Genomic DNA, 54,933 nt, shown 5'->3' with positions numbered 1-54,933 from the left:
CGTACGGGCGGCGGGGTTCACCATCGGCAACGTCGCCGTGCAGGTGGTGGGGCCCCGGCCGAAGATCGGCAAGCGGCGCGAGGAAGCGCAGAAGGTGCTGTCGGAAGCGGTGGGTGCGCCGGTGTCGGTCTCCGGCGCGACGACGGACGGGCTCGGTTTTCCGGGACGCGGGGAAGGGCTCATGGCGGTGGCCACGGCACTGGTCGCCCGTACGGGCTGACATGACTCAGGGTGCGGGGGATCCGGGGGCGCGGCCCCGGTGGCGTCAGCGCAATGTCACGAATATGTGGCCCTTGTGCACAAGGGTCGCAAGGCACCGGGTGCAGGCCACTACCCTGGTCCCGTGACCATTCGCCTGTACGACACCAGCGCCCGGCAGATTCGTGACTTCGCCCCGCTCACGCCGGGTTGTGTCTCGATCTACCTCTGTGGCGCCACCGTGCAGGCCGCCCCGCACATCGGGCATATCCGGTCCGGCCTCAACTTCGACATCCTGCGCCGCTGGTTCACCTACCGCGGGTACGACGTCACGTTCATCCGCAACGTCACCGACATCGACGACAAGATCATCAGGAAGGCCGCCGAGCAGGAGCGCCCCTGGTGGTCCATCGGTTTCGAGAACGAGCGCGCCTTCAACGACGGTTACGCCGCCCTCGGCTGCCTGCCCCCGACCTACGAGCCGCGTGCCACCGGGCACGTGACCGAGATGGTCGAGATGATGCGCGGGCTCATCGAGCGCGGACACGCGTACGAGGCCGACGGGAACGTCTACTTCGACGTGCGCTCCTTCCCCGGCTATCTGCAGCTGTCCAACCAGGAACTCGACAACCTGCTCCAGCCCTCCAGCGACGGCGAGACCGGCAAACGCGACTCCCGTGACTTCGCCATGTGGAAGACCGCCAAGCCCGGCGAGCCGACGTGGGAGACGCCCTGGGGGCGGGGACGGCCCGGCTGGCACCTCGAGTGCTCCGCCATGGCCCACAAGTACCTGGGCACCGCCTTCGACATCCACGGCGGCGGCCTCGACCTGATCTTCCCCCACCACGAGAACGAGATCGCCCAGGCCAAGGCCTTCGGCGACGACTTCGCGTCGTACTGGCTGCACAACGCGTGGGTCACCATGAGCGGCGAGAAGATGTCGAAGTCCCTCGGCAACTCCGTCCTGGTCAGCGAGATGGTCAAGGCCTGGCGGCCCATCGTCCTGCGCTACTACCTCGGCACCCCGCACTACCGCTCGATGATCGAGTACAGCGACGACGCCCTGCGCGAGGCCGAGTCGGCGTTCGCCCGGATCGAGGGGTTCGTGCAGCGCGTCGTCGAGAAGGCCGGGGGCGTCGTCGAGCCCGCCGCCGAGGTGCCGCCCGCCTTCGCCGAGGCCATGGACGACGACCTGGGCGTGCCGCAGGCCCTCGCCGTCGTCCACACCACCGTCCGGCAGGGCAACTCCGCCCTCGCCGCCGACGACAAGGAAGCCGCCGTCGCCCGGCTCGCCGAGGTGCGCGCCATGCTCGGCGTCCTCGGCCTCGACCCCCTCGACCCGCACTGGGTCGGGGAGGCCGGTGACCGGGGCGAGGACCTGCACGGCGTCGTCGACAGCCTCGTACGACTCGTCCTCGACCAGCGTGAGGCCGCCCGCGGGCGTAAGGACTGGGGGACCGCGGACGCCATCCGCGATCAGCTCAACCAGTCCGGCCTCGTCATCGAGGACGGCCCGCAGGGGCCGCGCTGGACCCTCGGACCGCGCTGAGTATTTCCTCTTATATGCGTGCATTTCCTTGATCGATTGTGCCGCTCGGGTTTCCGGGCGGCACACTCATAGACGTACACACGCACGTCCACACACAGACAGGTAGGTCATGGCCGCTAACAACCGCCGCATGTCCGGCAAGAAGGGCGCGCAGGTCGGCAGTGGCGGCCAGCGGCGCCGGGGCCTTGAGGGCAAGGGCCCGACGCCGCCCGCCGAGGCGCGCAAAAAACACAAGAAGAACCGTATTGCCAATGCCAAGGCCAAGCAGATCCAGCGGCGGCCCGCATCCAAGGGGCGCGGCGGGAAGGCCACCTCCGAACTCGTCGTCGGGCGCAACCCGGTCGTCGAGGCGCTGCGCGAGGGCGTCCCCGCCACCACGCTCTACGTCCAGCAGTTCATCGACAACGACGAGCGCGTGCGCGAAGCGCTCCAGCTCGTCGCCGAGCGCGGCGGCATCCACCTGATGGAAGCCCCCCGGCCCGAGCTCGACCGGATGACCAACGGCCTCAACCACCAGGGGCTCGTGCTCCAGGTCCCGCCGTACGTGTACGCCCACCCCGAGGACCTCGCCAACGCCGCCTACGACAACGGCGTGGACCCCCTCATCGTCGTCCTCGACGGTGTCACCGACCCGCGCAACCTCGGCGCCGTCGTCCGCTCCGTCTCCGCCTTCGGCGGCCACGGCGTCGTCGTGCCCGAGCGGCGCGCGGCCGGTATGACCGCCGGCGCCTGGAAGACCTCCGCAGGGGCCGCCGCCCGTACGCCCGTCGCCCGCGCCACCAATCTGACGCGCACCCTGGAGGCGTACCAGAAGGCCGGGATCGTCGTCGTCGGGCTCGCCGCCGACGGCAACGCCGAACTCGGCGACCTGCCCGCCCTCGGCGGACCCGTCGTCATCGTCGTCGGCAGCGAGGGCAAGGGCCTGTCCCGGCTGGTCGGGGAGACCTGCGACCACCTCGTACGGATCCCGATGCCCGGTGGCACCGAGTCCCTCAACGCCGGTGTCGCCGCCGGGATCGTGCTGTACGAAGCGGCCCGCCGACGCGCCTGAACACGCGTGCGCGACGTCACCCGTGCGGGGGAATCCGGGCGGGTGACGTGACCTTGACGCGGTCCGGACACATCCGCCAAGTCAAAGCAGTGTCCTAACCTCACGTCACTCGGTTAGATGAGTGTGGACACCAGAACACCCCTCACACCCACGGGGGACCGCTCGTCGGGATACGACGACGCTCCCGCGCTGAGCATGGTGAAGGTGCCGAGCGATCCGGCGCAGGTCATCGTCAACCATGCGAGTTTCCGCGTGCAGTTGGGGGCCTCGACGCGGCGGGCGGCACCGTCCGCCCGCGTCGCCCGGCACCTCGGCGCCTCCGAGGAAACGGCGCGCATCCCCGTCGCAGGCGCCGGCGGCGCCACGGCCGTCCGACGCCGGGCACCCGTCGTCTGGAGCGGCAAGTCGGCGCCCGACGACACCGGCGCCCACCGGCTGCTCCAGGCCGTACGGGGCTCCAGCGTGCGCCACGGCGAACAGCCGCCGGCCACCGACGCCGGAGCGACGCAGGTCATCCCCCGTATCGACGACGAACTCGACTACGCCGGCAGCACCCTCGACCAGACCGTCGAGACACCCATCGTCGGCAGCCAGCGCACCCACGGCTCCGACCGCCTGCTCCCCAACATGCGCACCACCGGCAGCGCGTACGAGGAGGCCGGGTACGGCCAATCCGGCTACGACGACGGCGAGTTCGGCTACGACGGCGACGACGCCTACGAGCGGGACGCCGACGGACGACGCACCGGCGCCAGACGCCACCCCAACGACCCCGTACGGCACGCCTATTACCCCGGCCGCCGGATGAACCTCGGCGTCGTCCTGCTCCCGCTCCGCATCTTCCTCGGCTTCATCTCCATCTACGCCGGCATGGGCAAGCTCTGCGACCCCGTCTACTTCGACGGCGGCAAACGCGGCTCCATGATGAAGTGGCTCAACACCCTTCACCCCTGGGAAGTCGCCGAGCCACTGAGGCAGTTCGCCCTCCAGCACCCTGTCGGCTCCGGACTCGTCATCGCCTTCCTCCAGGTCATCGTCGGGGTCCTCACGGTCCTCGGCCTGTGGCAGCGGGTCGCCGCAGTCGGCGGCGCGCTGCTCTCCGCCGCGCTGCTCGTCACCGTCAGCTGGAAGAGCGTCCCCGTCTACGACGCCCCCGACATCATCTACCTGGCCGCCTGGTCGCCGCTGATCATCGCCGGCGCCCCCGTCTACTCCATCGACGGCCGCCTCGCCGGCAGCGCCTGGCGCCGACTCGGCCCCCGTACGGACATCTGGGAGCTGCGGAGTTACGTCCTGCGCCGCGGCGCCCTCGTCACGGCCGTCGTCATCGGGCTCACGCTCCTCATCGGCTCGCTCCTCGGCGGCGCCGTCCGAGACGCCGACCGCGTGGTCGTCCCCGGCCCCGGCGAGGCCCCGCGCAACGAACTCCCCGGCTCCCCGCTCCCGGAGCAGTCCGGCGAGCGCCGTGCCTCGAAGAGCCCCTCGGCGGCCACCAAGTCCCCGACCCAGAAGGCCACTTCGGCCAGCCCCACCACCGGCGACGCCGCGACCACCCCTCAGGAGGCCCGCGAGAGCGGCAGCGTCACCGGAAGCCGGCCCAGCCAGACCCAGGGCAGTGCCGGCCAGGCCCCGCCGCAGCAGACCACCCCGACCCAGCAGGCGCCCAGCACCACCGCCGGACCGTCCTCGTCGGGTGGCACGGGCACCCCGGGCGGCACCAACGGCGGCTCCACGGGCGGCAGCACAGGCGGCAGCGACGGCAGCACCGGCGGCTCCTCCACGGGCCAGCCAGGGCTGGTGGGCGGCCTCCTCGGCTAGCAACAACCCGCCTGCGTAGGGCGGTTACGTCGGTGGGGTCCCGCACTTTCCCAGTGCGGGACCCCACCGACGTAACCGCCCTACGCACAAAGCCCTTTGGCGACCCGCCGACTCAACGGCTCAACGGCCCAGCGCCGCCAGCTCCTTCGCGGCCTCCGTGAGGTCCTTCGCCGTGTCGATCGCGCGCCAGTAGGCGCCGTGCGGGATCGTGAAGCCGGCCAGGCGGAGTTCGCGGGCCAGGTGGGGGAACGTGGTGCGCTCGTGGTCTCCGCGCTCAGGGAGCAGGGCGGCGAACTCGGCGGAGAAGACGTACACGCCCGCGTTGATCTCGAAGGTCGACGGAGGGGACTCGATGAAGTCCGTGATGCGGCCGAAGCCGTCCGTCTGCACGGCACCCCACGGCAGACGGGGGCGGGCCAGCGCGAGGGTCGCGACGGCGTCCCGCTCGGCATGGAAGTCGGCCATGTCGCGCAGCGAGAAACGCGTCCAGATGTCGCCGTTGGTGGCGTACCAGGGCTTTTCCGGGGCGGGGAGGTGCGCGGCGGCGTACTTGAGGCCGCCGCCACGGCCGAGAGGCTCGGTCTCGACGACCGTCGTGACGTTCAGCGGCAGATCGGCGCTCTCCAGCCACTTCTGGAGGACCTCGGCGAGATGGCCACAGCTGACCACGACGTCCGTCACGCCCTCCTCGGCGAGCCAGACGAGCTGATGGCCGATGATCGGCGTCCCCGTGCCGGGGATCTCGACCATCGGCTTGGGCCGGTCGTCGGTGTAGGGGCGGAGCCGGGAGCCCTGGCCGCCGGCGAGGACCACGGCCTGGGTGGGGCGCGACGTGGCGTTCGGATCGGTCATGTCCGAACTGTACGGGGCGCTCCGCGGGTTTCGCGGGGCAGGTGGGGCGGGACTGTGGGCGAGGCTGTGGTGGGGATTCTGCGGGTCGGTGGGGGCTGGTCGCGCCCACGCGGCGGAGCCGCATATTGGACAGAGCCCCGCGCCCCTGTCAGGCGTGCCCCTACGGGGCGCCTGACAGGGGCGCCTGACGGTTTAGCTGTGGGCTGCCGCCACTCCCGTGGCGAAGGACGTGTCGCAGACCGGGCGGGCGTACGACTGGGCGCGTGACGGGCCGTACATGCGGACCGCTGCACGGCCCAGAGAACGGGCGATCGAGGTGCAGTGCCTCGCCAGCGACGGGCGGCCGTTCACCGCCTGCTGCAGGTGGGTGAGGGCGGTGCCGGGATCCTTCTCCTGGAGCTCCAGGAGAAGCTGGTCGCGCAGGACGTCCTGCGGTGCGGGGGCGGCGGCGGCCCGGGCGGCCAGGTCCTCGGAGGAGGCGGTGAGCACCGAGTCCGAGGGATTCCCCGACCAGTTGACTCGGGTGACCGCGAGGGTCCCGGACAGCACCAGGACGACGGGCAGGACAAGGGCGAGGCTACGGCCGATCCGGCGGGCGGGGCCACGGCCACTTCGCGTCAGTTGGTTAGTGGAGTGCTTCACGCGAGTGAGGGTAGCGCTCAGTGCTGATTTGGCGACATTCAGTCACCCAATCGGGGGATGGATTGGCGCCAATTTGTGGGTAGGGCGTTGACGTACGCGATTCGAAACGACCGGTCTGCCGGGATATCGGGCTTCCGGCCGGCGGGCGCGCGAAGGGCCCCGCGGCAAGCCGCGGGGCCCTTCGGTGTTCAGATCGCGTCTCAGTCGGTGAGGCGCTCGCCCGTGGAGGTCGAGAACACGTGGATCTCGCCCGGCTGCGGCACGACGTGGAGCGTGGCGCCCTTGTCCGGGACGGCACGGCCGCTGACGCGGACGACCAGGTCACGGAGCTCGCCGTCGACCTTGGCGCTGCCGTAGACATAACCGTCGGCGCCCAGCTCCTCGACGACGTTCACTGTGACGGCGAGACCGGCCGGAGCGTCCGCCGTGTCCTTGGTCAGGGCGTCGGCGGCGGCACTGTTGTGCTCGACGATGTCGAAGTGCTCCGGACGGACGCCGACCGTGACGGTGGTGTCACCCTTGTCGGAGGCGGCCTTGAGAGCCTCGCGGTTGACCGGGACGACCGAGTTGCCGAACTTCACGCCACCGTCGGCGATCGGGACCTCGATCAGGTTCATCGCCGGCGAGCCGATGAAGCCGGCCACGAAGAGGTTCTTGGGGCGGTCGTACATGTTGCGCGGCGAGTCGACCTGCTGGAGCAGACCGTCCTTCAGCACGGCCACCCGGTCGCCCATGGTCATGGCCTCGACCTGGTCGTGGGTGACGTACACGGTGGTGATGCCGAGGCGGCGCTGCAGCGACGCGATCTGCGTACGCGTCGACACACGGAGCTTGGCGTCGAGGTTCGACAGCGGCTCGTCCATGAGGAACACCTGGGGCTCACGCACGATGGCACGACCCATGGCGACACGCTGACGCTGACCACCGGAGAGCGCCTTCGGCTTACGGGCCAGGTAGTCCGTGAGGTCGAGGATCTTCGCCGCGTCCTCGACCTTCTGACGGATCTCGGCCTTGTTGACACCGGCGATCTTGAGCGCGAAGCCCATGTTGTCGGCGACCGTCATGTGCGGGTACAGCGCGTAGTTCTGGAACACCATCGCGATGTCCCGGTCCTTCGGCGGCAGGTGCGTGACGTCGCGGTCACCGATGTGGATCGAGCCGGCGTTGACGTCCTCAAGACCCGCGAGCATGCGCAGGGAGGTGGACTTTCCGCAGCCGGAGGGACCGACGAGGACGAGGAACTCGCCATCCGCGACATCGAGCTCGAGCTGGTCGACGGCGGGCTTGTCGCCACCCGGGTAGATGCGGGTCGCCTTGTTGAACGAAACAGTGGCCATGGGTACTAGGCCCCCTTCACCGGCAGGAACGTGCCGGACGATCCGTAGTGGAAGGTGGTGTAGTCCACGTACGCGGACTGAATCTGGACGGTACCCGGGGTTTCGACGTCTGTCAGTAGCTGGGGGAGTGTGAACTTCGCGGAAATTTTCGAGACGGAAACCTATGAGATGACCGAGCAATCGCCTTTTGACCTGGCCTCGCGGCTTCCTGCTTCATCACGCACCGCCGACGCACACAGCCCTCAAGAACTGCGCCCGAACGGTCTTACACGCGCTCCACAGGCATTCCGGCCGACGGCCCGTCGGTCCGTACCACCCAGCCGCCCCTAAGCGGCCAGCAGGCAGTCCTCCAGCTCCGACGCCCTGATCAGCGCCGGTACTCCCTTCGAGGGCGGCAGCCCGGCCGCCACCAGCCAATACAGCCGCAGCCCCTCGTCCCGAAGGTTCACAGCCGCATTCACATCCCGGTCATGGACGACCCCACACTCGGCACACGTCCACTCCCGCACCGAGACATCCAGCTTCGGACCCTTGGTATGACAGCCGGAGCAACGCCGTGTGGAGGGGAAGAACCGGTCGACGATCACCAGCGTCCGCCCGTACCACTCGCACTTGTACCGCAGCTGCCGCAACAACTCACCCCACCCGGCATCGAGGATCGCCTCGTTCAGCTTCGCCTTACGCCGCCGACCCTTGCCACGCGCCCGACGCATCAGGTTCTCAATGGCCAGATCCTCCACCACGAGCACTTGGTTCTCGCGCACCAGGCGGGTCGTGAACTGGTCCAACATGTCCTTGCGTACGTCACTGATGAGCGCGTAGAGACGCGCGATCTTCTGCCTCACCTTGTCCCGGTTGGCCGAACCCCTCACCTTCTTGTGCAACTCCCGCTGCAACCGAACCAACTTCTCCGCGTACCGCCTCAACAGACGCGGATGATCGACCTTCGTCCCGTCATCCAGAGTGACGAGCGACGCCAACCCCAGATCCAGCCCCACCGCCCTCGGCGCCCGCGAACCCGGCACAAACGCAGCGGGGAGAGGCGCAATCCGCTCCTCCACGAGCGTCGACACGAAGTAACGCCCCGCCCGGTCCCGCGTCACCGACAGACGCACCGGCACGACCCCCGCAGGCAGCGCCCGCGACCAACGAACATCCAGCGGCCCCGACTGCTTCGCCAGCGTGATCAACCCCGTACCCGGCCGCTCCGGATCCTCGGCCCACCTGAACCCCGTCCGCACATACGTCGCCGAATCCCGCGACCGCCCCTTCCTCTTCCGCTGCGGATGCTTCCCCGACCCCTTTAAGAACCGCCCGAACGCCTGATCAAGATGCCGCAACGACTGCTGAAGCACCGTCGAAGACACCTCCCCGAGCCACCCCGTCCCCTCCACCCGCTTCCAGCCCGTCAACGCCCGGCACGACTCCGCGAACCCCACATTCACCCGGTGCCGCTCCCACGCCCCGGACCGCAGCGCCAGCCCCTCGTTGTAGACCCACCGACAGGCACCGAACGTCTTCCCCAACTGCTCCGCCTGCTCGGCGGTCGGATAGAAGCGGAAGCGGTACAGACGGTGCCGCGTCTCCGGCTCCTTGACGTGCCCCTTCAGCGGAGTCGCCGCGCGCTGGTGGTGCTTGCGACGGTCGCCGATACCGAGGGCCTCACGCTTGATCCGCTCGGCCTCCTCGCCCGTCACCGCTTCCAGCCCCGGCTTCTCCACCGACTTCCCCGGCTCCCCCATGAATCCCTCCCCGACGATCCGATCTTCGGAACAGCACGTCAGGGCGATCAACGAACGGGTGCGCGGATGGTTACGTTTGGTTTTCGAGACCGAGGTCAGCCGCGAACTCCGTGGCTCGGGGCATCGCGCTCTGTGTACAGTGGAGCCGCCTCCGCGTACGGCGTTGTGGTGCGCGGTGCCTCCTTAGCTCAGCTGGAACGAGCAGCTCACTTGTAATGAGCAGGTCATCGGTTCGAATCCGATAGGGGGCTCAACAGCCCAGGTCAGCCCCAAGCTGGCCTGGGCTTCTTCGTGTTCGCGCCCGTGTGATGCCGGGGCTATGACTGGTCAGACGCGCAGCCGTCGCACGATTTCCAGGTCCGTCTCCTCCAGCGGATCCCCGTCCTCGATGTTCCACAGGGCGTTCTGCAGCACCCTGGCGAGGGTCCACGCGCGTGCCCGTTCCCGGTCCAGGGTCAGGGCCTCCGTCAGGGCGTCGAAGCGCCAGAGGATGTCGGCGGGGTCGAAGCGGTTGTTGAGGGCCGGCCAGAGGTCGAAGGCCGGGTCTCCCGCCAGGGGTTTCGGGTCGATCGCCAGCCAGGGGGCGCGGGTGGCGGCGAGGACGTTCTCGTCGTGGAGGTCCCAGTGGAGGAGGCGGTCGCCGGGGTCGGGGGCGACTTCGCGCAGGGCCGCCGCGCAGTCCTGGAGGAGGGTGCGGGCCTCGGGGTCCGGGATCCGGGGGAGTGTTTGTGGTGCTCGGTCCAGCATTCGTGCCGCGATGTCGCCGAGGCGGCGGATGCCCGGTGGGGCCGGTATTGCCGTGAGGTGGGTCAGTAGGTCGGCGATGATCAGGGTGGCTTCGTGGGCGTCGGGGTGGTGGGAGAGCATTCGGGTGTGGTCGAGGCGTTCCAGGAGCATCGTTCCGGTGGTGGGGTCGTGGTCCAGGAGGTGTACCGCGTGGTCGCCGTTCCAGAGGCGCAGGGCGGTCGGTTCGCCCTCGCTCTCGTCGTCCAGGAGCTGGAGTTTCAGGACGGCCGGGGTGTCGTCGGGGCGGAGTACCGGGAGGACCAGGGCCGTTACGCCGTGCATGGTCCGGCCGTCGACGCGTAGGTTCCAGCGGTCGAGGAAGTCGTTGGCGCGGGCCGGGAGCGCGGTGATGAAGGCGCGGCCCGCCTCGCCGTTGTACTTGAGCTGGGTGGCGGCCAGTTCGTCAGGGACGTGGATGTGGATGGGGACGGGGATCACTGGCCGACTTTATGTGCGTGAGTAAATTGAGGCATGCGAATTCCGGTGGGTCCGCGTGGGGTGTGGGCGTACGTCCGTAGTGCTCCGGGCACCTACGTGTGGCTGCTCGTCCTGTTCCTCACGACTGTGGCGGTGCATCACATGTCGGCGGAGTTCCAGGAGGAGTTCCTGCGGCAGCGGTCGACGAACATCAATGAGCTGTCGGACCATCCGGTGCGTGTGCTGATCTCCAGTGCGATGTGGATCGACGGGTGGTGGACCCCGTATCTGGTGCTGTATTCGGTGTTTCACGCGTCGGTCGAGCGGTGGTTGGGGACCGTGCGGTGGCTGGTCGTGTGGGTGAGTGCTCATGTGCTGGCGACGTTGGTCAGTCAGGGTGCGGTGTGGCGGGCGATCCGGGACGGTTCGGCGCCTGCGTCGGCGGCGGACACGATGGATTTCGGGGTGAGTTACGGGCTGGCGGGGGTCGTGGCCGTGTTCGCGTATCGGATCGCGCGGCCGTGGCGGTACGTGTATGTGGTGGGCGTTGTCGGTGTGTACGGGGTGCCGCTTCTCGGCTCGCCGACGTTCACCGATCTGGGGCACTTCACTGCGGCGCTGATCGGGTTCGCCTGCTGGCCGTTGACGCGTGGGCGGGGTGTGGAGGTGCGGAATCCGAAGGAGACATCGGGGGCGGTGAGGCGTTAACGTCCGGCGCTATGAGCAGCGCGGATGGCGGTTCGGGTGCGGTCGGTGGGCACGTCGACGGGCGGGTTTCGTTCTGGTACGCGCAGGACGGTCTGCCCGCCCCGCGTGCGCCTCTCGACGGGGACGCGACGGCGGATGTCGTGATCGTCGGGGGTGGGTACACGGGGTTGTGGACGGCGTACTACCTGAAGAAGGCGGCGCCGTTTCTCCGGATCGTCGTACTGGAGAAGGAGTTCTGCGGGTACGGGGCTTCGGGGCGCAACGGGGGCTGGCTGTACAACGGGATCGCGGGGCGGGACCGGTACGCGCGCGTGCACGGTCAGGAGGCGGCCGTACGGCTTCAGCGGGCCATGAACGACACCGTCGGTGAAGTGGTGCGGGTGGCGGGGGCGGAGGGCATCGATGCCGACATCCGTCGCGGGGGTGTGCTGGAAGTCGCTTGTACGCCTGCCCAGTTGGCGCGGCTGAGGGACTTCCACGAGGTGGAAGTGTCGTACGGGGAGGACAACCGTGAGTTGTACGGCGCCGACGCGACCGCCGAGCGGGTGCGGGTGGCGGGTGCTCTGGGGTCGTCGTGGACGCCGCACGGGGCGCGGTTGCATCCGGTGAAGCTGGTCAGGGGGCTTGCGGCGGCGGTCGAGGCGCTGGGCGTTGTGGTTCGTGAACAGACGCCGGTGACGGAGATCCGGGCGCGGCACGCGGTGACGCCGTACGGGACGGTTCGCGCGCCCTATGTGCTGCGCTGTACGGAGGGCTTCACGGCGTCGTTGAAGGGCCAGCGGCGGACCTGGCTACCGATGAACTCGTCGATGATCGCGACGGAGCCGTTGACGGACGCGCAGTGGGAGTCGGTCGGTTGGGAGGGGCGGGAGGCGCTGGGGGACATGGCGCACGCGTACATGTATGCGCAGCGGACGGAGGACGGGCGGATCGCGTTGGGTGGGCGTGGGGTGCCGTACCGGTTCGGGTCGCGGACGGACAACGACGGGCGTACGCGGGCGGCGACGGTGGAGGCGTTGCGGGAGATTCTCGTGCGGTTCTTTCCTTCGCTGGGTGGTGTGCGGGTGGCGCACGCGTGGTCGGGGGTGTTGGGCGTGCCGCGGGACTGGTGTGCCACGGTGACGCTGGACCGGTCGACGGGGTTGGGGTGGGCGGGCGGTTACGTCGGTTCCGGGGTCGCTACCGCCAATCTCGCGGCGCGGACGTTGCGGGATCTGGTGCAGTTGGACTCGGGGCAGGCGGGGCGTACCGAGCTGACCGATCTGCCGTGGGTGGGGCATCGGGTGCGGAAGTGGGAGCCGGAGCCGTTGCGGTGGCTGGGGGTGCGGGGGATGTACGTCACGTACCGGGCGGCGGATCGGCGGGAGTCGGCCGGGGGTGGTGAGCGGTCGTCGCGGCTGGCTCGGGTGGCGGACCGGGTGGCTGGGCGGTAGGTGGGGCGTGGCGGTGGTGCAGGGGCAGGGGCAGCTGGTTACGGCTCCAGCGCCCTCTGCCGGTCGTGGCGCGGTTTCGGAGGACGCGGTGGGTGGGGGGCGAGGAGAGCCGCTGGTCATGGTTCCAGCACGACCTTGCCGGTTGTGGCGCGGTTTTCGAGGGCTCGGTGGGCGGCGGCTGCCTCGGTGAGGGGGAAGCGGTGGATGGCCGGGGTCAGGCGGCCGGTGGCGGCTTCGGTGAGGGCGCGGAGTTCCAGGGTGCGGAGGGGGTTGGGGCCGCCTGTCTTGGCCAGCATGGCCGGGCCGAGGACCTGTTGGGAGACGCCCTCGATCAGGTAGGGGCCGCCGCCGGTGTGGATGCCTTCGCCGGACCGGCCGAAGACGAGGTGTTGTCCGGTGGGGGAGAGGAGGGCTGTGGCTTCGCGGGCGATGTCGCCGCCCACGCCGTCGAAGACGACGGTGGCGGACCGGCCGCCGAGGTAGGCGCGGAGCTTCTCCGGCCATGCGGGGTCCGTGTAGTCGACGGCGAGATCGGCGCCGTTCGCCGCGACCTGGGCCGTCTTCGCCGGGCCTCCGGCCAGGCCGATCACGGTGGCGCCGGCGTGCCGGGCGTACTGCACGAGAAGGGTGCCGATGCCGCCCGCGGCGGCCGGGACGACGGCCACGGAGTCGGGGCCGAGGTCGGTGAACTGCAGGATTCCCATCGCCGTACGCCCTGTGCCGATCATCGCGACGGCCTGGGCGAAGTCGAGGTCTGCCGGGATCTCGTGCAGGCGTTCCATGTCGGTGACGGCGAGTTCGGCGTATCCGCCGGGCTGGAAGCCGAGGTGGGCGGTGACCCGCTTGCCGAGCCACAGGTGCGGGGTGCCCTCGCCGAGGGCGTCGACGGTGCCGGCGACCTCGCGGCCGGGGACGGTCGGCAGCGGGGTGGGCGCGGGTGCCGGGCCCTGGATGCCCTCGCGGAGGGCTGTGTCCAGGAGGTGTACGCCGGCTGCGGCGACGGCGATACGGACCTGGCCCGGACCGGGTGCCGGGTCCTCGACCTGTTCGTGGGTGAGGTTCTCGGCGGGGCCGAAGGTGTGCAGGCGGATGGCGTGCATGAGGGGTCCCCCAGGTGTGTGGCCAGGTGTGTGGCCTTGTGTTCGGGCTGCTGCCACTCTTCAACCTCATGCTTGCTTGAGGTCAAGAGGGTTGAGAGGGCCGAGGGGGTCGAGGTGGTCGTGGCGGCCACGGTTTCGTCGGGTGCCCAGTACCAGTGATACGGCGGTCAGCGCGCTGTTGAACGAGACCTCCGCGAGGACGCCGGGGGCGGCCACCTGGTCGCCCGCGAGATAGACACCGTCGCCGCGTTCGATCGCGGGCCGGTCGCGCCAGCTCGTACCCGGGAGGTCGACCGCGCCGGTGCGGCCGTTCGCGGTGGCCTCGCGGCGCCAGGTGACGCGGTCGCGCCAGCCGTCGAAGGCCAGGTCGAGTACTTGTTCGGCGCGGGCGATGCCTTCGGCGCGGGAGGCGTGCGGTGCGATCGGGAACTGGCCCTGGAGGAGCTGCTCGCCGGCCGGGGCGAGGGTGCGGTCCTGCGCGGTGAAGCGTTCCAGCCAGCCGGGTGCGTCCAGGTCGGAGACGACGAAGGGGTCGCCGCGCCGGGTCCGTACGGCGAGGTCGAGGAGGACCGTACGGGCGCCGGGCCAGGTGAGGGTGTCGTCGCGCAGGAGGTGCCGGGCGGCGTCGAGGGAGGTGGCGACGATGACGGGTGTGTCCTTGGGGAGCGTGTCGACGCGGGACAGGGTCTCCACCCGTACGCCCATGTTCCAGGCGCGGGCGGCCATCCGGTCGATGACGCTGCCCCAGCCGCCGCGCGGGTGGTGGGCCTCGGGCGGGAGGGTGGCGACGCGGCGCAGGCGTTCCTGTACGAAGGCGGCGGACAGGGTGCCGGGGTCGTGGTGGAAGAGGGCGACGGCGGAGTAGTGCGCGGCGGCCCGGGCGCCCTTCTCGCCCGCCTGCTCGGTGGCCCAGGTCATGAAGTCGACGTCCGTGGGCGCCTGTCGGGCGCTGTGGCGGAGGAGCTTGAGCATCGCGAGGGGTGGGGTGCGGCGCAGGGCGCCCTGGTGGCGGAAGTGGAAGCGGGCGGCTTCGAGGGGCGGGAGCGGGGCGAGTGGGCCGATGAGGTCGCGCCGGGTGAGCCAGGTCCAGTGCGGGCCGCCGCTGTAGAGGGCGTGCGGGCCCTCGTTCGTACGGTACGGCTCCTCGGCGGTGCGGCCACGGCCGCCGAGGGTGTGATGGGCCTCGTGCACGGTGACCTTGGCGCCCGCCTCGGCGGCCGCGATGGCGGCGGTGAGACCGGTGAAGCCGCCGCCGATGACGGTGAGGGGGGTGCGGGTGCGGGCGTGAGTACGGACCGGGTGCATGTCTGGGGTCTCCCTGCGGTGGGCGCCTTTCTGCTTTCTGCCGGCGCTTGTTGCCGGTACGACCGATCGAGGGCGTCGGAATGTGACATGGGGGCGGGGGAGACAGATTTGTGCAGGTCAGGGGGATTGTCAGTGGTGGGGTGCAGGATGGGGGCATGGCGAGGCGAGTGATGGATGGCGTGGGCGGAGCGGGTGGCGTGGGTGGTACGAAGGGTTCCGGGGCCGGGGTGAAGGGGGCTCGGCGGCCCGAGCTGCGGTTGCCGGTGCTGGAGCCGTTCGGGGGCGGGCAGCTGGAGGCGGACGGGGACTACGACGGGCTGGAGTTCCGGGAGGCCGACTTCGCCGGGCAGGACGGCGGGGGTGCCCGTTTCATGGACTGCGCGCTGACGGGGTGCGCGCTGGACGAGACACGGCTGCACCACGCCCGGCTGCTCGACTCGGTCCTCACCGGGATACGGGGGGTCGGCACGAACCTCGCCGAGTCGACGCTGCGTGATGTGGAGCTGGTTGACGCCAGGCTGGGCGGGGTGCAGTTGCACGGGGCCGTGCTGGAGCGGGTGGTGGTGCGGGGCGGGAAGATCGACTATCTGAACCTGCGCAAGGCGAAGCTGAAGGATGTCGTCTTCGAGGGATGCGTGCTGGTGGAGCCGGACTTCGGGGGTGCGGTGCTGGAGCGCGTGGAGTTCGTGGACTGTGTGCTGAAGGGGGCGGACTTCACTGCGGCGCGGCTGAGCGATGTGGATTTCCGGCGGGCCGCGGAGCTGGGGTTCGCGCGGGGGGTGGATCGGCTGGCGGGGGCGGTGATCAGCCCGGTGCAGTTGCTTGATCTGGCGGAGGTGTTCGCGGCGGAGTTGGGGGTGCGGGTGGAGGGGGCCGGGTAGCTTCCCTGTCTACTACTTGACCCTCGGGAAGCGGGCCTGGAGCGTCCAGATGGCCGGGTTCTCGTCGAGCGCGTCGTGCAGGTCGATCAGGTCGGCCAGTACGTCGTGCAGGAAGTCCCGTGCCTCCTTGCGGAGTTCAGCGTGGGAGAAGTTGAGCGGGGGCTCCTCCGCCGGCATCCAGTCGGACTCGATGTCCACCCACCCGAAGCGGCGCTTGAACAGCATGCGGTCGGTGGACTCGGTGAAGTCCAGTTCCGCGTACTGGGGGCGGGAGGCGCGGGAGCCCGCGGGATCCTGGTCCAGCTGCTCCACGATGTCGCACAGCGCCCACGCGAAGTCGAGCACCGGCACCCATCCCCAGGCTGTGGACAGTTCCCGGTCCGCCTTGGTGTCGGCGAGGTAGACGTCCCCGCAGAACAGGTCGTGGCGGAGTGAGTGGACGTCCGCGCGACGGTAGTCGGTCTGCGGGGGATCCGGGAAGCGGTTGGAGAGGGCGTAACCGATATCGAGCACGGTGGTGATGGTGTCACGGCGGGATTGACGCCCGTGAACCCGTCTCCGCACGGATGCGAACCGCGTGTATGAGCCCGCGTGTACGAAACCGCGTGTACGTATACGAACGGGCTCACGGGCTCACGGGCTCACGGGCTCACGGGCGGACCTCAGGACTCCGTAGTCGGCTGCGGCCCGCCGAACCCGTGTTCCGAGAGGTCGAACCGGTTGCCCTCCGGGTCCATCGCGCGGTACTCGGCGAAGGGGCGGTCGGTGAAGCGCTCCGCCGGCTTGTCCGCGCCCTTCTCGATCAGCGCCGCCGAGGTGGCCGCCGTGTCGGCGATGTGGAAGCCGAAGTGGTTCATGCCGACCGGGGTGTCGCCGTCGAGCCGGTGCTTGATGAGGGCGAGGGAGAGATGGCCGTCGGAGAGGAAGCAACTGCCGTCGGGGTCGCGGTGGAACAGCTCCATCGAGAAGACGGAGCTGTAGAACCCGGCCAGCCCTTCCGGGTCCCGGGCCACGATGGCGAGGTGCCGCAGCTTCGGGCGGCCCGTCTCCGGGTGGACCTTCTCGGGTTCGGGCTCGGACACGGGCTCGGAAACGGCTGACACGGCGGGCGCGGCGGCCGGGACCATGTTGTGGAAGGCGACGATCTGCCAGAGGTCCGGGCCGTCGTGCGTGCCCGTCCGTTCGACGACGGCCAGGGCGTGGGTCGAGGCCAGGGCCGTGCCGTCGGCGGCGCGGACCGTGGACTCGGCCTCGGCCGTGGCGAGGCCCGGGCGCAGGTGTCGTACGGCCGTCACGCGGGCGTCGAGCCGGGTGCCGGCGTACTGGGTGCGGAAGAGGCGGTCGTGGCCGGCCTCGATGCCCGCGCGGCCCGGCGGCTTGTCGCCGCGTACGGTCGTGAAGTCGCAGTCCGTCGCGAAGCTCGCGGCGAACAGTGTGGCGTCGCCCGCCGCCCAGCCGCGGGCCATGGTCTCCCACAGGGCGCGGATCGCGTCCTCGGCGGGGTCGTTGCCGCCGTTGGAGCTGCCGTTGTGACTGCTGCCGCGCCTGCCGTCGTGGCTGCCGTCGTGACTGCCGTTGGGTGTCGTCATCGTGGTTGTACCCCGACCTTGGTTCGTGTGCGGATACGCGTGGGGAGTCCGGTGCCGGTCGGGGTGCGTGTGTGTGGAGCCGGGCAGCTCCAGGCCGAGCGTCTCGGCCTCGTAGGAGGCCGCGTCGGCGGCGAGGAACTCGTCGAGGGCCTGGTTGTCCATCAGGACGGTGGGGGAAGCACTGCCGGGGCTGGTTCCGGGCGGACAGTGCTCGTCCGACAAGGACGGCATGGGTGACGTGTCTCCGTCTCTCGTAAGCGCCGCTCGTGGACGTTTGTCGTTCGGGGGCTTACGGGTTCGGAGCGTAGGGGGGTCGTTCTTGAAGTCTCCAGCAGTCTTTCGGAAGCCTGGGGATATCCCTATGTAGTGCGGGCGATGCCCGGGCCGTGTGCCGACGCCGGGCGGGCGATGTGCGGGCACGCGAAAGCCCCCGGTCCAAGCGCCAACTCGCGCTCGGCCGGGGGCTTTTCAGCCGCCTTGTGCGGCTCGTTCGTCGACTCAGACGTTGACGCCGAAGTCCTTGGCGATGCCCGTGAGGCCGGAGGCGTAGCCCTGGCCGACGGCGCGGAACTTCCACTCGGCGCCGTTGCGGTACAGCTCGCCGAAGACCATGGCCGTCTCCGTCGCCGCGTCCTCGGAGAGGTCGTAGCGGGCGATCTCGGCGCCGCCGCTCTCGTTCAGGATGCGGATGTACGCGTTGCGGACCTGGCCGAAGTTCTGCGAGCGGGTCTCCGCGTCGTAGATCGAGACCGGGAAGACGATCTTGTCGATGTCGGCCGGGAGGCCGGCGAGGTTGACCTTGATCGCCTCGTCGTCGCCCGCGCCCTCACCCGTGCGGTTGTCGCCGGTGTGGACGATCGTGCTGTCCGGGGTCTGCTTGTTGTTGAAGAAGATGAAGTGGGCCTCCGAGTAGACCTTGCCCGCTCCGTTGACCGCGATCGCCGAGGCGTCGAGGTCGAATTCCGTGCCGGTCGTGCTGCGGACGTCCCAGCCGAGGCCCACGGTGACGGCGGTCAGGCCCGGAGCCTCCTTGGTGAGCGAGACGTTGCCACCCTTGGACAGGCTTACAGCCATTGTTGGGAGTCCTTCCCTCGTTGACATACGTACGTACGTGCGGTGCGGTGCGGTGTCCTGTACGGGACGAAGCTACCGTCATCCCCATGAACGCCGACGGGGGTCCCGAAGGTTCCACGTCTTTACTTTCTTTACCTTCCAGGACGGCTGTCGTGGCGAAAACGGGGTGACGCGGACCGGACAGCCGCGCGACCATGGTGGGCATGTCCGGTCCCTACCTCATCCGCGGCTCCGTCTCGCTCCCCGAGGCCGAGCTCATGTGGCGTTTCTCGCGGTCCGGCGGGCCGGGCGGGCAGCACGTCAACACCAGTGACTCGAAGGTGGAGCTGAGCCTCGACCTCGCGAACACCGAGGTGCTGCCCGACGTCTGGAAGCAGCGCGCGCTGGAGCGCCTCTCCGGCCGGCTCGTCGACGGAGTCGTCACCGTCCGCTCCTCCGAGCACCGCTCGCAGTGGCGCAACCGCGAGACGGCGGCCGTACGCCTGGCCGCCCTCCTCGCCGAGGCCACCGCTCCTCCGCCCAAGCCCCGCACCCCCACCCGTATCCCGCGCGGAATCAACGAACGCCGGTTGCGGCAGAAGAAGGCACGCGCGGATGTGAAGCGGGGCCGTACGGGACGGGACTGGGGTTAGTGCCGGGTCGGGGCCTGATCGGTGATCGGTGACCGGTCATCGGACAGACGTCAGATCATTGACCGGGCGGCGGATGAACGATCGTGAATTTCCGGACGGGCGGGAAAAAGATCCGTGGAACGACTCCGGGAATGAATTTCTCGTCGAGCGATTCGAATCACACCGAAGTCATCTCCGTGCCGTCACCTACCGAATGCTCGGTTCGGTCCGGCGCCCGGTGCCTGGAGCGGGTCCTGGCATTTACGTTCGTACACGAAAAGGTCGTAGTGATCGGCTAGGTGGGTCTCAGCACCCCGACCGTCTGGCCGCCGCTGGTCTCCCCGGTGGGGCTGAAGCCGAGGCCCAGGTAGAAGGGCTCGGGGCCGGTCGGACCGGGGTGCCAGGTGACGTAGAGGTCGGTGCCCCCGCGGTGGCGGATCTCGGCGGCGACGGACTCGACGGCGAAGCGGCCGTAGCCCCTGCCCTGTTCGTCGGCCGCGATGTTCAGGCGCCACAGGCCCGAGCGCAGGTCGGTGCCCGTGCCGCCCCAGGCGATGTCGAAGAAGGCCATGAGGAAGCCGACGGGTCGCTCGCCGTCGAGGATCAGCCGGGGCCAGGCGGTGCGCGGATGGATGTACGCCTCGGCCAGGGACTTCAGGACCGGGGCGACCGCGTGTTCCTGGTCCGGGCGGACGCGGACGGCGACGGCCGCGTCGAAGTTGTCGGGGCTGATCCGCTCCAGCCGGAGCGTGTCGTTCGTCATACGGGCCAAGTTAGGCCGACCGGAACCGGTGTGACCAGGGATTTTACCGTCAGCCCGGCTTCGGCCCGGCTTCAGCCCAGCTGCCGGTAGCGGCCCCGGAAGTACGCCAGCGGGCCGCCGTCCGCGCTCGGTGCCGTCGCCGTCAGGACGCGGCCGATCACCAGGGTGTGGTCGCCGGCCGTCACCAGTTGCTCCGTACGGCACTCCAGGGTCGCCAGGGCGCCGCCCACCAGGGGGGCGCCGGACACCTCGCCCCGGACCACGGGGAGGTCCGCGAAGAGGAGGCGGTCGCTGATGCGGTTCTTCATCGCGAACCTGCCCGCGACGTGCCGCTGGTTCTCGGAGAGGACGGAGACGGCCCACAGGGGCTGTTCGGCGAGCAGGTCGTCCATCCGGGAGCCCTCGCGCACGCTGACCATGACCAGGGGCGGGTCCAGGGAGACCGACAGGAAGGCGGTCGCGGTCATGCCGACGTCCTCACCGCCGGGCGCGTGCGGGTCGTCCGGGTCGAGCGGCGGTTCCTGTGCGGTCACCAGGACCACGCCCGAGGCCAGCCGGGACATCGCGGCGCGGAAGTCGTCGTTGCTCACCCCACCAGGATGCCCGGCGGGAGTGGCGGGTGTGGTGGGCGCGGTGGGTACTGCGGGGGGAGTGGTCGGCACATGGAAAAGCTATTCGCCACCCGCGTGCCGCACATCGGACCTGCGCCCGAACCCGGACCTAGGACTCCCGACCGACGCCCAATGATCGGGAACGGCCACGCCGACTTCGCCTCGCCCGTATCCTCGCTCGTAGTATCCGCACAGATACAAAGTTTGCGTTCAGTAAACGCACAGGAAGAACTCAGAAACTCCACTCAATTGCTCATCTTTCGTTGTGACTTGAGTCACAGGTGACCTTTTTTGTTGACCCTGTGTACCGAGTGGGCAGCGCGCTGTGATTCAGTGACGGGGAAGGTGAGATAGGCGGAAGGAGGGCGAATGGAGACCGACCAGGAGCCGTACGTCCGTCTCGCGACCTTGCGGCAACTGCACCAGGTCATGGCGGACATGAACACCGCGCGCAGTCTGCCGGACACTCTCCAGACCGTCGCCGACGGCGTCGTCAACGGACTTGGATACGAGTTGGCGTGCGTCAACCTCGTCCGGGCCGACGGCGATCTCGTCGTCGCCGCCTTCGCCGGGAACTCCGCCGCCGAGGCCCTCATCACCGGCCGGGTCGGCTCGCGCGACTCGTGGGAACGCCGCCTCGCCATGGGTGAGACCTGGGGCGAACTGGTCTTCATTCCGCACACCGAGGGCTGGGTCCTCGACGACGACGACGTCCCGCAGTGGTACACCGACGGCCCCGCCCCGCGCTTCGAGGACGAGTGGCATCCCTCGGACCGGCTCTTCGCGCCGATGTTCACCCCGAGCGTGCCCGGCGGCACCTGCGGCGAACTGATCGGCGTGCTGTCCGTGGACCGGCCGCGCAACGGCCGCCGCCCGGGCGCATGGGGTAAAGAAGCGCTCCAGATGTACGCGTTCCAGGCCGCGATCGCGATCAGCAACTCACGTCTACGCGCGAATATGCAGCGGGCACTGGTCAGACTCGAACGCGAGCAGCAGGCGCTGCGGGCCAGCGAGGAAAGCTTCCGGCAGGCCTTCGAGTACGCCCCCTCCGGCATGGCCATCGCCGAGATGGGCGGTGACCAGCACGGGCGAATACTCCGCACCAACGACGCCCTGTGCCGTCTGCTGGGCCGCCCAGCCTCCGCGATGCGCCGCTACTCCTTCTCCGACCTCGTGCACCCCGAGGACATAGGCACCCTGCTCCGCACCTCCGCCGAGGGCGGGCGCACCGAGCTCCGGCTCGCCCGCCGGGACGGCTCGTACCTGTGGGTGTCGCTGCGCAACTCCGTCGTCGCGGACACCACCGACGGCCCCCGCTTCCTGCTCACCCACGTCGAGGACATAGAGGAGCGCAAGCGCCGCGAGCTCCAGCTCGCCCACCGCGCCTCCCACGACTCCCTCACCGGCCTGCCCAACTCCGCCGAACTGCGCGCCCGGCTCAGCTCCCGCCTCTGCCAGCGCTCGCAGACAGCGGCGCCGGGCCTGGTCGAGTCGGTCGACGCGGCCTACGAACACGGCCAGGTGGACCCCTACGGGACCCATGACCAGTACACGACCGCGCCGGTGCCCGTGACGGACGGCGGACTCCAGCCGTACGACGTGAGCGGCCACCAGTTCGACTTCAGCGCCACTCCAGAGGCGTACGGCGCGTACGACCACCACGTCCACACCGTCGCCCCCGAGGGTGAGCAGGACGACGGGACGAAGGGGCTCGCGGTGCTCTTCTGCGACCTCGACGGCTTCAAGTCGATCAACGACCGCTTCGGGCACAACGCCGGCGACGCGGTGCTGATCGAGGTGGCCCGGCGGCTCGGCGGGGCCGTGCGCGACGGTGACACGGTGGCCCGGCTCGGCGGCGACGAGTTCGTGGTCCTCGCCGACGGTCTCGGCCGGGCCGACGCCCAGGACCTCGCCGTACGCCTGCGCAACGAGATCATCCAGCCGATCCGGGTCGACGGCCGCGCGATGCGGGTCGGCGCGAGCTTCGGCATCGGGTGGGCACACTGCGGGATGACGGCGGACGAAGTCCTGAAGTCGGCCGACGAGCGGATGTACATCGAGAAACGATCTCGTCCCAAACAGCACCGGCGCGCGGGATGATCACCAGATCAGTGGCCCTGTAGCGATCTTGTAGCGACCCGTTGCCTCCGGACTCACCCGTTTGGGTCAGCGAGAGCGGGTAGGCTCGTTATTCGCATTGCATCTTTCGCATTGCATGCTTCCCAGGACCTCGCAACACCTCGTGGTCCCACCCCGCAGTAGTCCCACCCCGCACCTGTTGAGGAGACCTAGGGATGACGCCCGGCAACAACGGCGCGAGCACGCCCGAGGACGACGATCCGTTCGGCTACCTGTACGAAGACGGGCGGGCCAACGGAGCTCAGCCGCCGAGCAGCGGCTACGGCTACCCGAACTCGGTCGGCCGGGTGCGGCCGGTCGGCGAGCGTCAGTACAGCGCGCCGGCGGCCCCGGGGCAGGCCCCCGTCCAGGGCCAGCAGCCCGCGTACGGCCAGACCGCCCCGACCGCGCAGTACGGCCAGGCGATCCCGCAGCAGCAGGGCGCGTACGGCAGTAGCCCGAACACCCACTACCAGGCGCCCGAGGCCTTCGGCGGCGGCCCCACGGCCCCGCAGCAGCCCGCGTACAGCGGGGGTGGCGGCAGCAGAGGCGGGCGGGGCTCCGGCCCCAACACCAAGGGGCTGCTGATCGGTGCCATCGCGGTGGTCGCCGCGGTCGTCATCGGTATCGGCGTGGCCATGATGGGCGGCGACGACGACAAGGACAAGGGCAGCGACGCCGGCGCGTCCCCGACGACCGGGCAGAGCGCGTCGCCGTCCGCGTCGGCCAGCGCCTCCGAGGCCGCCGAGGGAGAGCTCCCGACCATCGACGCGAAGGCCCTGCTGCTGGGCGGCGGCGCCGCCACCACATCGGACGTCGAGGGCGCGAAGGCGGCCGGCGGTGTCTACGTGGGCAACTTCAACAACGTGGGCGCGTCGGTCACCTGGAATGTGAGCGGCATCTCCAAGTCCGGCAAGTACACGCTATACACGGGCTACAGCGTCCCCGGCAAGGATGCCACCGCCACCCTCACGATCAACGGCGCGGCCTCCGACTCGCCGGTCGGCATGGACAACTACGCGAAGGCCGCCGAGGGCGACTACGAGAAGGGCTGGACGCAGACCTACAACTACGTCCAGCTCAACAAGGGCACCAACACCATCAAGATCTCGTGCGAGCAGGGCAATCAGTGTGACGCCCTGCTCGACCAGCTATGGCTGGTAAACGGATGGGTGGACAGCTGACCCCGGCCGACCTGACGGGGGCGGGCGTTCGCTGATCCGGGGCCGGCAGGCACTAGGCAGCCGTCGCCTCACTCGTCACCGTCACCCGTCCCACCAGTTGCTCGTACACCGCCCGGTCGAACTCGCCCGCCACCGGCGCCAGTACGGTCGCCGTCGACAGGGCCACCGCGCGGATCAGGCGTTCGGGCCAGGGGAGTTGCTCGACCAGGCCCGACAGCAGGCCCGCGACCGCCGAGTCGCCTGCGCCCGTCGGGTTGCCCCGGACGCGGGCCGGTGGGGTCGCCCGCCAGCGGCCCTCCGGGGTCACCGCGAGCAGGCCGTCCGGGCCCAGTGAGGCCACCACGGCCCGTGCACCGCGCCTGCGGGCGTTCCGGGTGGCCTGCAACGGCTCGTGGGAGCCGGTGAGTTCGGCGAGTTCACCGGCGTTCGGCTTGACCACGTCGGGGCGGGCCGCGACCCCTCGCCGCAGCGGCTCCCCACTGGCATCGAGCAGCACGGGCACGCCCGCTGCCCGCGCCGAGCGGACAAGGTCGGCGTACGCCCCCACCGGCACCCCCGGCGGCAGGCTGCCGCAGAGGGCCACCACGGAGACGGACGTCAGCAGTCCCTCGTACACGTCCTGGAAGGCGGACCACTCGGCCGGGCTGATCTGCGGGCCGGGCTCGTTGAGCTGCGTCGTGTCCGGTGTCATGCTCGCGGGCGTGTCCTCGACCAGCGCTATCGTGCGGCGGGTCGAGCCCGACACCGGGACCAGGGCGTCCAACACGCCTGGTGTGGAGGTGAGTTGGTCCTGTACAGCCTGTCCGGTCGGGCCGCCCGTGAAGCCGGTGACCGTCACCTCGTGGCCGAGGGCGGCCAGGACACGGGCCACGTTCAGGCCCTTGCCGCCGGGGCGTTCGGTCACCGAGGTGACCCGGTGGGAGGCGTGCGGGCGTAACTCCCTTACGCGGTACGTGATGTCGAGCGCGGTGTTCAGTGTGACCGTGAGGATCATCCCGTCGACCTCCCCCTCTCGATCAGGTCAAGGTAGTTGGGGCTTGACTACCCAACTCCCCCTGCGCATCACTCCCTTGACCGCGAAGTCCGCGTCCAGCAGGACCAGGTCCGCGTCCTTGCCCGGTTCCAGGGAGCCCACCCGGTCGTAGATGCCCAGCAGCCGGGCCGGGTTGGCGGACAACGCGGCGACCGCGTCCGTGACCGGGAGCCGGTCGACGGTGACCGCCCGCCGGAAGGCGCGGTCCAGGGTGAGGGTCGAGCCCGCGATCGAACCCCCCTCGACCAGCCGTGCCACGCCCTCGCTGACCTCGACCTCCAGCGGGCCGAGCAGATAGCGGCCGTCGCCGAAGCCGGCCGCGTCCATCGCGTCGGTGATGAACGCCACGCGGTCCGCGCCCGCGTGATGGAACGCGAGCTGGAGGGCCGCCGGGTGCAAGTGCGTGCCGTCGTTGATGAGTTCGACGGTGACGCGTTCGTCCTCCAGGAGGGCGGTGATCGGGCCGGGGGCGCGGTGGCCGAGGGCGGGCATCGCGTTGAAGAGGTGCGTGGCGACGGTGGCGCCCGCGTCGATGGCCTCCACCGTCTGCTCGTACGTCGCGTCCGTGTGCCCGATCGCCGCGAGGACGCCGTGCTCGACGAGCAGCCGTACGGAGTCGAGGCCGCCGGGGAGTTCGGTGGCGAGGGTGACCATTTTGGCCCGGCCGCGTGCCGCGTCGATCAGTTTGCGGACCTCCGCCGGGTCCGGGTCGCGCAGCAGCGCCTCGGAGTGGGCGCCCTTGCGGCACGGCGAGATGAAGGGGCCCTCGAAGTGGACGCCGGCGATGTCGCCCTGCTCGGCGAGCTCGGAGAGGAGGCCGGCCTGGGCGGTGAGGGTGTCCATGTCGCCGGTGACGGTGCTCGCGACGAGGGTGGTGGTGCCGTGGGTGCGGTGGGTGTGGATGCCCTTGAGGATGTCTTCGGCGGAGCCCGAGGTGAAGGAGGCTCCGCCTCCGCCGTGGTTGTGGAGGTCGACGAACCCTGGGATCAGCCAGTGGTTGCTTACGTCGATCTCGTGGGCGTCGCTGTGGGGGTGCTCGGTGAACTTGGTGCCCTCGACGGTGAGTTGGGCGCTGTTGGTGATTCCTGTGGGGAGTACTACTTGGGCGCCTCTGAACACCAGGTTGTGTGTCCGCTGCGGGCCGGTGGGGGCTTGTCGCGCAGTTCCCCGCGCCCCTAGGTCGGGTGCCATCAGGGCGTTACCTCCGTGAGGTCGGGGTCGGTAATGGTGAGGAGATCCCAGGCGAGGAGGCCCGCGCCCAGGCAGCCTGCCGTGTCTCCGAGGGCTGCGGGGGCGATGGTCGGGAGCTTCTGGAAGGTGATCCGTTGTTGTACCGCGGTGCGCAGCGGTGTGAACAACGTGTCGCCCGCCTCAGCCAGGCCGCCGCCGATGATCAGGGTGCGGGGGTCGAGGAGGGTGAGGGCGGTGACCAGGCCGTCGGCGAGGGCGTCGATGGCGTCCTGCCAGACCTGGTGGGCCCGCGGGTCGCCGGAGTCGACGGCCTTGGCGCAGTCCGCGGCGTCCGCGCCGGGGACGCCGGAGGCCTCGGCCCATGCCTCGCTCACCGCCGACGCCGACGCGTACCGTTCCAGACAGCCGCGCTGGCCGCACGGGCACGGGGTCCCGCCGGGCCGTACGACGATGTGGCCGACCTCGCCCGCGAAGCCGTGCGCGCCCGCCTCCACCCGGCCGTCGACGCCGATCGCGCCCGCGATCCCGGTGCCGAGGGCGACGAAGAAGAAACGGTCGGCTCCCTGGCCGGCCCCGATCCGCCCCTCCGCGAGCCCGCCCGTACGGACGTCGTGGCCGAGGGCGACCGGCAGGCCGAGCCGTTCGGCGAGCAGCTCACGCAGGGGTACGTCACGCCAGCCGAGGTTCGCCGCGTAGACGGCGAGGCCGCGTTCGGCGTCGACGATGCCGGGGACGGAGACTCCGGCGGCGGCGGCGCTCTCGCCGAGGTGGGCGATGCCGTGGGCGCGCAGGTCGGCGGCGAAGCCGAGGATCTCCTCGACCACGGCGTCGGGGCCGCGCTCGCGTCCGGTCGCCCGGCGCGCCTGGTGGAGCAGAGCGCCGTCCGGCCCGATGAGGGCGGCTTTCATCGCGGTGCCGCCCACGTCGAGGGCGATGACATGTCTCACGGGGACAGTGTGGCCCGTCGACCCGGAAGAGGTCTAGTCCACTCACGTGGTGTAGACCTGTAGACCTTATAGGGCTAAGAAGTTGAACGTACCAATGAACATGTATGTGAACGCGAACGACCAGTTGGGATTCTGTTGTGCAGCGGCGTAGGACAGGCATGATCGCGGCGGTGTCCGCCCTCGGGATGACGGCGGTACTCGGTGGCTGCGGAGGAGTCGGCTCGGGTGAGGTCACCCTGAAGCTGGTCGCCGCCGACTACGGCGACTCCGGCGCCAACAGCTCCCAGAAGTACTGGGACGACCTGGTCGAGGAGTACGAGGAAGCCCACCCGGATGTGAAGGTCGACGTCAGCGTCCGCTCCTGGACCGACGTCGACCGCGAGGTCAGGGAGATGGTCGCCGCCGGTGACGCGCCCGACCTGGCGCAGATCGGCGCGTACGCCGACTACGCGGCCAAGGGCGAGCTGTACCAGGCCGACGAACTCCTCTCCATCCCGACGCAGGCCGACTTCGTCGCCCAGCTGGCCGATGCCGGAAAGGTCAGCCGGACCCAGTACGGCATGCCCTTCGCCGCCTCCACCCGGCTCCTCTTCTACAACAAGAAGCTCTTCACCGAGGCCGGCCTCACCCCGCCCACCACCTGGAGCGAGTTGGCCGCCGACGCCGCCGCGCTGAAGGAGGAGGACGTGAAGTACCCGTACGCCCTCCCGCTCGGGCCCGAGGAGGCGCAGGCCGAGGCCATGCAGTGGCTGCTCAGCGGCGGCGACAGCTACACCAGCGAGGTCGGCACCTACGGCATCGACTCCCCGCAGAACATCAAGACGTTCACCTGGCTCAAGGACGAACTCGTCGACAAGGGGCTCACCGGCCCCGTCGCCCCCGGCAAGCTCAACCGGGCAGCCGCCTTCGCCGCCTTCGCTCGCGGAGAGGTCGGCATGCTCAACGGCCATCCCTCGCTGATGAAGATCGCGGCGGCCAGGGGCGTGGACGTCGGGATGGTGCCGATGCCGGGCGAGGAGAGCTCGACGCGGTCCGCGATGGGTGTCGCCGACTGGATGATGGCCTTCAAGAAGAACGGTCACCGGAGCGAGGTCGGCGACTTCCTCGACTTCGTCTACGACGAGAAGAACGTGCTCGCCTTCTCCCGCGAGTACGACCTTCTGCCGGTCACCTCCTCCGCCTCCAGGACGATGTCCACCGCCGCCCGGGACAAGGACCTCGTCCCCTTCCTGGAGGAACTCCCGACCGCCCAGCTCTACCCGGTCGGCAAGACGTCCTGGGCGCAGGTCAGCGCGCACATCAAGCAGCGGATCGGTACGGCGCTCGCCACGAACGGCGACCCTGCGACGGTCCTCACCGGGCTGCAGAAGCAGGCCAACTCGGAGGAGAACGCCGAGTAGGCCGTCAGGGCACGGCCATCTGTGTGGGCGTGGGGCGGGCCCGGAAATGTTGCACGGCCGAAACGCCCGGGGCATTGGACCGGGCCCCCTCATGCGGGAGGCTCTACGCGCGTGCACAGAGCGTGGCGCGCATGCCTCCCAGGGGAGCGGTCTGCCGTGCGAGAAGTGTGGGGCGGTTATCGGGGGCTGGTCTTCGCCACCGTGACGATGCTGAGCCTGGGCTCCGTCCTGGTGCTGGGCGGCTGCGGCGCGGGCGGTGACGGCGCGGGGTCCGACGGTGTCACCCTCACCGTGGTCGCCACGAACTACGGCGACGGCGTCGTCAAGAACTCCGAGTCGTACTGGAACAGGGTCGACACCGCCTTCGAGGCCACCCACCCCGGCATCCGGATCGACGTCAGCGTGTACGAACCCGGCGAGGCCGAGGCGCAGGTCGCCAAGATGGTCGCCGCCGGCAACCCGCCCGACATCGCCCAGATCAGCGGTTACGCCGACTACGCGGCCAAGGGCGAGCTGTACGCGGCCGACGACCTGCTCTCCATCCGCGTCCAGGGCAACTTCCTGCCCAACCTCGTCGACGCGGGCACCACGGACCGCACCCAGTACGGCCTGCCGTTCCTCGCCTCGACCCGCCTCCTCTACGTCAACAAGACCCTCTTCGCCGAGGCCGGCCTCCAAGCCCCCACCACCTGGGCCGAGTTGAGGAACGCGGCGAAGGCCCTCGACGAGCGGGGCGTGAAGTACCCGTACGCGCTTCCGCTCGGCCCCGAGGAGGCTCAGGCCGAGACCCTCCAGTGGCTGCTCGGCGGAGGCGGCGGCTACACCGGGGACACCGGCGAGTACGACATCGCCTCCGCCGACAACGTCTCCACCCTCACCTGGCTGCGCGACCGTCTGGTCGGCGAGGGTCTGACCGGGCCGGTGTCCCCGGACCGGCTGGGCCGCAAGGCCGCGCTCAAGGCCTTCGTGGACGGCGAGGCGGGCATGGTCAGCGCGCCGGGCGCGCTCGTGCGGGAGATCGAGCGGTCGGTCGAGCCGGTGGTGTACGAGGCCGTCCCGATGCCGGGCCGCACGGCGGGCGTGACGACGGCGACGGTCGGCACGTCGGACTGGATCGCCGCGTTCAGGCACGGTGGGCATGCCGCGGAGATCGGTACGTATCTCAACTTCCTGTACGAGGACAAGAACACGGTGGATCTGGCGGGCACCTACCAGCTGCTGCCGGTGACGTCGTCGGCGGCCACGTCGATGCGCGCGAACAAGAGGTACGAGGCCCTGTGGGACGGCCTGGACGCGCTCGGCACCGCCCAGCTGTTCCCGGTCGGCAAGCCGACGTGGACGGCCGTCAGCCGGAACATCCAGCAGACGGTCGGCGGGGCGGTGCTGAAGCGGGGGAGTCCGGGGGAGGTGCTGGGGGCGATACAGGAGAAGGCCGCGGCGGCGGAGAAAGCCTCGGACTGACTCCCTGACTCCCTGACTCCCTGGCTCCCTGACGTCGGATGTCAGTGGCGCGGGCTACGGTTTCTTCCATGGACGGGAAGCAGCTGGGGCGACGGGAACAGGACATTCTCGCGCTGGAGCGGCGGGGGTTCGAGGCGCCGGGGGTGAAGGAGCGCGCGATCCGGGAGGAGCTGGGGTTGGCGCCGGTGCGGTACTACCAGCTGCTCAACGCGCTGCTGGACGATGAGCGGGCGCTGGCGTGCGATCCGGTGACGGTGAACAGGTTGCGGAGGGTGCGGGAGGCCCGGCGGGGGGAGCGGTAGGCGACGCCACCTGGGGGCTGCGCCCCCAGACCCCCAACGGCCCTGAACGGGCCTTGTCCTCAATCGCCGGACGGGCTGGAGGTGCCGGTCGGAGCTGAAGAGGTGCCGGATCGCCCGATAGGGTCGAACCCATGGACTCCCTGCCTACGCCCGTGACACAGGCCGGCCGTGACGGGCTGGGTGCCGTGCTCGCTGATCCCGCGGGTGCCGTCGTCGTTCTCGACTTCGACGGGACCCTCGCTCCGATCGTGGCCGACCCCGAGCAGGCCCGCGCCCACCCCGACACGCTGTCCGCCCTGTCCGCCCTCGCCCCCCACGTCGCCTCCGTCGCCGTCCTCACCGGACGCCCCGCCGGTGTCGCGGTCAGGTACGGCGGTTTCGCGGGCGTGCCCGGCCTGGAGCACCTCGTCGTCCTGGGCCACTACGGCACCGAACGCTGGGACGCGGTGACCGGTACGGTCAGCGCCCCCGCCCCGCACCCCGGTGTCGCCGCCGTCCGTGCCGAACTGCCCGGGTTCCTCGAACGGTTCGGTGCCTGGCAGGGCACGTGGATCGAGGAGAAGGGCCGGGCCCTCGCCGTGCACACCCGGCGGGCGGCGGACCCGCAGGCCGCGTTCGAGGCCCTGCGCGAGCCCCTCGCCGACCTGGCGACCAGACACGGTCTGATCGTCGAACCCGGGCGCCTCGTGCTGGAGCTGCGCCCACCCGGCATGGACAAGGGCGTCGCCCTGGAGGAGTACGTCCGCGAGACCGGCGCCACCTCGGTCCTCTACGCCGGCGACGACCTCGGCGACCTCCCGGCGTTCGCGGCGGTGGAGAAGCTCCGCCAGAACGGCGTCCCGGGTCTCCTGGTCTGCAGCGGCAACAGCACCGAGGCGGTGACGGAACTGGCGGAACGCGCCGACCTGGTAGTCGACGGCCCCGCAGGCGTCGTGCACCTGCTCCACACCCTCGGGCAGGCCGTCGTCGGTCGTTAGTCGTCAGTCGGCGAGCGCGTTCAACTGGTCCAGGAACCACTGGGCCGGCGGGAGCGCGGTCGCCGCCGCGGCCAGCCGCTTCGTGCGCTCCGCCCGTTCGCCTGCCCCCATGTTCAGCGCCTCCTCCAGCGCCCGCGCGGTCTGCGTCACGTCGTACGGGTTCACCACGATCGCGTCCTCGCCCAGCTCCTCGTACGCCCCCGCCTCCCGGGACAGCACCAGCGCGCACCCCTCGTCGGAGACCACCGGGATCTCCTTGGCGACGAGGTTCATGCCGTCGCGGATGGGGTTGACGAGGGCCACGTCGGCGAGGCGGTAGGCGGCCAGGGAGCGGGCGAAGTCGTCCTTGACGTGGAGGACGACCGGGGTCCAAGTCGCTGTTCCGTACTCCTTGTTGATGGCGTCCGCCACCCGCTGCACCTCGGCCGTGTAGTCGCGGTAGACGGCGAGATCCTGCCGGGAGGGGTACGCGAACGCCACGTGCACGACCCGCTCCCGCCACTCCGGGCGGTCCTCCAGCAGCTGCCGGTACGCCAGCAGGCCCCGCACGATGTTCTTCGACAGCTCGGTACGGTCCACCCGCACGATCGTCTTGCGGCCGACCCCGCCGATCTCCGCCCGCAGGGCGGCCATCCGCTCCTCGACGTCCGGCTCGTGCGCGCGCCTGCGCAGGAAGTCCGCGTCCGCGCCAAGACCGTGCACCCCGATCCGCGTGTCGCCGACGCCGCCGATCAGGTCCGTACAGCAGGCGGTGAACGCGTCGGCCCACCGCCGGGTGAGGAAGCCGAGGCGGTCCGCGCCGAGCATGCCGCGCAGAAGCTGCCCGGAGATGTCGTACGGCAGCATCCGGAAGTAGTCCGCGGGCGCCCACGGCGTGTGCGAGAAGTGGCCGATGCGGAGGTCGGGGCGCAGCTCGCGCAGCATGCCCGGGACCAGGCACAGGTGGTAGTCCTGGACCACCACCGACGCGCCCTCGGCCGCCTCGGCCGCCAGCGCCTGGGCGAACGCGCGGTTGTAGGCCTCGTACGACGCCCACTGGCGCCGGAACTCCGCGTCGAAGACCGGCTCCAGCGGGGTCTGGTACAGCATGTGGTTCACGAACCACAGCACCGAGTTGGCGATGCCGTTGTAGGCGTCGGAGTGCACCGTCTCGTCGATGTCCAGCATGCGTACGTGCTGCCCGCCGGTCGCGTCCACGGACAGCCGCCGGCCGCCGTGAGAGCGCCGCACCGCCTCGCGGTCGCCGTCGGACAGTGCCGAGCACACCCACAGGGAGCCCGTGTCGGTGCCGATCGCGGACAGGCCGGAGACCAGCCCGCCGCCGCCGCGCCTGGCGGTCAGCGAGCCGTCCTCCTGCACCTCGTACGAGACCGGGCCTCGGTTGGACGCGACCAGTACCTGCATGGAAGCCGTGGAAGCCATACGCCACAACCTAGCCCGGCCCGGAAACAATCAAACGTACGAGCGTACGCATCAGCCGTATACAAGCCCGACGAAGTCGCCGTGCGCGCTACGCGGCCTTCCGCCTCGCGTACTCCGCGACGTCGACCATCGGCGGCCGTTCCTCCGTGTCCACCGAGTACGTACGAGGCTCGAAACCGTCCTCTCCGCGCTCGAACTGGGTGATCGACGGGCGGATCAGATGGCCCCGGGCCAGCCGGAGCTGCGCGGTGCGGTAGATCGCGGCGGACATCCGGCCCAGGGCCCGGCCGTCCTGGTGACGATGCTTGCGCACACCCACGTCGACCTGCGCCAACGCGTCCAGGCCCACCAGATGCAGGGAGTCGATCAGCATGCCCAGTTCCACGCCGTAGCCGACGGGGAACGGGAGCTGTTCGAGGAGCGAGCGGCGGGCCGCGTACTCGCCGCCGAGCGGCTGGACGAAGCCGGCGAGCTGCGGCCAGTGCATGTTGAGGAGGGGCCGGGCCATGAGTTCCGTCACCCGGCCGCCCTGGCCGGCCGCCTGGCCGAGCGGGCGGTCGTACATCGCCTTGACGAGGTCGACACCCGGGTCCGTGAGCAGTGGGCCCACGATCCCGGAGACGAAGTCCGACGAGAACTCCTTCAGGTCCGCGTCGATGAAGCAGACGATGTCCCCGCTGGTGACCAGGAGTGAGCGCCACAGCACCTCGCCCTTGCCCGGCACGGCCGGGATGCGCGGCAGTATGTCGTCGCGGTGGACGACCCGGGCGCCCGCCGCGGCGGCCACCTCGGAGGTGCGGTCGGTCGACCCCGAGTCGATGACGACGATCTCGTCGACGAGCGGGACCTTCAGCATCAGGTCGCGGCGGATGACGGCGACGATCTCGCCGACCGTCTCCTCCTCGTTGAGTGCGGGCAGTACGACACTCACCGTGGCGTTCGAGGAACGCTTCGCGGCGACGATCTTCTTCAGCGGGCGGTCGCCAACGGACCAGGAGCGGGTGTTCAGCCAGCGCTCGACGTCTTCCAGCACGTGCGGCTCTCCCTTACGTTGCATGGGGGGAAGCGCGATCTTCTATCTCGCGGTTCGGACGGCTCCCACCACCATCCAAGCCTTCGGTTACAGTCTTGAACAACGCGGGTGACCATCGCATGTCCGAGGTCATCGGTGTTCACAACCTCACAACTTCATACCGCTCATCCAGAGGGGCAGAGGGATACGGCCCGATGAAGCCCCGGCAACCCTCCAGCCGATCCTGTCGCAGTCATGTGGCGAGGCTCCCGGCTCGGGAAGGTGCCAAATCCGTCTCATGGCGAAACGCGTCGTGAGGAAGATGAGGAAAGGGCTTCGCCTCCATGGCTGCGCAAACTGCTCTGAGCACCGAGAGCACCACTTCCGGCTCCGTCACCGCCGGCTCCGTCACCCCTGTCGATCTCGGTCCCGCCGTGGCGCTCTCCTGCCGCGAATGCGGCCACCGTGTCCCGCTCGGTCCGGTGTTCGCCTGCGAGGAGTGTTTCGGCCCGCTGGAGATCGCCTACGACTTCGGCATCCATTCGGCGGCCGACACCGAGGAACTCCGTAAGCGCATCGAAGCGGGACCCGCGAACATCTGGCGCTACGCGCCCCTTCTGCCCGTCCCCGCGAACGTCGCCGAGAAGCCGAACATCAACCCCGGCTGGACGAAGCTCGTCAAGGCCGACAACCTCGCCCGCGAGCTGGGTGTCGACGCCGGCAAGCTCTTCGTCAAGGACGACTCCGGCAACCCGACCCACTCCTTCAAGGACCGGGTCGTCGCCCAGGCCATCGAGGCCGCCCGCGCCTTCAACTTCACCACCCTCTCCTGCTCCTCCACGGGCAACCTGGCCGGCGCGGTCGGCGCCGGCGGCGCCCGGGCCGGTTTCCGCTCCTGCGTGTTCATCCCGCACGACCTGGAGCAGGGCAAGGTCGTCATGGCCGCGGTGTACGGCGGCGAGCTCATCGGCATCGAGGGCAACTACGACGACGTGAACCGCTTCTGCTCCGAGCTGATCGGCGACCCGGCCGGCGAGGGCTGGGGTTTCGTCAACGTCAACCTGCGCCCCTACTACGCGGAGGGCAGCAAGACCCTGGCGTACGAGATCTGCGAGCAGCTCGGCTGGCAGCTGCCCGACCAGCTCGTCGTGCCCATCGCCTCCGGGTCGCAGCTCACGAAGATCGACAAGGGTCTGCAGGAGCTGATCAAGCTCGGGCTGGTCCCCGACAAGCCGTACAAGATCTTCGGCGCCCAGGCGGAGGGCTGCTCGCCGGTGTCCGTGGCCTACAAGGCCGGGCACGACGTCGTACGGCCGCAGAAGCCCAACACCATCGCCAAGTCGCTGGCGATCGGCAACCCGGCGGACGGGCCGTACGTGCTGGACATCGCGCGGCGGACCGGCGGGGCGGTGGAGGACGTGAACGACGAGCAGGTGGTCGAGGCGATTCGGCTGCTCGCGCGTACGGAGGGGATCTTCGCGGAGACCGCCGGTGGTGTGACCGTGGGTGTGGCGAAGAAGCTGATCGAGAACGGGCTGCTGGACCCGACCCTCACGACCGTCGTGCTGAACACCGGGGACGGTCTCAAGACGCTGGACGCGGTGGCCGATACCGGGCTGACCGCGACGATCCGGCCCAGTCTTGAGTCGTTCCGGGAAGCTGGGCTTGGTTAAGAGGTCGTTTTTCGGCTGCGGGTCCGTGAGGGCTGGTCGCGCCCACGCGGCGGTAGCCGCAAATTCAGCACAGCCCCGCGCCCCTTCAGGGCGCCTACCTGACCGGGAGGTCACATCGTGAGCGTTTCCGTCCGCATCCCCACCATCCTGCGTACCTACACCGGCGGGCAGGCCGAGGTGGCTGCCGAGGGCGGGACCCTCGCCGAAGTGATCGCCGATCTGGAGAAGAACCACACCGGGATCGCCGCCCGCGTGCTCGACGATCAGGGCAAGCTGCGGCGCTTCGTCAACGTGTACGTCAACGACGACGACGTCCGCTTCGAGCAGGGGCTGGAGACGGCGACGCCGGACGGTGCGGGTGTGTCGATCATTCCGGCCGTCGCCGGCGGCTGAGACCCGTCGGGACCCGTTGATACCCGCCAGTAGTAACCGTCGGTAACATCGATTACCGAGAGTTCATCGAATTGCCCCCTCCGCGAGAGAAGTGGAGGGGGCAATTCTGTATGGTTGAGCGCGGTACAGTTGGGGAAGCCGCACCACTTCGCTCGTCACACGCGTATTAATTCCTGCCGCGCACCCAACGAGAAGTAGCCAAAGTGTGCAGGCCTTTTGCGTTTTTTGTTCTCTTTGTGGGGCCCGCCTTGCCCTGAATCCGCGTGAATTCTCTGCATATTTGCTGACCTGGTGTGCCCGGATTTCTCGTCCGATTGACCTGTTGCAGAGGGCAGTTGGGCAGATACATTCGGCCGCGGTCGACGCGTTCCGGCGCACACCTCCACCGGTTGGGGGGGTGAGGTCTGACCCGGATTCGCGAAGTGCGGATCCGTGCAAGGGCCAGTAATAGGGGAGTTAGGCATGGCTCAGGGCACCGTCAAGTGGTTCAACGCGGAGAAGGGGTACGGCTTCATCGCGGTCGACGGTGGTGCGGATGTTTTCGTCCACTACAGCGCGATTCAGATGGACGGCTACCGCACCCTCGAGGAAGGTCAGCGGGTCGATTTCGAGATCTCGCAGGGCCAGAAGGGGCCGCAGGCGGACATGGTCCGTCTGGCGACCAGCTGAAGCAACGCGCCGGCGCATCGCAAGCGACGTTCTTCTTCCTTCATTGAAGGATTCGATGGGCTCGTACTCCGTGGGACCTCACGGGGTGCGGGCCCATCGGCATGTCCGTCGGCAACGCGAGGCATGTCCGTCGACGTGCCTACCGGCCCGTAGGCGCCCCCCTGTTCACCTGCGGATCTTCGAGAGCCGCTTGCACTCGGCAGGGGCGAGTGCTAATCATTGGCGTTAGCACTCTGAAGGTGAGAGTGCTACCGAAGGACCGGGTGGGTGAGGCCCGCAGGCCAGGTGGTGCAAGGAATCACCGAGGCAGGCAGGCCGTCCGTCGCGGGCGCCAGCGCGGTCCGGAGCAATCCACCCCAGTCCGGGAGGACCACTTCACATGGCCAAGATCATCGCGTTCGACGAGGAGGCACGGCGCGGTCTCGAGCGCGGGATGAACCAGCTCGCCGACGCCGTCAAGGTCACCCTCGGCCCCAAGGGCCGAAACGTCGTCCTCGAGAAGAAGTGGGGCGCCCCCACGATCACCAACGATGGTGTTTCCATCGCCAAGGAGATCGAGCTCGAGGACCCGTACGAAAAGATCGGCGCCGAGCTGGTCAAGGAAGTCGCGAAGAAGACGGACGACGTAGCCGGCGACGGCACGACGACCGCGACTGTCCTGGCCCAGGCGCTGGTCCGTGAAGGACTGCGCAACGTGGCCGCGGGTGCGAACCCGATGGCGCTGAAGCGCGGTATCGAGAAGGCTGTCGAGGCCGTCTCCGGTGCCCTGCTCGACCAGGCGAAGGAGGTCGAGACCAAGGAGCAGATCGCTTCGACCGCCTCCATCTCCGCCGCCGACACGCAGATCGGCGAGCTCATCGCCGAGGCGATGGACAAGGTCGGCAAGGAAGGCGTCATCACCGTCGAGGAGTCCCAGACCTTCGGTCTGGAGCTGGAACTCACCGAGGGCATGCGCTTCGACAAGGGCTACATCTCGGCGTACTTCGCGACCGACATGGAGCGCATGGAGTCGTCGCTCGAGGACCCCTACATCCTCATCGCCAACTCCAAGATCTCCTCGGTCAAGGACCTGCTCCCGCTCCTGGAGAAGGTCATGCAGTCGGGCAAGCCGCTGCTGATCATCGCCGAGGACGTGGAGGGCGAGGCGCTCTCGACCCTGGTCGTCAACAAGATCCGCGGGACCTTCAAGTCCGTCGCGGTCAAGGCTCCGGGCTTCGGTGACCGCCGCAAGGCGATGCTGAACGACATCGCGATCCTCACGGGTGGCGAGGTGATCTCCGAGGAGGTCGGTCTCAAGCTCGAGAACACCTCCCTGGACCTCCTGGGCCGTGCGCGCAAGGTCGTCATCACCAAGGACGAGACCACGATCGTCGACGGCGGCGGCTCTGCCGACCAGGTCGCCGGCCGGGTCAACCAGATCCGCGCCGAGATCGAGAACTCGGACAGCGACTACGACCGCGAGAAGCTGCAGGAGCGCCTGGCGAAGCTCGCCGGCGGTGTTGCGGTCATCAAGGCCGGTGCCGCCACCGAGGTCGAGCTCAAGGAGCGCAAGCACCGCATCGAGGACGCCGTTCGCAACGCGAAGGCGGCCGTCGAGGAGGGCATCGTCGCCGGTGGTGGCGTGGCCCTGCTCCAGGCCACCTCGGTCTTCGAGAAGCTCGAGCTGACGGGTGACGAGGCGACCGGCGCCAACATCGTGCGTCTCGCCCTGGAGGCCCCGCTCAAGCAGATCGCCGTCAACGGTGGTCTCGAGGGTGGCGTCATCGTCGAGAAGGTCCGCAACCTTCCCGTCGGCCACGGCCTCAACGCCGCGACCGGTGAGTACGTCGACATGATCGCCGAGGGCATCATCGACCCGGCGAAGGTGACGCGCTCCGCGCTGCAGAACGCCGCGTCGATCGCTGCGCTCTTCCTCACCACCGAGGCAGTCATCGCCGACAAGCCGGAGAAGGCTGGTGCCGGCGCCGGTGGCGGCGGCGGTATGCCGGGCGGTGACATGGACTTCTGATCGACCTCTGGTTGATCACTGTCCTTCGTACCGAGGGCGGCACCCTTCTCCTTACGAGGAGGGTGCCGCCCTCGGGCGTTTGCGGGACCTCCGAGGTCGCGGCGCGCACAGTGGCGGGGATCACAGGAGGCATCCCCGGCGGGCCGGAATGGAGGACCGGAGGAACGTAGTTGATGCACATGCAAGCAATTGCACCCGCACCTCCGCTCATCTCCCGTCCCCTCCCAAGGAGCCCCCACGTGACAGCCCCCACCCAGACCTCCCGCGCGGCCCAGATCCTCTCCCGCCCCGTCACGCTGAACGGCCTGACCGTGCCGAACCGGATCGTGATGGCGCCGATGACGCGCAAGTTCTCGCCCGGTGGCGTCCCCGGCGAGAACGTTGCCTCGTACTACTCGCGCCGCGCGGGCGCCGGGGTCGGTCTGATCGTCACCGAGGGCACCTACGTCGGACACGAATCCGCCGGTGACAGCGACGGCGTCCCCCGTTTCCACGGCGAGGAGCAGCTCGCGGGCTGGGCGAAGGTCGCCGACGCCGTGCACGCGGCCGGCGGGAAGATCGTGCCCCAGCTGTGGCACATCGGCATGGTCAGGGAGGCCGGGCAGCCCCCGTTCGCCGACGCCCCGCCGGTCGGCCCGTCCGGTCTGCGGCTGGACGGCACCGCCGGTTTCGGCAAGGAGATGACGCAGGAGGACCTGGACGACGTCATCGACGCGTTCGTCGAGGCCGCGGTGGCCGCCGAGCGCATCGGCTTCGACGGAGTCGAACTGCACGGCGCCCACGGCTACCTGCTCGACCAGTTCCTGTGGGCCGGCACCAACCGCCGCACGGACGCGTACGGGGGTGACCCGGTCGCCCGTACGAAGTTCGCGGCGGAGATCGTGGCCGCCGTACGCGGGGCCGTGTCCGCGTCGTTCCCGATCCTGTTCCGGTACTCGCAGTGGAAGTCGGGCGCCTTCGACGCGCGCCTCGCCGAGACCCCCGAGGAGCTGGAGTCGGTCCTGACCCCGCTCGCGGCGGCCGGCGTCGACGCCTTCCACGCCTCCACGCGCCGTTACTGGCTCCCGGAGTTCGACGGCTCGGACCTCAACCTGGCCGGCTGGACGAAGAAGCTCACCGGCAAGCCGACGATCACCGTCGGCTCGGTCGGCCTCGACGGCGACTTCATCAACGGCTTCGCGGGCGAGGGCTCCCCGGTCAGGAGCATCGACGACCTCCTGGACCGCCTGGAGAACGAGGAGTTCGACCTCGTCGCGGTCGGCCGCGCACTGCTCCAGGACCCGGAGTGGGCGGCGAAGGTCCTGGAGGACAGGACGGGCGAGCTGAAGGCTTACGAGGCGGCGGCGCTGGGGTCGTTGAGCTAGTGGCCGGCTGAGCCGCCAGCCGCCAGCCGCCAGCCGCCAGCCGCCGGGCATCCGGTATCCGGCACCGCAGACACACGCCGAAGCCCAGGTCCGGTTTCCCCGGCCTGGGCTTCGGCGTGTGTCTGTTCCGGCCCCCGCACAACCAGGTATCGCCGGCTCCGGCGGCCGGCGCCCGTGTCTGTGTGTGGGAGGGAGGGGGCGGCATAATCCGGGGCGTGATCCTCACCGCGCGACGGCTCGCCCTGGCCACCTTGGACCGTCAGCTCCTGCTCGAACGTCAGCGCCTTGATGTGGCGGAGGCGGTCCGCCGGGTCTGCGCTCTGCAGGCGCAGACACCGGCGTCGCCGTACCTGGCGCTGTGGAACCGCTTGCGGGATTTCGAGCCCGGACAGCTCGATGCGGCGTTCGCGGACCGCCGGATCGTGAAGGCGACCCTCATGCGGATCACGCTGCACGCCGTCCACGCCGAGGACTACGCGTCCTACCACGCCGCCATGCTGAGCACGCTGCGGGCGTCGCGGCTGTACGACCGCCGCTTCACCACGACAGAGCTGACCCACGCCGACGCCGACGCGCTGCTCCCGGAGCTTGCCGGGTTCCTGGCGCGACCCCGTACGGGCGCCGAGGTGGAGGAGGAGGTCACGGGGCGGTTCGGCGAGCACGCGCACCGCGTGTGGTGGGCGCTGCGGACGTACGCGCCGATACATCATGCGCCGACCGGCGGCCCGTGGTCGTTCACGCAGCCGAACGCCTACCTCGCCTCCCGCACGGCGGTCCCCGGGTCCGCGTCGCAGGACACGGCAGCTGGGGTGCGGCGGCTGTTGCTCTCCTACCTGCGGGCGTTCGGGCCCGCGTCGGCCCAGGACTTCGCCCGTTTCACCTTGCTGGGACGCCCGGTGATCACCCAGGCGCTGCACGAGCTCGGCGACCAGGTGGTACGGGTGGCGGGTCCGGGCCGCGCCGCCCTGTTCGACCTGGCAGGGGCAACCGTGCCCGACGAGGACACCCCGGCGCCGCCGAGGCTGCTGCCGATGTGGGACAGCACGCTGCTGGCCCACGCTGTCCCCGGGCGGGTGATGCCCCAGGAGTACCGGCCGCTGGTCGTCCGGCGCAACGGCGACATGCTGCCCTGCCTGCTCGTCGACGGGCAGGTCGCCGGAGTGTGGCGCGCGGCCGACGGCGGGCTGGAACTGACCACCTTCCGCAAACTCGGCAAGGCCGAGTGGCAAGGTCTGACCGAGGAGGCGGAGAAGCTGTCCGCGCTGCTCGCCGACCGCGATCCAGCCGTCTACCGGCGCTACGGACACTGGTGGGACAAGGGATTCCCCGGCGTCGAGAGCAAGATGGTCAAGGGCTGACCGCTCCGCCCGGACGACGATCAGTCGGCATAGTTCTTGAGCTTCTCGGTGTCGAGGGTGATGCCCACGGGGTGCGGGACTGCCACGGTGGCCCCCCAGGGGTAGGACGAGGCTTGCTGGTATCGGCCGTCCTTCGGCTCGCTGAACACCGTGACGGTGTTGTTGTCACGGTCGACGAGGAGGTAGACGGGGATGTCGGCCGCCGCGTAGCCGATGGGCTTGTCGATGCGGTCACGTTGGTCGGTGTCGGTGTCGTGGTCGTGGGAGGTGATCTCCACGGCCATGAGGGCACCGTCGGGATCGGACCACTCGCGATGGCCCGTGAAGTGGTCCACGGGCGCCAGAAAGCCGTCTGTGCGGGCGCGGCCCTTGCGGTAGGCCTCGGCCTTGACGCCCCGTTCGGGTGCGAGGTCGAGGTCGGGGCGCTGCTGCATGCACTGGCGGAGCAGCCACATGTAGATCGACGTGTGGTTGCCGTCAGGCATGGCCTTGACCCTTACTTTTCCGTTGATGTACTCCAGCCGCACGGTTTCGGGAGCCACGGCGGCAAGTTCCTCGAATTCGTCCACATCGAGCGGGCCGTGGCGGATGCACAGCTTCCCGCCGAGGAACTTCAGACGGGTCCGCAGCTCTCGCGGAGCCCTGCGGGCGAGTTCCTCGAAGTCCTCGACGGACATCTGCGGGCGGTCAGCGGTGTCAGGGGTCATGGCGTTGCCTCCTTCCTCACATCGTGCCCTGGAGTGACCTTGGCGGACCGTTGGAGCCGTCATACGGGTGTCCTTTCCTGGCGCTTATGGGCCATCGCAGCGCGAATCTCTGCTGCACGGGCATGGATTGTCGGTGCGAGTGGGGGCGCATCGCGGTGAGCGGGGGCGTACTCGCCCCGGCACTCCCCGCACACGCCCTCCGCCAGCGCCTCCGCCCGCCCCGGCACTCCGCACTTCGCGCACTCCAGCATTCGCAGCGGTGCCCGTACGGCAGGCGGTTCGGGCGGGAGCTTGCTGGTCAGGCGCCTGCGGATCAGACTGGCCGGGTGGTGGACCGGCGTCGGCAGGCCGGCGGCCAGGGCATGCCGTACGGACTTCTCGTCCGCCCCGCGCTCGAACCACTCCGCGAAGGTCGATGTACGCGGCGACCGCTGCCTCACGTGGCGGAAGATGCGCGAAGTCGTGGTTCGTGCGGGGGCGTTGGTCGGGGGCCTCGCGCTTGCCGTAACCCGGATTGGCCATCGGGTGAGGCGGGGTCGCGTGCGCGGGCAGGACGGCAGCACTAAAGTTGGCTTCAGCCACGGGATCGCTCTTTTCGATCTCGGAGGTCAGGCCCCCGCAGGTGTTCCAGCACCTAGCGGGGGTTGTTCGTTATCTGGGCACGCTAGCTTCTTGTAACTCTGCGTGGCAAGTCGAACGCGTCAAGTCAACACGCGGGGAGGATGGGTGGGTTGAGACCCACCTCCTCATCCTCAGAAAGAGGGCTCGGGGCTGGCTGCTTGAGCTTCGGGGCGGCCTTTGGCCGTCGTCGGCCTCAGCCGGCGATGTCGATGTGCATGTTGAAGCGCACGCCGTTGATCTTCACCAGCAGGTTTCCCTGTAACCCGCGCGTGTCCAGCGTGGCGCCGACGTTTCCCTTGCCCAACGCGGCCTTGTCCTGCGGGGGATGACTCACGAACTCCGTGAACACACCGGCGCCGGTGATGTGCCCGGCGGCCAGTGTCCAGAGGCCGCACAGGGTGGTGTATTCGGCCGGGGGCATCTTCTTCTTGCCGCCGAGCCCCAGTCCCAGGTTGACGCGCTCGCCTCCGACGTAGGCGGTGGCGCAGAGTTTCAGGATCTTGTGGGCGAGGGTGTTGTTGAGCGCAGGGGTGGCCTCGATCGTGTCGAACAGGTCGTCGGGGTCGCCGTCGAGTGTCGCCTGGCGGTTCTCCTTCGCCTTCGATCCGGCGAGGTCGAGCATGTCCTGCTGGATCGTCCTCTTGGCCTCCTCCAGGCCGTACTGCTTGTCGCAGGCGATGCCGATGGTGGTCTGCCACTTCTCCGGGCTGATCCACTCCGGGTCGAAGCTGATGTCGGCGCAGTAGCTGGTGAGCTGGGTTTTCGCGTCGTCGGCGTTCTTGGCGATTGCGGGCACCGTGACCATCCTTCTGGCCTTGCGGCCATCTCGTCGGTTGCCGCCCAAACTCGCAGCGCGCCGACGGGCCGTCACCGGGTAGTGCATGTTCCGGTGGCATTTACGACCAAATACGCCGAAGGGGGTCAGGTTCGTAGACGCGACGGTCGTAGACGCGTCGGTCGTGACGCGTCTGCCGGCCGGTTCCGCTGGTGGTTCAGTCGTGCTTCAGCCGTGCTTGAGGTCGGCGACGAACGCCTCCCACGCCTCCGCCCGGAACGCGAGCTTCGGGCCCTGCGGGTTCTTGGAGTCGCGGACGGGGACGAGGGCGGGGTGGCCGTCGGCCACCTCCAGGCAGTCGCCGCCGCTGCCGCCGCTGTACGTCGACTTGCGCCAGCGGGCGACCTCCAGGCAGTTCCCGCCGTCGCCGCCGCTGTATGACGACTTATGCCAGGTGGCCGTGCTCAGGGCGTGCTCAAGAGTGTTCTTCTCCATGCTCGTAATCGTGCGCCACCGACTCGATCAGGGCCAGTGAATCTTGAGGCGAAAGTGCCGCCGCCTGGAGGAGGTTGAACATCAGGGTGTGTCGGGTGACCGTGGCCGGGTCGTCCTGCAGTTTCCCCATGTCGGGCGCCTCGACGAAGGAGAGCGGCGGAGCGTCCTCGAACTCCATGAGCTTCAGGGAGCCGTGCATCGACGCATGTGCCCCGGCGCCGAACGGCAGCACCTGCACGATGATCCGGTGCTGTCGGACAAGTGCTGCCACGTGCCGCAACGCCTCCGCCATCACTGCCGGACCGCCGACCACTCTCCGGAGCACTGCCTCGTCCAGAACCGACCACAACAACGGCGTTGTTGGGTTGTCGAGTAGTCGGGCACGGTCGAGGCGGTTGATCACGTCCTCATCGATCTCGGCGTTCGGGGCCAGCGGCTTGTAGGCACGAAAGACCGCCTCCGCGTATGCCTTGGTCTGCAACAGCCCCGGAATCAGTAGCTGGGCGTACTCCCTGATGGCCGTAGCCACCGCTTCCGCCTCCGCCGCCTCCGCGAAGTGGTCCGGGTACTTCGACTTGGCCAGGGCGGCGCAGTTGCGCTCGAAGAAGTCCTTCGTGCCCAGGATCTGGTCTATCTGCACGGCGTACTCGTGCATCATCCGCCGCGTACCGGCTTCCATCTGCCCGATGAACGAACCACTGACGAAGAGCGGTCGGCCCAGTTCGTCCTGGCTCAGGCCCGCCGCCTCGCGGGCGTGGCGCAGTTCGGCGCCGAGGAAGGCCCGGGGTGAGGAGGAGGGGTCGAGGTCCTTCGAACCAGCCATGGCGGCAACTCCCTGTCCGACACATGAGTTTGTTGGGATGTCGTCTCTGGCCAGGTTAGACACCTGACCGCCACGCTGTGTGGAGAAAGCGAACACTCAGAGTGGAGGGGAACGGGTGCGATGGAGCTGATGTCGGACGGGCGGCTGCTGACGACCGAGGAGATCGTGGCGCGGTTGCGGGCTGCGCTGAAGGGGGTTGGGGTGGCCCTGCCGTCGTTGGGCGTCGACCCCGTTGGCGCTGCGAGTGGGGAGCCGTTCGCGCTGGTCGTCCTCGGGCGCTGCAACGTCCGTACGGCGACGCGGCTGGCCGCCGTGCTGGAGGGCCTGGCCGCCGGTGGCGACGAGGGTGCGTGAGGTGACGTACGCCCTCGATGTGCGCGACGGGCGGATCGGCGAGGTCATGGGGCGTGAGGGTGGATACGTGCAGCTGCGGCCCGTGGGCGGCGGGTGCGAGTGGGACTGTCCGCCGGAGGCGCTGGGCGAGGCGGCGCCGGGGGACGTGCTGCGGGCGCGCGTACGGCGGGTCAACCTGGAGGGGCGGCTGCCTTGAGGCGGGCGGGTGATCCGGCCCGGATGGGGTCGGGCCGGATCAGGTGTGCTGAGGTCGGAGCAGATCAGGTCAGCAGAGGCGGCCGGTGTAGAAGGCGCCGTCGATCTTGCCGCTGCTGCCGAGCCAGGTCTCGCCGGGGCCCACACACCTCTCGTAGTTCGGGCCCCACACCTCGACCTCGATGATGATGCGCGAGCCGTCGCTCGTGCAGTGGTTGTAGAACGCGTCGCTGCCTGTCTCGTAGAACCCGCAGGGGTTCGCGGCGGCGGTGGCCGCCGGAGTGGCGACGGCGAGCACCAGGGCGCTGGTCAGGGGACCGACGACGGCGAGGGCGGTGGTCAGGAAACGGCGGACGTTCAAGGAAACTCTCCCGGCGAAGTACTGATGCGGACACCGGCAGCATTGATGATCACCGGCCGTCGGTCCGGCCGCTTTGCATCGGACGAGGGAACTGGTTCACCCGGTCGTGTGGATCAAGGTTTGCGGTCTCGCCGGTCGGGTGGGGGGCCGCGTGAGTGGTTCAGGCACCATTTTCAAGGAGATCAATGCATACTAGGAAGAGGAAAATGTGTGTATGGAGGAAGCTATGTCGCGTACCATGATCGACCTCGATGATGCACTCATTGCCGAGGCCGCGGAAATACTGGGCACCACGACCAAACGAGCCACGGTGAACGGCGCTCTGGCGGAGTTCGTGGCGGCGGCGAAGCGGCAGCGGTTCATGGACATGCTGGAAGACGGGGTTTTCAGTGACCTCGGCGACCCGGAAGTGATGGCGAAAGCGTGGCGGTAGAGCGGTATCTCGTCGACAAGAGTGTGTGGGCGCGGACCGGAAACCCGTCGGTCAGGGCTGTGTTGATGCCGCTTATGCAGCGAGGGCTCCTGGCGACGTGCGCTGTGATCGACCTTGAGATTCTGTTCAGTGCTCGTAACGGGGAAGAGCATGCGGCGGGACGGTCGGTCCGCAAAGGGTTCGAGTGGCTTCCTCTCACCGATGAGATCGGCGCCCGGGCCATCGAGGTCCAGGGGCTTCTGGCGGATAAGGGCATGCACCGCGAGGCATCCATCCCGGACCTGCTGATCGCTGCCACGGCTGAGCGGCACGGTGTGACGGTGCTGCACTATGACGGCGACTTCGACCACATCGCCGAGATCACCGGGCAGTCCGTGGAGTGGGTGGTGGAGCGCGGATCCGTGCCGTGAGCGAGGGCTCCTCCGGCTGGTGAGGCTGTCGGGGAGGACTACAGGTTCCCCATCGGCTCGATGTCCACCTTCATCGGTGTGCCCCAGATGCGCAGGACCTCGTAGTCGGTGAACTCGTGGATCAGGCGGTAGGCGATGCCGGGGCGGGGGGCGCGGCGCTCGGCGGAGAGGTAGCGCTCGGCCTCCTGGCGGTCGCGGCGCGGGGTGCCGCAGAGCTGCCAGTTCTGGCCGGTCCAGACCTCGGGGAGCCAGCGCTGCTGGGACTCGGGGCGGTCGGCCCGTACGCCGTAGCGGGACATCGTGCGCTCGGGGGGCGCCGTGTCCGGGTCGGTGTGGCGGGCCTGCGGGTAGGTGCCGTTCTGCTGGGAGCGGCGGGCGCTGCGGCGGCGCGTCTCGCAGAGCAGGCAGAGGTCACCCGCGCTTTCGTCCACCGGGCCGTTGGGGTGCTCGGCGCAGCGGGTCGTGGGCGCCGCCCCGGCCACCGTGTCGTCCAGGATCGCCAGGGCCCGCTTCAGGTCGGCCTTGATCTCGTGCAGCTTCGTGTCGGCGGTGTCACCGGTGAGCGCGTCCCCGTGCTCACCGAGGACGCGCAGGGCTCGCCCGAGGGCGGTCAGCTGGGCGTGGTTCACGGTGGTCGTCCCTTCGGCGTACGTGCGTGCGTTGCGCTGAGCGCTCAGCGGTCTCAACCGTCGCACACGCCACTGACAACGCGGGCGCGAGTGCGCCTATGCCTCGAACTCCGTCAGGTCGATCGCGTGTACGAGCAGCTGGTGGCCGTACACAGGGTGGGTGGTGTCCCGCTCCTCCGTCAGGCCCAGCTTGCGGATGATGTTCTCGGAGGCGTCGTCGCCCCCTCGGCTGATGCTGATCACGCGGTCGAGGCCCCGGTCCTGGAGGGCGAACTCCAGGGTGGCGTGGGCGGCCTCGGAGGCGTATCCCTGGCCCCAGAACTGGGAGCCGAGCAGCCAGCTGATCGCGACGTCGTGCGCGACCTCCGGCAGGAACTCGGGCACGGACAGGCCGACAGCGCCGATCACTTCACCCGAGGCGAGCAGTTCGACGGCGAAGAGGCCGAAGCCCTCCTCGTCCCACTCCTCCTCCCACCGCTCGATGGCCTCCGCCGCGTACTCCAGGTCGCGCACCGAGCCGTCGTCGATCCAGCGCATGACCTGGGAGTCCGCGAGGATCTCCGACAGGGGCACGAGGTCGTCGTCGGTCCAGCGGCGGAGGAGGAGGCGAGGGGTGTGGATCTCGGTCATGGCGCCCATCCTGCCCGACCCGCGAACGGGTGAGTGAATCAGTGGCCCGTCATCGAAGGGCCGCCGCCAGCGCCGCCCGCAGGTGGCCGTCGTTCTCCGCGAGGAGGCGGGCGGCCGTCGGGCCGTCGACCGAGCCGAGGACGACGAGGATCGCGTCCTTCGTCTCCCCGTCCGTCGCCGCGAGTGCCGCCTCGATCTCCTCGTCGCCCGCGCCGGTCGCCAGGGCGACGATCCGGCGGGAGCGGGCCCGGAGCTTCTCGTTCGACGCCCGTACGTCGACCATCAGGTTCCCGTACGTCTTGCCGAGCCGGATCATCGTGATCGTCGACAGCATGTTGAGGACCAGCTTCTGGGCCGTGCCCGCCTTCAGACGCGTCGAGCCGGTCAGCAGCTCCGGTCCGACGACGACCTCGATGCCGTGCTCGGCCGCCGACGCGAGCGCGCTGCGCGCGTTGCAGGACAGGCCGATCGTCAACGCGCCCAGCGCGCGGGCGTGTTCGACGGCGCCGACCGCGTACGGCGTACGGCCGGACGCCGAGACGCCGACCACCGTGTCCAGGGCGGTGATGCGGAGGGCGTCGAGGTCGTCGGCCGCCAGCTCCCTGGAGTCCTCGGCGCCCTCCACGGAGGTGACCATGGCCTCGGGGCCGCCCGCGATCACGCCCGTGACCTGCGCGGGGTCGGTGTTGAAGGTGGGCGGGCACTCGGAGGCGTCCAGTACGCCGAGCCGGCCCGGCGTACCGGCGCCCGCGTAGACCAGCCGGCCCCCGCGTGCCATCCGGGCGGCCAGGGCGTCGATCGCGGCGGCGATCTCCGGGAGCCGTGCGGCGACGGCGGCCGGGACGGTCGTGTCCTCGGAGTTCATCAGCCTGGCGATGTCGAGGGTGGGAAGCTGGTCGATGTCGGCCAGCTCCGGGCGGAACGCCTCCGTCGTCAGCGACTCCAACTCCTCTTTCAGGGCGCGGTGGTTGGAGGAGGCGTCAGCGGTTGAGGTCATGGCGTGCGGCTCTCTCGGATCTTCCGGTACGACGCTGTGACGGTGCGGCTACCGGTGTTACGGCTGTCGGTGTGCGGCCCGGACGGGGAAGCGCCCGGGCGCGGGCGGGCCTAGCGGCGTGAGGTCGTGCCGCTGCTGCGCGGGGTGTGGCGGTGCGCGAGGGCTTCGTAGGAGGCGGAGAGCGCGGGGGCCGCCGTCTCGTACGTTCGCTGTGCCACGCCTATGAACAGACAGTCCACGACGAGGAGTTGACTGGTGCGCGACGACATCGCCGCCGGGCGCAGCTCGCTCTCGCGAGCCGTGGAGGTGGTGAGGATGTGGTCGGCGTACTGGGTGACGGGTCCGTCGGGGCGTCCGGTGATCGCGACGGTCGTGGCTCCGCGCTCGAACGCGACGCGCAGCGGCTCGATGACGTCCCCGGTCGACCCGGAGTGCGTGATCGCGACGGCGACGTCCTTCGCGCGCAGCTGCACCGCGTTGGTCACGGCGAGGTGCGGGTCGCTGTGGGCGTGCGCTATCAGCCCTATGCGTAGCAGCTTCTGGGTGAGGTCCTGGGCGACCAGACCGGAGGCGCCGACGCCGTAGATGTCGATGCGACGGGCGGCGGCCAGCGCGCCGACGGCGGCGGACAGCTGCGCCATGTCCAGCCCGGCGGCCGTGTCGGCGAGGGTCTGCTGCTCGTCGTACGCCAGTTTCGCCACGACGTCCGCGATCGGGTCGTCGACCGCGATGTCGGCGGTCACGGCCGGGGAGCGTCCCGACTGCTGCTGGGCGGCCAGGCCCGCGAGGGCGAGACGCAGGTCGCGGTAGCCGGGGTAGCCGAGCAGCCGGGACGTACGGACGACCGTCGCCTCGCTGGTGCCGGTGAGTTCGGCGAGGCCGGTGACCGTCAGGGCCGCGCAGCCGGCCGGGTCGGCGGCGACCGCCTCGGCGACGCGCTGCATGGAGCGGGTCATCGTGGGCGCCAGTGTCCGCACCTTGGCGGCGAGGGCGGCGGGCGCGGGCGGGGTGACACCCGGTCCACCAGCTCCCCTGGCTCCTCCAGCTCCACCAGGCCCACCGGCTGTGCCCGCCGCTGCTCCGAAAATTTCCTTCACGTCTCGGCTCACAGGATGAAAGATATTTTCCGTTCGGACGTACGGTCAAGAGTGCGCACAATGGGTGCATGACCACCACCGGCGACTCCGACGCCCCCATCACCCGCCTGGAGCAGGCGTTGCACGCGGCACGCGCCCTCGTCCTCGCCGACCTGGCCGCGCGCGAGGTCGCCGAGGCGGATGTCGTCTCGATGGTCGAGGAGTCGGTCGTACAGCGCCGCTGGTGGGTCGAACAGTGGCCGGACGGCGCTGGGTACGTGGCCGGGCTGGTCGCCCAGGACGTCCAGGACGCGCTGCTGGGGACGTACGGCCGCTGGCCGCTCTGCCCCGTCTGCGGCGGCGGCGATCCCCACGCCCTTGAGGTGGAACCGGAGTTGGGCCCCGATCCGCAGTGGGTGTGCCACAAGGCGGGGGTGCGGGTCGCGGCGATCGGCGGGCTGGCGACGGCCTCGGGTGGGACGGCGTCGTCGTGACGATCTACATCGACCCGCCGGTCTGGCCCGGGCACGGCCGACTGTGGTCACACCTCGTGAGCGATGTCTCGTACGAGGAACTGCACACGTTCGCCGGTGAGTTGGGCGTACCCCAGCGGGCCTTCGAGCGCGACCACTACGACATTCCGTCGCATCGGTACGGGGATGTGGTGGCCGCCGGGGCGGTGGAGGTCAGCAGCCGCGAGGTGGTGCGGCTGCTGCACGGGGCGGGACTGCGCAGGCGGAAGGTAGCGGAACGGTAGGACGGGTGGGAACGGCTGTGTCGGGCCGGTCTGCCTGGTCTGCTTGGCAGGCTTCGTCGTCAGCCGCGCAACTCGTACGCCTGGAGGCCTTCCGCGTCGAGTTCCTCGCTCACCCTCACGAATCCGGCGCGGGCGATCACCGCCTGGGACGGGGCGTTGCTCGGCTCGATGGTCGCGAACAGGGACCGTACGTCGTCCCGGGCCAGCGCCCGTTCCGCCAGCGCGCGCAGCGCCTCCGTGGCGTAGCCGTTGCCACGGGCGGGTTCCGCGAGGTCGTAGCCGACCTCGGCCTTGCCCTCCTCGTCGGGGGCGCCGTGGAAGCCGACACCGCCGACCGCGCGGTCGTCCTCGCGGCGTACGAGGATGTACATGCCGAACTCCGGGCGGTGTACGCCCGCTTCGTAGGACTTGATCAGCATCCCGGCGGCCTCGCGAGTGCCGTGGAAGGGGCCGTCCTCGATCCAGTCGAAGCCGCCGGTGCCGCCCGAGCTCAGGTCGGCGGCGCCCGAGCTCAGGTCGGCGGCGGCGGCCGGGGTGACGCCCTCCAGACGGAGGCGGTCGGTGTCGAGGACGAGGTTGTTGCTCCAGGTCCACCCGGTGAGCCGGGCGCGGCCGGGGAGGTCCGCGCGGCCCGTCGCCCAGAGCAGGGTCTGCCAGCGGTCGGGGCCCGGCCGGACCTCCGGGAAGATTCGGGTGAGGACGAACTCCGCCAGGTGTGCGGGCGGTTCGTACGGCAGCCCCAGGCCCTCGGCCATGTCGTGGGCGTGCAGCAGCACTTCGGCGATGCCCATCGCGGCGAAGCCCTCGCGGTTCGCACTGCGGAAGGGGGCCGGGTGGAAGGCCCGCGCATCACGGGGTGCGGTGCGGATGGCGGCGGTGAGCAGGGCGCCGGTCGCCGTGATGACGTCGAGGATGCCTTCGTTGACGCGTGTGTCGGCACCTTCGTTGCCGGCGGGGGCCAGGCCGCCCACGCTGCCGAGGGTGATGTTGAGGCGGGCGTACGGGCTCTGTGTCCGTCCCGCCAGCCGCGCGGCGTAGGTGACGAGGTCGGTGACGATGTGCTCGGCGGTCTGCCGGCAACTCCAGTCCAGCCCACCCGCGTTGGTGTCCGCCCAGTCCCGGTCCACCACCGGCCGCAGCAGCGCCACCGCGCTCGCGACGGCCTCGTCCACTTCGTTCCCGCCCATGCTCAGCATGCGGCGAGGATAGGGGGTGGGGTGCGGTGACGGACACGCATTAAACCGGCCCCGAGCCGGCTTCGAGCCGGTTCAGCTCCGCCGCGATGTTGGCGCGCGCCGGTCCCTCCCAGTGCTGCGATCCGTACGGCGTCCGGAACAGCTCGGGCAGGGCGAGGAGTTGGCGCAGTACCGCTGCCCGGCCTTCCCGGAAGGCGTCCTCCGGGACGAAGGCGTACTCCTCGCGGACTGCGGCTGCGTAGGCGGCGTACGTGCCCTGGGGCGCGGCCAGGATCGCGAGGTCCGCGTCGCACAGGACCTCGCCGTTGCGGTCGCCGGGCGCGAGGGCGTGGGTGACGGTGAGGCGGACCAGGCGGGCCACTTCTGAGGTGTCCGCCGGGGAGACGCCCGCCTCGGGGAGGGCGCGCTCGGCGAGACGGGCGGAGCGCTCCTCGTTCTCGGAGCGGTCGGGGGCGTATACGGCGTCGTGGAACCAGGCGGCGAGTCGGACCAGGGCGGGATCGTCCGCGTACCCGGCCTCGGCCAGTACGTCGATGTGGTCGAGGACCGCGGTGAGGTGGGTGAGCGTGTGGTAGCGGCGCTGGGGTTCCTGGTAGCGGGTGAGGAGGTTGTCGGCGTAGGGGGTGGGGTCGGGAAGCTCCTTGGCGTCCCGGGGGCGGGCTGCTTCCAGGGTCCGGGTCCAGTGGGCGCGGAGGGTGGCGAGGGTGGCGGCGGCGTCGAGGTCGGCTTGATCGGGCATGCGGGCATTCTGCCGTCCGGGCGGGGTGGGCCGGAGGGTGGTGCGGTGAGTGACTGGGGCGGGGCTCGGGCGTACTCTTGGATTGGACTAGACCTGTAGTCGCCTCCGATGCGCCTCCGATGTGAGTCCAAGGGAATCCAAGAGATCCAAGGGAAGGGGTCCGATGAGCCGGCGCGCAGTGCTGGAGGTGATCGCCCTCGGTGTCGAGGACGCCGTCGCCGCCCGGGACGGAGGTGCGGACCGGCTGGAGCTGGTCACCGACATGGCCGCCGACGGGCTCACCCCGACGGTCGCGGCCTTCGCCGGGATCCGGGCCGCCGTCGACATTCCGCTGCGGGTGATGCTGCGGCTGGCGGACGGGTTCGGCGCCGGGGATGTCGACCAGTTGGCCGGGGTCGCCGGGGAGCTGCGGGGGGCGGGTGCGGAGGAGTTCGTGCTGGGGTTCCTGAGGGCGGACGGTGGTGTCGATCTCGCTGCCGTCGAGCGGGTCGTGGGGGAGATCGAGGGGTGCCGGTGGACGTTCCACCGGGCGATCGACCATGCCGTCGACCGGGATGCGTTGCGCAAGCAGCTCGACGGGCTTCCCGGGCTGGACACCTACCTCACCGCCGGCTCGGCGGTCGGTGTCGACGACGGGCTCCCCACGCTGCTCGCGGAGGCGGCGCGGGGTGGGGAGCCCGGGTACGAGCAGCGGCTGCTTGTGGGGGGCGGGTTGCGGCTGGAGCATGTGGCGCGGCTGCGTGCGGCCGGCGTGGACGCGTTCCATATCGGGGGTGCGGCTCGGCCCGAGGGGTGGGGGAGGCCGGTGTCGGTGGGGGCGGTCGCGGAGTGGCGGGGGGTGCTGGACGGGGGGTGAGGGGAGTGTTTTTCGCCCCCGCCGCCCCTACCCGTCCCATCCCTGGGGGCTGCCGCCCCCAGACCCCCGCTTCGGCCCTGAAGGAGCCTCGTCCTCAAGCGCCGGACGGGCTGAAATGCCTAGGCCAGCTCGCCCGGCAGTGGCGCCGCGTGCACCACGATCAGGCCCGACACCGCTCGGGTCAGGGACACGTACAGGCGTCGCAGGCCCGTGCGTTCGTCGGGCTCGGCGTCCACCACGGCCTGGGGTTCGTCCAGGACCACGTAGTCGTACTCCAGGCCCTTCGCGAGGGACGCGGGGACCAGGGTCAGCCGGGTCTCGTGTGTCGTCTCCTCTCCCGGGGAGAGGTGGCCGAGGCCCGCCGCCGTCAGGGCCTCCGCCAGTGCCGGGATACGGGCGTCCGCCGCGATCAGGCCCGTCGAGCCCTCGTTGCGCAGCAACTCCTCGCAGGCGGCCACCACTTCAGCCACGCCGCTGATCGGCCGTACGTCGAAGAACCCCGGGTTCTCGCGCACCGACGCCACCGGCGTCAGACCCGGCGCGATGTGCGGCAGCAGGCGTGAGGCATAGGTGATCACGTCGGTCGGGACGCGGAAGCCCGCCGTCAGTTCCTCCACCACCGCGTCCGACTTGCCCAGGTGACCCAGCGCCTCCTCCCAACTCCGCGTCGCCCAGGGCGTGGTGCCCTGCGCGAGGTCGCCGAGGACGGTCGCCGAGCCGGTCGTGCAGCGTCGGCCCACCGCCCGGTACTGCATCGGTGAGAGGTCCTGCGCCTCGTCGAGGACGACATGCCCGAGGGAGTGCGTGCGCTGGACCAGGTCGATCGTCTCGTCGATCAACACGGCGTCCGCAGCGGACCACTTGGCCGACTTCACCGACCGTACGGGCTTCGCCCGGAGGATCTCCTTCTGCTCGTCCTCGTCGAGGATTCCGGCCGCGTGCACGGCGAGGAAGTCGGCGTCGGTGAGCAGGCGCAGGACGAGTTTCGCGGGGTCGACGGGTGGCCAGACCGCCTTTACGGTGGCCTTCACCGCCGGGTTGCGGGCGACGGCGTCCTGCACACGGTCGTCCGGGGCCTCGCCCGACCGTTCCATCTGCACCAGCACCATGTGCGCGATGCGCTGCGGCAGGGCCTCGCGGGCTGCACCGTAACGAATCCCACGGTCCAGCAACTCCCGGACGATGACCTCGAGTTCGTACGCCGGGACGCGCCAGCGCCTGGACCCCCGTACGACCATCACGGGCTCGGTGGGCAGGGTCACGTGGGAGTAGACGGCATTGCGCAGGACGTCCGCCATCCTCGCGTCGCCCTTGACGATCGCCGCCGGCGCGTCGTCGGTGCCGTTCACCTCGACATGGGCGACCAGGTCGTCGACGGTGGCCTGCTTGACCTCCAACTCGCCCAGTGCGGGCAGCACTTGCTCGATGTAGTGGAGGAAGGAGCTGTTCGGCCCGATGACGAGGGTGCCGGTGCGGGCCAGTCGGTCGCGGTGGGCGTAGAGGAGATAGGCGACCCGGTGCAGACCGACGGCCGTCTTCCCGGTGCCGGGACCCCCCTGCACGCACACCGAGCCGCCCAGCCCGCTGCGTACGATCTCGTCCTGCTCGGGCTGGATGGTGGCCACGATGTCGCGCATCGGGCCCACGCGCGGGCGCTCGATCTCCTGCTGGAGCAGCTTGCTGGTGGCGGCCGACTCGCTGGGGTCGGAGAGGTGCTCGTCCTCGTACGCCGTGAGGTCCCCGCCGGTGTACCCGAACCGGCGGCGCAGGGCGACGTCCATCGGGTCCGTCTTCGAGGCCCGGTAGAACGGCTGGGACACCGGCGCGCGCCAGTCGATGACCATGGGGTCGCCGTCGGCGTCGTGGACATGCCGACGCCCGATGTAGAACTGCTCCCCCT

56 protein-coding genes, 1 tRNA gene, 1 pseudogene and 1 riboswitch (2 of these 59 only partly in view) are annotated in these 54,933 nt (G+C 69.9%); of the genes and pseudogenes, 28 read left to right on the top strand and 30 right to left on the bottom strand.

Annotated elements, in window-relative coordinates; translation table 11 throughout:
• From ispF to G3I71_RS25465, 4 genes are all read left to right on the top strand, one after another.
• Positions 1 to 220: the 3' portion of a 2-C-methyl-D-erythritol 2,4-cyclodiphosphate synthase gene (gene ispF / locus G3I71_RS25480; protein ID WP_164317603.1), read on the top strand. The gene continues 299 nt to the left of window position 1, outside the view; 220 of the gene's 519 nt are visible here — the last part of the coding sequence; its start codon lies beyond the left edge, outside the window; it ends in the stop codon at positions 218 to 220.
• Positions 221 to 343: 123 nt separating this feature from the next.
• Positions 344 to 1,747, top strand: coding sequence for a cysteine--tRNA ligase (gene cysS, locus G3I71_RS25475; RefSeq protein ID WP_164317601.1), 1,404 nt, complete (start codon positions 344 to 346; stop codon positions 1,745 to 1,747).
• Positions 1,748 to 1,856: 109 nt separating this feature from the next.
• Positions 1,857 to 2,798, top strand: a complete 942-nt coding sequence (gene rlmB, locus G3I71_RS25470; protein ID WP_164317599.1) for a 23S rRNA (guanosine(2251)-2'-O)-methyltransferase RlmB — start codon at positions 1,857 to 1,859, stop codon at positions 2,796 to 2,798.
• Positions 2,799 to 2,921: 123 nt separating this feature from the next.
• Positions 2,922 to 4,616, top strand: a complete 1,695-nt coding sequence (locus tag G3I71_RS25465; RefSeq protein ID WP_164317670.1) for a DoxX family protein — start codon at positions 2,922 to 2,924, stop codon at positions 4,614 to 4,616.
• 120 nt (positions 4,617 to 4,736) lie between these two features.
• On the opposite strand, the gene G3I71_RS25460 is transcribed toward G3I71_RS25465, so the two are convergent.
• The 4 genes from G3I71_RS25460 to G3I71_RS25445 form a co-directional block, all read right to left on the bottom strand.
• Positions 4,737 to 5,468 carry a nucleotidyltransferase family protein gene (locus G3I71_RS25460; protein ID WP_164317597.1) on the bottom strand — a complete coding sequence of 244 codons (732 nt, stop codon included), beginning with the start codon at positions 5,466 to 5,468 and terminating at the stop codon, positions 4,737 to 4,739.
• 192 nt (positions 5,469 to 5,660) lie between these two features.
• Positions 5,661 to 6,110 carry a hypothetical protein gene (locus G3I71_RS25455; protein ID WP_164317596.1) on the bottom strand — a complete coding sequence of 150 codons (450 nt, stop codon included), beginning with the start codon at positions 6,108 to 6,110 and terminating at the stop codon, positions 5,661 to 5,663.
• 200 nt (positions 6,111 to 6,310) lie between these two features.
• Complete coding sequence (locus G3I71_RS25450) at positions 6,311 to 7,447, bottom strand: ABC transporter ATP-binding protein (RefSeq protein ID WP_164317594.1); 1,137 nt, start codon at positions 7,445 to 7,447, stop codon at positions 6,311 to 6,313.
• A 326-nt stretch (positions 7,448 to 7,773) separates the two neighbouring features.
• Positions 7,774 to 9,189: an RNA-guided endonuclease TnpB family protein gene (locus G3I71_RS25445; protein ID WP_164317592.1), complete on the bottom strand. Its 1,416-nt coding sequence runs from the start codon at positions 9,187 to 9,189 to the stop codon at positions 7,774 to 7,776.
• A 177-nt stretch (positions 9,190 to 9,366) separates the two neighbouring features.
• Here G3I71_RS25445 and G3I71_RS25440 point away from each other — a divergent pair.
• Positions 9,367 to 9,440, top strand: a tRNA-Thr gene (locus G3I71_RS25440).
• Positions 9,441 to 9,516: 76 nt separating this feature from the next.
• Here the strand turns inward: G3I71_RS25440 and G3I71_RS25435 are convergent.
• A complete protein-coding gene (locus tag G3I71_RS25435) occupies positions 9,517 to 10,413 on the bottom strand; it encodes an aminoglycoside phosphotransferase family protein (RefSeq protein ID WP_343243076.1) in 897 nt (298 codons plus the stop codon).
• Between the two features lie 33 nt (positions 10,414 to 10,446).
• On the opposite strand from G3I71_RS25435, the gene G3I71_RS25430 reads away from it, so the two are divergent.
• Together G3I71_RS25430 and G3I71_RS25425 are read left to right on the top strand one after the other, a co-directional pair.
• Complete coding sequence (locus G3I71_RS25430) at positions 10,447 to 11,100, top strand: rhomboid-like protein (protein ID WP_203731281.1); 654 nt, start codon at positions 10,447 to 10,449, stop codon at positions 11,098 to 11,100.
• An 11-nt stretch (positions 11,101 to 11,111) separates the two neighbouring features.
• Positions 11,112 to 12,533, top strand: coding sequence for an FAD-binding oxidoreductase (locus tag G3I71_RS25425; protein WP_164317590.1), 1,422 nt, complete (start codon positions 11,112 to 11,114; stop codon positions 12,531 to 12,533).
• 116 nt (positions 12,534 to 12,649) lie between these two features.
• On the opposite strand, the gene G3I71_RS25420 is transcribed toward G3I71_RS25425, so the two are convergent.
• Positions 12,650 to 13,633: a zinc-binding dehydrogenase gene (locus G3I71_RS25420; protein WP_164317588.1), complete on the bottom strand. Its 984-nt coding sequence runs from the start codon at positions 13,631 to 13,633 to the stop codon at positions 12,650 to 12,652.
• A 66-nt stretch (positions 13,634 to 13,699) separates the two neighbouring features.
• Positions 13,700 to 14,938, bottom strand: a complete 1,239-nt coding sequence (locus G3I71_RS25415) for an NAD(P)-binding protein (protein WP_239149347.1) — start codon at positions 14,936 to 14,938, stop codon at positions 13,700 to 13,702.
• A gap of 227 nt (positions 14,939 to 15,165) precedes the next feature.
• Here G3I71_RS25415 and G3I71_RS25410 point away from each other — a divergent pair, with 227 nt between their 5' ends.
• The gene (locus G3I71_RS25410) at positions 15,166 to 15,819 is read left to right on the top strand and encodes a pentapeptide repeat-containing protein (RefSeq protein ID WP_164317664.1); all 654 of its coding nucleotides are present in this window, start codon (positions 15,166 to 15,168) and stop codon (positions 15,817 to 15,819) included.
• Positions 15,820 to 15,831: 12 nt separating this feature from the next.
• Here G3I71_RS25410 and G3I71_RS25405 read toward each other — a convergent pair whose 3' ends face one another.
• The 3 genes from G3I71_RS25405 to G3I71_RS25395 form a co-directional block, all read right to left on the bottom strand.
• Positions 15,832 to 16,332, bottom strand: a complete 501-nt coding sequence (locus G3I71_RS25405) for a hypothetical protein (RefSeq protein WP_164317587.1) — start codon at positions 16,330 to 16,332, stop codon at positions 15,832 to 15,834.
• A gap of 149 nt (positions 16,333 to 16,481) precedes the next feature.
• Positions 16,482 to 17,639, bottom strand: a complete 1,158-nt coding sequence (locus tag G3I71_RS25400) for an SgcJ/EcaC family oxidoreductase (protein WP_239149346.1) — start codon at positions 17,637 to 17,639, stop codon at positions 16,482 to 16,484.
• Between the two features lie 267 nt (positions 17,640 to 17,906).
• The gene (locus tag G3I71_RS25395) at positions 17,907 to 18,482 is read right to left on the bottom strand and encodes a TerD family protein (protein WP_164317584.1); all 576 of its coding nucleotides are present in this window, start codon (positions 18,480 to 18,482) and stop codon (positions 17,907 to 17,909) included.
• 194 nt (positions 18,483 to 18,676) lie between these two features.
• Between G3I71_RS25395 and arfB the strand changes: the two genes are divergently transcribed.
• A complete protein-coding gene (gene arfB / locus G3I71_RS25390) occupies positions 18,677 to 19,114 on the top strand; it encodes an alternative ribosome rescue aminoacyl-tRNA hydrolase ArfB (RefSeq protein ID WP_164317582.1) in 438 nt (145 codons plus the stop codon).
• A gap of 274 nt (positions 19,115 to 19,388) precedes the next feature.
• Here the strand turns inward: arfB and G3I71_RS25380 are convergent, their stop codons facing one another.
• Complete coding sequence (locus G3I71_RS25380; RefSeq protein ID WP_164317581.1) at positions 19,389 to 19,856, bottom strand: GNAT family N-acetyltransferase; 468 nt, start codon at positions 19,854 to 19,856, stop codon at positions 19,389 to 19,391.
• A 71-nt stretch (positions 19,857 to 19,927) separates the two neighbouring features.
• Positions 19,928 to 20,446, bottom strand: coding sequence for a flavin reductase family protein (locus tag G3I71_RS25375; protein WP_343243075.1), 519 nt, complete (start codon positions 20,444 to 20,446; stop codon positions 19,928 to 19,930).
• Between the two features lie 390 nt (positions 20,447 to 20,836).
• Here G3I71_RS25375 and cdgB point away from each other — a divergent pair, with 390 nt between their 5' ends.
• Positions 20,837 to 22,567 (top strand): diguanylate cyclase CdgB, encoded by a 1,731-nt coding sequence (gene cdgB, locus G3I71_RS25370; RefSeq protein ID WP_164317577.1) that lies wholly within the window; start codon positions 20,837 to 20,839, stop codon positions 22,565 to 22,567.
• 194 nt (positions 22,568 to 22,761) lie between these two features.
• Entirely contained in the window at positions 22,762 to 23,769 is a 1,008-nt protein-coding gene (locus G3I71_RS25365) for a CBM35 domain-containing protein (protein ID WP_164317575.1), read from the top strand.
• A gap of 52 nt (positions 23,770 to 23,821) precedes the next feature.
• On the opposite strand, the gene G3I71_RS25360 is transcribed toward G3I71_RS25365, so the two are convergent.
• The 3 genes from G3I71_RS25360 to G3I71_RS25350 all read right to left on the bottom strand — a co-directional run bounded on the left by G3I71_RS25360 (position 23,822) and on the right by G3I71_RS25350 (position 26,940).
• Positions 23,822 to 24,763, bottom strand: a complete 942-nt coding sequence (locus tag G3I71_RS25360) for a 1-phosphofructokinase family hexose kinase (RefSeq protein ID WP_164317573.1) — start codon at positions 24,761 to 24,763, stop codon at positions 23,822 to 23,824.
• A 27-nt stretch (positions 24,764 to 24,790) separates the two neighbouring features.
• On the bottom strand, positions 24,791 to 25,921 hold the full coding sequence (gene nagA, locus G3I71_RS25355; RefSeq protein WP_164317571.1) for an N-acetylglucosamine-6-phosphate deacetylase: 1,131 nt from the start codon (positions 25,919 to 25,921) through the stop codon (positions 24,791 to 24,793).
• Positions 25,922 to 25,992: 71 nt separating this feature from the next.
• Positions 25,993 to 26,940: an ROK family protein gene (locus G3I71_RS25350; protein ID WP_164317569.1), complete on the bottom strand. Its 948-nt coding sequence runs from the start codon at positions 26,938 to 26,940 to the stop codon at positions 25,993 to 25,995.
• 158 nt (positions 26,941 to 27,098) lie between these two features.
• On the opposite strand from G3I71_RS25350, the gene G3I71_RS25345 reads away from it, so the two are divergent.
• The 4 genes from G3I71_RS25345 (at position 27,099) to otsB (ending at position 31,080) form a co-directional block, all read left to right on the top strand.
• A complete protein-coding gene (locus tag G3I71_RS25345; RefSeq protein WP_164317567.1) occupies positions 27,099 to 28,340 on the top strand; it encodes an extracellular solute-binding protein in 1,242 nt (413 codons plus the stop codon).
• 156 nt (positions 28,341 to 28,496) lie between these two features.
• The gene (locus G3I71_RS25340) at positions 28,497 to 29,801 is read left to right on the top strand and encodes an extracellular solute-binding protein (protein ID WP_343243074.1); all 1,305 of its coding nucleotides are present in this window, start codon (positions 28,497 to 28,499) and stop codon (positions 29,799 to 29,801) included.
• 68 nt (positions 29,802 to 29,869) lie between these two features.
• Positions 29,870 to 30,103 carry a DUF3263 domain-containing protein gene (locus tag G3I71_RS25335; protein WP_164317564.1) on the top strand — a complete coding sequence of 78 codons (234 nt, stop codon included), beginning with the start codon at positions 29,870 to 29,872 and terminating at the stop codon, positions 30,101 to 30,103.
• A 131-nt stretch (positions 30,104 to 30,234) separates the two neighbouring features.
• Positions 30,235 to 31,080, top strand: a complete 846-nt coding sequence (gene otsB / locus G3I71_RS25330) for a trehalose-phosphatase (protein ID WP_164317562.1) — start codon at positions 30,235 to 30,237, stop codon at positions 31,078 to 31,080.
• A gap of 3 nt (positions 31,081 to 31,083) precedes the next feature.
• Here the strand turns inward: otsB and G3I71_RS25325 are convergent, their stop codons facing one another.
• Positions 31,084 to 32,502, bottom strand: coding sequence for a trehalose-6-phosphate synthase (locus tag G3I71_RS25325; RefSeq protein WP_164317560.1), 1,419 nt, complete (start codon positions 32,500 to 32,502; stop codon positions 31,084 to 31,086).
• A gap of 88 nt (positions 32,503 to 32,590) precedes the next feature.
• Positions 32,591 to 33,535: a glucosyl-3-phosphoglycerate synthase gene (locus G3I71_RS25320; RefSeq protein WP_164317558.1), complete on the bottom strand. Its 945-nt coding sequence runs from the start codon at positions 33,533 to 33,535 to the stop codon at positions 32,591 to 32,593.
• A gap of 161 nt (positions 33,536 to 33,696) precedes the next feature.
• Positions 33,697 to 33,843, top strand: a riboswitch (SAM riboswitch).
• A gap of 15 nt (positions 33,844 to 33,858) precedes the next feature.
• Here G3I71_RS25320 and thrC point away from each other — a divergent pair.
• The 6 genes from thrC (at position 33,859) to G3I71_RS25290 (ending at position 40,979) form a co-directional block, all read left to right on the top strand.
• Positions 33,859 to 35,187 carry a threonine synthase gene (thrC, locus tag G3I71_RS25315; RefSeq protein ID WP_164317556.1) on the top strand — a complete coding sequence of 443 codons (1,329 nt, stop codon included), beginning with the start codon at positions 33,859 to 33,861 and terminating at the stop codon, positions 35,185 to 35,187.
• A 117-nt stretch (positions 35,188 to 35,304) separates the two neighbouring features.
• Positions 35,305 to 35,580, top strand: a complete 276-nt coding sequence (locus G3I71_RS25310; protein WP_053746535.1) for a MoaD/ThiS family protein — start codon at positions 35,305 to 35,307, stop codon at positions 35,578 to 35,580.
• Positions 35,581 to 36,042: 462 nt separating this feature from the next.
• A complete protein-coding gene (locus G3I71_RS25305; RefSeq protein WP_019057200.1) occupies positions 36,043 to 36,249 on the top strand; it encodes a cold-shock protein in 207 nt (68 codons plus the stop codon).
• Between the two features lie 379 nt (positions 36,250 to 36,628).
• Entirely contained in the window at positions 36,629 to 38,257 is a 1,629-nt protein-coding gene (gene groL, locus G3I71_RS25300) for a chaperonin GroEL (RefSeq protein ID WP_164317554.1), read from the top strand.
• 239 nt (positions 38,258 to 38,496) lie between these two features.
• A complete protein-coding gene (locus G3I71_RS25295) occupies positions 38,497 to 39,621 on the top strand; it encodes an NADH:flavin oxidoreductase (protein ID WP_164317552.1) in 1,125 nt (374 codons plus the stop codon).
• Positions 39,622 to 39,836: 215 nt separating this feature from the next.
• Positions 39,837 to 40,979, top strand: a complete 1,143-nt coding sequence (locus G3I71_RS25290; protein WP_164317550.1) for a winged helix DNA-binding domain-containing protein — start codon at positions 39,837 to 39,839, stop codon at positions 40,977 to 40,979.
• Between the two features lie 20 nt (positions 40,980 to 40,999).
• Here the strand turns inward: G3I71_RS25290 and G3I71_RS25285 are convergent, their stop codons facing one another.
• The 5 genes and pseudogenes from G3I71_RS25285 to G3I71_RS25265 form a co-directional block, all read right to left on the bottom strand.
• The gene (locus tag G3I71_RS25285; RefSeq protein ID WP_239149344.1) at positions 41,000 to 41,686 is read right to left on the bottom strand and encodes a Uma2 family endonuclease; all 687 of its coding nucleotides are present in this window, start codon (positions 41,684 to 41,686) and stop codon (positions 41,000 to 41,002) included.
• A 59-nt stretch (positions 41,687 to 41,745) separates the two neighbouring features.
• Positions 41,746 to 42,208: pseudogene (locus G3I71_RS25280) on the bottom strand (hypothetical protein).
• 292 nt (positions 42,209 to 42,500) lie between these two features.
• The gene (locus G3I71_RS25275; protein WP_164317548.1) at positions 42,501 to 43,103 is read right to left on the bottom strand and encodes a hypothetical protein; all 603 of its coding nucleotides are present in this window, start codon (positions 43,101 to 43,103) and stop codon (positions 42,501 to 42,503) included.
• Between the two features lie 207 nt (positions 43,104 to 43,310).
• The gene (locus G3I71_RS25270; protein WP_164317546.1) at positions 43,311 to 43,577 is read right to left on the bottom strand and encodes a DUF397 domain-containing protein; all 267 of its coding nucleotides are present in this window, start codon (positions 43,575 to 43,577) and stop codon (positions 43,311 to 43,313) included.
• A complete protein-coding gene (locus G3I71_RS25265; RefSeq protein ID WP_164317544.1) occupies positions 43,558 to 44,400 on the bottom strand; it encodes a helix-turn-helix transcriptional regulator in 843 nt (280 codons plus the stop codon). The genes G3I71_RS25270 and G3I71_RS25265 overlap by 20 nt, the downstream gene beginning before the upstream one ends.
• Before the next feature lie 120 nt (positions 44,401 to 44,520).
• Here G3I71_RS25265 and G3I71_RS25260 point away from each other — a divergent pair, with 120 nt between their 5' ends.
• Both G3I71_RS25260 and G3I71_RS25255 read left to right on the top strand, forming a co-directional pair.
• Complete coding sequence (locus G3I71_RS25260) at positions 44,521 to 44,754, top strand: hypothetical protein (RefSeq protein ID WP_164317542.1); 234 nt, start codon at positions 44,521 to 44,523, stop codon at positions 44,752 to 44,754.
• A gap of 1 nt (position 44,755) precedes the next feature.
• Positions 44,756 to 44,950 carry a hypothetical protein gene (locus tag G3I71_RS25255; RefSeq protein WP_164317341.1) on the top strand — a complete coding sequence of 65 codons (195 nt, stop codon included), beginning with the start codon at positions 44,756 to 44,758 and terminating at the stop codon, positions 44,948 to 44,950.
• A 69-nt stretch (positions 44,951 to 45,019) separates the two neighbouring features.
• On the opposite strand, the gene G3I71_RS25250 is transcribed toward G3I71_RS25255, so the two are convergent.
• The gene (locus G3I71_RS25250; protein WP_164317540.1) at positions 45,020 to 45,310 is read right to left on the bottom strand and encodes a DUF6355 family natural product biosynthesis protein; all 291 of its coding nucleotides are present in this window, start codon (positions 45,308 to 45,310) and stop codon (positions 45,020 to 45,022) included.
• Positions 45,311 to 45,524: 214 nt separating this feature from the next.
• On the opposite strand from G3I71_RS25250, the gene G3I71_RS25245 reads away from it, so the two are divergent.
• Both G3I71_RS25245 and G3I71_RS25240 read left to right on the top strand, forming a co-directional pair.
• Complete coding sequence (locus tag G3I71_RS25245) at positions 45,525 to 45,743, top strand: type II toxin-antitoxin system VapB family antitoxin (protein ID WP_203731276.1); 219 nt, start codon at positions 45,525 to 45,527, stop codon at positions 45,741 to 45,743.
• Positions 45,734 to 46,153: a PIN domain nuclease gene (locus tag G3I71_RS25240; RefSeq protein WP_164317538.1), complete on the top strand. Its 420-nt coding sequence runs from the start codon at positions 45,734 to 45,736 to the stop codon at positions 46,151 to 46,153. Before G3I71_RS25245 ends, G3I71_RS25240 begins: the two co-directional genes overlap by 10 nt.
• Before the next feature lie 38 nt (positions 46,154 to 46,191).
• On the opposite strand, the gene G3I71_RS25235 is transcribed toward G3I71_RS25240, so the two are convergent.
• The 4 genes from G3I71_RS25235 to G3I71_RS25220 form a co-directional block, all read right to left on the bottom strand.
• Positions 46,192 to 46,782 (bottom strand): hypothetical protein, encoded by a 591-nt coding sequence (locus G3I71_RS25235; RefSeq protein ID WP_164317536.1) that lies wholly within the window; start codon positions 46,780 to 46,782, stop codon positions 46,192 to 46,194.
• Positions 46,783 to 46,878: 96 nt separating this feature from the next.
• Complete coding sequence (locus G3I71_RS25230) at positions 46,879 to 47,412, bottom strand: GNAT family N-acetyltransferase (RefSeq protein WP_164317534.1); 534 nt, start codon at positions 47,410 to 47,412, stop codon at positions 46,879 to 46,881.
• Positions 47,413 to 47,461: 49 nt separating this feature from the next.
• Positions 47,462 to 48,409, bottom strand: a complete 948-nt coding sequence (murQ, locus tag G3I71_RS25225; protein WP_164317532.1) for an N-acetylmuramic acid 6-phosphate etherase — start codon at positions 48,407 to 48,409, stop codon at positions 47,462 to 47,464.
• A 110-nt stretch (positions 48,410 to 48,519) separates the two neighbouring features.
• The gene (locus G3I71_RS25220) at positions 48,520 to 49,518 is read right to left on the bottom strand and encodes a MurR/RpiR family transcriptional regulator (RefSeq protein ID WP_164317530.1); all 999 of its coding nucleotides are present in this window, start codon (positions 49,516 to 49,518) and stop codon (positions 48,520 to 48,522) included.
• A 56-nt stretch (positions 49,519 to 49,574) separates the two neighbouring features.
• On the opposite strand from G3I71_RS25220, the gene G3I71_RS25215 reads away from it, so the two are divergent.
• Together G3I71_RS25215 and G3I71_RS25210 are read left to right on the top strand one after the other, a co-directional pair.
• Entirely contained in the window at positions 49,575 to 49,979 is a 405-nt protein-coding gene (locus G3I71_RS25215) for a hypothetical protein (protein WP_164317528.1), read from the top strand.
• Positions 49,976 to 50,242 (top strand): DUF4031 domain-containing protein, encoded by a 267-nt coding sequence (locus tag G3I71_RS25210; protein ID WP_164317526.1) that lies wholly within the window; start codon positions 49,976 to 49,978, stop codon positions 50,240 to 50,242. The genes G3I71_RS25215 and G3I71_RS25210 overlap by 4 nt, the downstream gene beginning before the upstream one ends.
• Before the next feature lie 59 nt (positions 50,243 to 50,301).
• Here G3I71_RS25210 and G3I71_RS25205 read toward each other — a convergent pair whose 3' ends face one another.
• Both G3I71_RS25205 and G3I71_RS25200 read right to left on the bottom strand, forming a co-directional pair.
• Positions 50,302 to 51,429, bottom strand: a complete 1,128-nt coding sequence (locus G3I71_RS25205) for a GNAT family N-acetyltransferase (protein WP_203731341.1) — start codon at positions 51,427 to 51,429, stop codon at positions 50,302 to 50,304.
• Between the two features lie 49 nt (positions 51,430 to 51,478).
• Positions 51,479 to 52,177: a hypothetical protein gene (locus G3I71_RS25200; protein WP_164317524.1), complete on the bottom strand. Its 699-nt coding sequence runs from the start codon at positions 52,175 to 52,177 to the stop codon at positions 51,479 to 51,481.
• Positions 52,178 to 52,340: 163 nt separating this feature from the next.
• Between G3I71_RS25200 and G3I71_RS25195 the strand changes: the two genes are divergently transcribed.
• Positions 52,341 to 53,033, top strand: a complete 693-nt coding sequence (locus tag G3I71_RS25195; RefSeq protein ID WP_164317522.1) for a copper homeostasis protein CutC — start codon at positions 52,341 to 52,343, stop codon at positions 53,031 to 53,033.
• 119 nt (positions 53,034 to 53,152) lie between these two features.
• On the opposite strand, the gene G3I71_RS25190 is transcribed toward G3I71_RS25195, so the two are convergent.
• On the bottom strand, positions 53,153 to 54,933 hold the 3' portion of the coding sequence (locus G3I71_RS25190) for an ATP-binding domain-containing protein (protein WP_164317520.1). Its footprint extends 286 nt past the window's final position; only the last 1,781 of its 2,067 coding nucleotides appear in the window; its start codon lies off the right edge, out of view; the stop codon is at positions 53,153 to 53,155.

The sequence above is a fragment of the Streptomyces sp. SID12501 genome (genome assembly GCF_010550245.1).
In the GTDB taxonomy this organism is placed as follows: Bacteria; Actinomycetota; Actinomycetes; order Streptomycetales; family Streptomycetaceae; genus Streptomyces.
Note: the sequence above shows the minus strand (reverse complement) of the source record. Positions and strands in the feature narration are given on the sequence as shown.

Excerpts from the sequence above, each read along its gene's own strand:
- cdgB (WP_164317577.1), top strand. The coding sequence starts at position 20,837 with ATGGAGACCGACCAGGAGCCGTACGTCCGTCTCGCGACCTTGCGGCAA.
- G3I71_RS25360 (WP_164317573.1), bottom strand. The coding sequence starts at position 24,763 with ATGATCCTCACGGTCACACTGAACACCGCGCTCGACATCACGTACCGC.
- rlmB (WP_164317599.1), top strand. The coding sequence starts at position 1,857 with ATGGCCGCTAACAACCGCCGCATGTCCGGCAAGAAGGGCGCGCAGGTC.
- G3I71_RS25205 (WP_203731341.1), bottom strand. The coding sequence starts at position 51,429 with ATGGGCGGGAACGAAGTGGACGAGGCCGTCGCGAGCGCGGTGGCGCTG.
- G3I71_RS25460 (WP_164317597.1), bottom strand. The coding sequence starts at position 5,468 with ATGACCGATCCGAACGCCACGTCGCGCCCCACCCAGGCCGTGGTCCTC.
- thrC (WP_164317556.1), top strand. The coding sequence starts at position 33,859 with ATGGCTGCGCAAACTGCTCTGAGCACCGAGAGCACCACTTCCGGCTCC.
- G3I71_RS25265 (WP_164317544.1), bottom strand. The coding sequence starts at position 44,400 with ATGGCTGGTTCGAAGGACCTCGACCCCTCCTCCTCACCCCGGGCCTTC.
- G3I71_RS25365 (WP_164317575.1), top strand. The coding sequence starts at position 22,762 with ATGACGCCCGGCAACAACGGCGCGAGCACGCCCGAGGACGACGATCCG.
- G3I71_RS25395 (WP_164317584.1), bottom strand. The coding sequence starts at position 18,482 with ATGGCTGTAAGCCTGTCCAAGGGTGGCAACGTCTCGCTCACCAAGGAG.
- G3I71_RS25400 (WP_239149346.1), bottom strand. The coding sequence starts at position 17,639 with ATGCCGTCCTTGTCGGACGAGCACTGTCCGCCCGGAACCAGCCCCGGC.
- G3I71_RS25195 (WP_164317522.1), top strand. The coding sequence starts at position 52,341 with ATGAGCCGGCGCGCAGTGCTGGAGGTGATCGCCCTCGGTGTCGAGGAC.
- G3I71_RS25230 (WP_164317534.1), bottom strand. The coding sequence starts at position 47,412 with ATGACCGAGATCCACACCCCTCGCCTCCTCCTCCGCCGCTGGACCGAC.
- G3I71_RS25415 (WP_239149347.1), bottom strand. The coding sequence starts at position 14,938 with ATGCACCCGGTCCGTACTCACGCCCGCACCCGCACCCCCCTCACCGTC.
- G3I71_RS25285 (WP_239149344.1), bottom strand. The coding sequence starts at position 41,686 with ATGACCCCTGACACCGCTGACCGCCCGCAGATGTCCGTCGAGGACTTC.
- G3I71_RS25345 (WP_164317567.1), top strand. The coding sequence starts at position 27,099 with ATGATCGCGGCGGTGTCCGCCCTCGGGATGACGGCGGTACTCGGTGGC.
- G3I71_RS25445 (WP_164317592.1), bottom strand. The coding sequence starts at position 9,189 with ATGGGGGAGCCGGGGAAGTCGGTGGAGAAGCCGGGGCTGGAAGCGGTG.
- G3I71_RS25260 (WP_164317542.1), top strand. The coding sequence starts at position 44,521 with ATGGAGCTGATGTCGGACGGGCGGCTGCTGACGACCGAGGAGATCGTG.
- arfB (WP_164317582.1), top strand. The coding sequence starts at position 18,677 with ATGGTGGGCATGTCCGGTCCCTACCTCATCCGCGGCTCCGTCTCGCTC.
- G3I71_RS25325 (WP_164317560.1), bottom strand. The coding sequence starts at position 32,502 with ATGGCTTCCACGGCTTCCATGCAGGTACTGGTCGCGTCCAACCGAGGC.
- groL (WP_164317554.1), top strand. The coding sequence starts at position 36,629 with ATGGCCAAGATCATCGCGTTCGACGAGGAGGCACGGCGCGGTCTCGAG.
- G3I71_RS25380 (WP_164317581.1), bottom strand. The coding sequence starts at position 19,856 with ATGACGAACGACACGCTCCGGCTGGAGCGGATCAGCCCCGACAACTTC.
- G3I71_RS25305 (WP_019057200.1), top strand. The coding sequence starts at position 36,043 with ATGGCTCAGGGCACCGTCAAGTGGTTCAACGCGGAGAAGGGGTACGGC.
- G3I71_RS25245 (WP_203731276.1), top strand. The coding sequence starts at position 45,525 with ATGGAGGAAGCTATGTCGCGTACCATGATCGACCTCGATGATGCACTC.
- otsB (WP_164317562.1), top strand. The coding sequence starts at position 30,235 with ATGGACTCCCTGCCTACGCCCGTGACACAGGCCGGCCGTGACGGGCTG.
- G3I71_RS25430 (WP_203731281.1), top strand. The coding sequence starts at position 10,447 with ATGCGAATTCCGGTGGGTCCGCGTGGGGTGTGGGCGTACGTCCGTAGT.
- G3I71_RS25450 (WP_164317594.1), bottom strand. The coding sequence starts at position 7,447 with ATGGCCACTGTTTCGTTCAACAAGGCGACCCGCATCTACCCGGGTGGC.
- G3I71_RS25420 (WP_164317588.1), bottom strand. The coding sequence starts at position 13,633 with ATGCACGCCATCCGCCTGCACACCTTCGGCCCCGCCGAGAACCTCACC.
- murQ (WP_164317532.1), bottom strand. The coding sequence starts at position 48,409 with ATGACCTCAACCGCTGACGCCTCCTCCAACCACCGCGCCCTGAAAGAG.
- G3I71_RS25425 (WP_164317590.1), top strand. The coding sequence starts at position 11,112 with ATGAGCAGCGCGGATGGCGGTTCGGGTGCGGTCGGTGGGCACGTCGAC.
- G3I71_RS25335 (WP_164317564.1), top strand. The coding sequence starts at position 29,870 with ATGGACGGGAAGCAGCTGGGGCGACGGGAACAGGACATTCTCGCGCTG.
- G3I71_RS25200 (WP_164317524.1), bottom strand. The coding sequence starts at position 52,177 with ATGCCCGATCAAGCCGACCTCGACGCCGCCGCCACCCTCGCCACCCTC.
- G3I71_RS25215 (WP_164317528.1), top strand. The coding sequence starts at position 49,575 with ATGACCACCACCGGCGACTCCGACGCCCCCATCACCCGCCTGGAGCAG.
- G3I71_RS25270 (WP_164317546.1), bottom strand. The coding sequence starts at position 43,577 with ATGGAGAAGAACACTCTTGAGCACGCCCTGAGCACGGCCACCTGGCAT.